Raw genomic sequence first — 57,671 nt, 5'->3', positions numbered from 1 at the left:
TAATAAATCTGCCGGTTCCACCAGTACCAGTCGTGATCCACATCATACCCCCAGTAATCGACCTGCGCCGGAATGCCTTTTCGCGTAAGCAGCTCCTCGATCAGCCGGGTTTCATGCAGCATTTCATCTTCGTAGGCACCCTGGCCGACACACAGGATAATCCTGCTGCTGCGGTACTCGTTCAGGTAATCCTCATCCGCAAGGTTCGGCAGGTAATGGAGCGGAGAGTTGTAATAGACATTTTCACTCATATAATCGCCGAAGAAGTAATAAGTGGAGTACACGCCGCTCAGGGCGATCAGCGTATCGAAGTAGTGCGGATAACGGAAAAAGAAGCTGCCGCTGTAGTAGGCGCCCATCGAGCAGCCGGAAATCAGGATTTTCTGGTCATCCCCGCCGTTGTTCCATTTGCTCTCATGGAGGATACCGGGAATAAGCTCCTGCGTGATGTATTTGTCATACTGCTCATGCCGGACCGCCTTATCTTCATGATTCCAGTGAGGGGAAAAGAACGTCTCCTCATCAATGCTGTCACAGGCCCAAATCTGCAGCTTGCCCGCTTCAATGAAACTGGAAAGGGTCGCAATCATCCCGGAATCCTCATATTGATAAAACCGGCCAAGCGAGGTGGGGAAGACAAGCATCGGTTTGCCGGCGTGGCCGTATACTTTATACTCCATGTCCCTGTTCAGGTGACGGCTGTATTCCTTGCGGTAGCTTGTCTCCATCCGTTAGCACATCCTATCCTTCTTCTTGTTGTATATACTTCACGATTTCTCTGACAGTCTCAAGGTCGGGGGAGCGGAACTGATAAGCGCTGTTGCCCATCGCTCTGCTGAACACCTCTTCGATCTCGGCGTAGTTTACGATTTTATCACCATAGGTACGGTAAATGTCTTCATGGCTGTGGGTGTAGTGCTTGTGCCGCTTGCGGCTGGCATAGCCGGTGTAGTATTTGCCTTCATACGGGCCGCCGACCTCATTCCTGGCCACCATCCCTGCCCATTCCTTATACACGTCAACATCATAGGAGAAGTTAATGGCATCCGTCATCCACGCACCGGGCGGCCGCATATTTACTTCAAGCGCAATAATCCGTCCGTCTTTGTTCGATTTGAACAGCTCGATATGGAAGAAACGTTCCCTGATGTCAAAAGCCTTCAGAATGCTTCTTCCGGCTTCCTCAACCTCCGGACTAATGTCCTTCAGGCAGAAATAATAGAGGTGGTTGTCCGTATTCACGACGTCCATGACGCTGTTCTCGAACAGGTGGCTGACGGCGAACCGGACTTCTCCGTTTCGATCAACCAGACCATCATAGGTGAAAATCACCCCGTCGATAAATTCCTCAATGATAAACGAGACATCAGCCGGCTTGTTATCAAAAAAGTGCTGCAGCTCAGCTTCGTTACTGATCTTGAAGGTGTTGCTGGCCCCTGAGCCGAGGTCAGGCTTGACCACCAGCGGGAATCCGGCGCTTTGGATGAATTCATCCACGCTTTCACGGGTGGTTCCGGTGGAGAACTGGACGGTGCTTACCCCGCTTTTGCGGAAAAATTCCTTCATTTTGGATTTGTGCTTCAAATTCTGGACGAAATCATTTTTGGTGCCGTAGATGTTAAAATCAGTCCGGATCGCGGCATCCTGCTCCAGCCAGTATTCATTCAGCGACTCAAACCGGTCAATTTTACCGTATTTATGGGTGAAATAGCCGACGGCCCGCAGAATTTCTTCGTAATTTTCTAGGTCTGACACCTTATAGTATTCCGTCAGTGCAAGCTGCAGCCGATCCTCCAGATGAGCATATTCGGCATCGCCGATCCCGAGCACGAACACCCCCTGGCGCTGCAGCTGGATACAGAAATCAGCGCTGTTTCTGGGGAAATGAGGGGAAAAGAAAACAAAGTTAATGGTGACCAGCCCCTTTGGCTAAAGTGTAATTCCGAGTCAATTCGTGTGATTAATTTAATCTAATCTACCAGCTGCACTGCTTTTCGTCAATCCTTTTACAGAACTGAAATATAGGGTAGAATACAATAAAGCAGGCAAAAATAGGAGTTGTGAACATGTCTAATGAAGAAGTATTCTTGACCAAGGAAGGTTTGGCCAAGCTCGAGGACGAGCTCAGAGAGCTCAAGGGACCAGGACGTAAAGAGCTTGCCGCCCGTCTTAAGCTGGCGATCAGCTACGGTGACCTTAAGGAGAACAGCGAGTATCACTCGGCCAAGGAAGACCAGTCCTTCATGGAGACCCGTATTATGATCCTGGAGAAAATGCTGATTAAGGCGCAGATCGTCGATTCCAGCAGCATGGATCTGAGCACAGTCAGTGTAGGTACTGTTGTTATTCTTAACGATGTGGAATTCGCTGAAAAGATCGAATACAGAGTAGTGGGTCCGGCTGAAGCGGATGTGCTGGAAAACAAGATTTCGTATGAAAGCCCGCTGGGCAAAGAGCTGCTCGGCAAAAAGGTCGGCGACATCATCAGTGTCAATGCTCCAATGGGTGTCATTCAATATGAGCTCCTGGAGATCAAAGCAGATTAAAGACAGAAATCCCTGTTTCCCGGTATTCCGGGGACAGGGATTTTTGGTGTGCCTGCCTATAGCATTCAGTCTCTCCATAGGCGTTGTCTATTAAGCATATTGTCTCCAAATCTTGGACGGTGCTTGCTTCCAGGGGTATAGTAGGGAATAACTATAGCATAGAGGAGTCCTGGACCGTGATTCAGCAGGTATTATCGACCTTAGTGGAGGTTATCGTGCCGCTGGCCATCCCCGTTACCGCCGGAGCGCTGCTGGCCCGCTACAAAAATTTGGACACCAAGCCGTTACTGACGCTTTATCTGTACTTTCTGACCCCGGCCATCATTCTTGATACGCTGGCTAATGCCGAGATATCCTTCGGCGATGTATATCAGACGATTGCCTTCGCGCTGCTAAATCTGCTGCTTCTATGGCTTGTGTCGCTGGTGCTCGGCAGGCTGCTGAAGCTGGATCCGCCGGAAGCGGCGGGGCTGACCCTGATCTCCACCTTTACGAACAGCGTTAACTACGGGCTGCCGCTGGTCCTGCTGGCCTTCGGACAGCTTGGACTCGACAAGGCCTCGGTCTATGTCATTGTCCAGATGGTGATCGTGAATACGATCGGCGTGTATTTCGCCGCCCGGTCACAGTTTAATGTAAAAAGCGCAGTGAAATCCGTCTTTGCCCTTCCCGCCGTCTATGCCGCTTTGCTCGCTCTGCTGCTGAGAGGGCTTGGCCTGCAGCTGCCGCAGGAGCTGGCCTCAGGCGTCTCTATGGTAGCGGGAGCGTATTCGCCGGTCGTACTGGCAATTCTCGGAGCGCAGATGGTCAGGGTCAGAGCCGGCCACACCGAGCGCAATGTGCAGCTGGCCTTCTGGACAGGCCTGTCTGTCCGGCTGCTGCTGTCACCGCTGATTGCCCTGCTGGTCCTGCTGCTGCTGAATATTTCCGGCACCTTGTTCTCGGTGCTGCTCGTTTTGGCCTCCATGCCGGTTGCCGTCAACTCGGTCGTGCTGGCCGAGCGGTTCGGCAGCTCGCCTTCGCTGGTATCCCGCTGCATTGTCTGGACCACACTGGCCTCCTTCCTGGTGCTGCCGGTGCTGATTACAGCAGTAGGCAGTGCCCAGCCTTAGAAATCAAAGTTGTCCGGGTCCGGACCGACCCGCTGGTCGCGGTTCAGGCCGTCAATGACTGCCATTTCTTCAGCGCTCAGCTCGAAATCGAACAGTGCGGCGTTCTCCTGAATCCGCAGCTCCTTCGTTGACTTCGGAATGGTTACGATGCCATGCTGCAGGTCCCAGCGGAGAATGACCTGGGCGACTGACTTTCCTGCTCTCGCAGCAATGCTTTGCAGGTCTGGCTGATCAAGCAGCCCGCCCTGCATCAGCGGCGACCAGGCTTCGATCTGGATGCCCTGCTCACGGCAATAGCTTCTGAGCTCCTGCTGGGACAGGTAAGGATGGAGCTCAACCTGATTGACTGCCGGGCGGATTTCTGCATCCTTAAGCAGCTCCTCCAGGTGATGAATCTGGAAATTGCTGACCCCGATCGCTTTGACCCGGCCTGTCTTGAAGAGCGTTTCGAGCGCTCTCCAGGCTTCTTTGTATTTGTCCTTCACCGGCCAGTGGATCAGGTACAGATCCAGATAGTCCAGGCCGAGTCTTTCCAGGCTGGCCTCGTAGGCGGCCAGCGTCTCCTCATAGCCAAGATCGGCATTCCACACTTTAGAGGTGATGAAGAGCTCCTCGCGCTGCAGCCCGTTCTCTGCCAGTGCCTCCGCAATAGCCTGTCCTACTCCCCGCTCATTCTGATAAATGGCTGCAGTATCAATACTCCGGTAGCCTTGGGCAACTGCTGATTTTACCGCCTGCACGAGTTCATCGCCATCGGCCACCTGGAAAACACCCAGGCCGAGCCAGGGCATCTTTACGCCTCCTTGTAATACTGTTGTATCCTGCAAATGCTGTGCTGTATGTTGTGTCATTAGAAATAACCTCCGAGACGGATTGTTGTAATCCGGATTTAGTTGATCTGGCAGTGTAATGACTGGATAGTTCCCGGGTCAGGCTGTTGTACGATGCGTCAGCTGTTCATCTCTGCGCTCAAGCGAACGGCTCCGCGCGGTAAGGACTACCGCGCCAAGCACCATGACTGACCCGACCCAGGCTGTATGAATCAGGCCCAGGTGCTCTGTGACGATTCCGCCGAGATAGGCGCCGATGGCGATGCCGGCATTGAAGGCGGCGATGTTTACCGCAGAGGCAATGTCCCTGGCTCCAGGCGCGTACCGGTCAGCCAGCATTACGACATAGGATTGCAACCCGGGTACGTTCATGAAGGCGAGCAGGCCCATGAAGATAATGGTGACGAGCGCCGCGGTCTTGAACGGGGCCGTGAAGGTCAGGATCAGCAGCACGGCCGCCTGCAGGGCGAACATGTAAAACAGGGCATTCATCGGTCTATGATTCGCGGCTTTGCCGCCGATAACATTGCCGGCGGCAATTGCCAAGCCATAAACGAGCAGGATTACGGCAACTGTCTGCTCCTTGAAGCCGCTGATTTCATGCAGCAGCGGCGATAGGTAGGTGAAGACAGCGAAAGTACCGCCATATCCAAGAGCTGTTATGGCAAAAGCCAGCAGCAGCCGCCCGCTCGTCACCAGCTTGATCTGCTCACTCAGAGGTGTGCGCTGACCTGTGCGTAATCCGGAAGGGATAAGCAGCAGATTGGCGGCCAGTGCAGCAACACCAACAGCGGCAATAGCGATAAAGGCTGCCCGCCAGCCCAGGTGCTGGCCTAGCAGCGTGCCGAGCGGTACGCCTGTTACGGTGGCGACGGTCAGGCCGGTAAACATAATGGAGATAGCACTGGCCTTGCGGTTCTCCGGCACAAGATCTGCGGCGATCGTTGAAGCAATTGACATGAACAGGCCGTGGGACAAGGCGGAGATGACCCGGGCTGTCAGCAGCAGGACAATGCCGCTTGAAGCGGCGGCAAGGCTGTTGCCGAGGATAAACAGCACCATCAGCGCCAGCAGCAGTGTTTTGCGGGACACCGCCGTTGTCAGGGAAGTCAGGACAGGCGCCCCGAAGGTAACGCCGAGAGCGTAGAGGGTGACCGTCAGTCCGGCCGCCGTTACGGATATATGCAGGTCATCAGCTATCAGCGGCAGCAGCCCGACACTGATAAACTCGGTTGTTCCGATAGCAAAAGCGCTGACTGCAAGCGCCAGCAGCGCGAGCGTGCTTCTTTTTTGATTCAAGGACATGTTTTCCACTCCTGTAGTATGGTAATCACCGGCCGGTAAATGCTATTATGAACCACGTAGGCGATAGTGGATAGTACGTACTTAAAAGTACTATAGGTACTAAAAAGTACCTATACCATGCTAACAAAACCTTTAGGAGGACCCCATGTCCAAAAAATATAATATCTCCGTTGAAGCTACTCTGGAAGTGATCGGCGGCAAATGGAAATGCGTGATTCTCTGCCATCTGACCCACGGCAAGCTGCGGACCAGCGATTTAAAGCGGCATATGCCGAACATTACGCAAAAGATGCTCACTCAGCAGCTCCGTGAGCTGGAGGAGGACGGGATTGTCAACCGGATCAGCTACAATCAGGTGCCGCCCAAGGTGGAATATGAGCTGAGTGAATACGGACAGTCGCTGCGCGCCATTCTCGATTCGCTGTGCGCCTGGGGCGAACGGCATATTATCAGGGAGTATGGTGATAAATTCGCTGTGCTGGAGGACAATGTGCTGAACCATAAGAAACTGGAAGACCAGCCGGCCGGTATAGAACAGCTGTAGTTATTCCGCGGATATGCTGAATTATGACAACCAAAAAAACCGTAAGTGCTCCTTTCCGGAGAACTTGCGGTTTTTTTGTAGGGGAAAAAGGATTTAATCCGGTCTGCCTTCTGTGACCTGAATGGTGAATACAAAGGCTGCACCCTGCTCCATGCCTGTTCTGGCATAAATGGTACCGCCCATCAGCTCGACGAGCATTTTGCAGATGGACAACCCAAGACCGGTCCCGCCGAATTTCCGGTTAATGGTTGCATCAACCTGGGTAAACGGCTGGAACAGATATTTCATTTTATCGTCCGGAATCCCTACGCCGGTATCTTCAACCACAAATTCCAGCTGCAGTACGCCGTCCATCGCCTGTCTGAGACGCGCGTGTACCTTTACACTGCCGCTGATGGTGAATTTAATGGCATTTCCGATCAGGTTGTTAAGCACCTGTCTCAGGCGGTTGGAATCTCCGACCAGCAGGGCGGGAATATTAGGGTCAATCAGCATCTCCAGTGCCAGGCTGCGTTCCATCGCCAGCGCCCTGAACAGGTCGAGCGTTTCCTTGAGGCAGGAATGGAGGTTGAACAGCTCGTAGTCCAGCTCCATTTTGCCGGATTCAATCTTGGTGAAGTCCAGGATATGGTTGATTACCGACAGCAGGGCATGACCGCTGGTATGGATAATATCGGCCATCTCCAGATCATCTGATGACAGATCCGAAGTCCGCAGCACATCAGACATGGCGATGATCCCATTGAGCGGGGTTCTGATCTCATGGCTCATCATGGCGAGAAAGCCGCTTTTGATCCGCAGTGCCACCTCTGCTGTATCCTTCAGCTCAGTGAGCACGATATTGGCCGACTCCAGCTCCTGTGTTTTGAGCTGCAGCTCCTTGCGGGTCTGGAACATGCGGACGAAGCCGTCAATCTTGCTCTTCAGCACCAGCGGATGGAACGGCTTGGTCAGGTAATCTATAGCTCCGGCCGTGTAGGCCATCATATAATTCTCCAGCTCCGAGGTGAGCGAGGTCAAAAAGATGATCGGAATATCTTTTGATTTTTTGCGCATCTTGATCCGTTTGGCTGTCTCAAAGCCATTCATATCGGGCATTAGGACATCCATAATAATCAGGGCAAATTCCTGCTCCAGCAGGTGCTTCAGGGCATCCATCCCCGAGGTGGCATGAACGAGCCGGTATGGTTTATCCGCAAGCAGGGCTTGAACAGAGAGAAACTCATCGGGACGATCATCTACAATCAAAATATTAACAGGATAATCCATAGTTCCTCCCGGACAAGTTAGAATGAAAAAGACAGATAGTGATCGTTAGAGCTATTGGATTAACCATACCTTTAATACAGTAACCAACTGGGTGGTGTTGATTGGCTTAGAGATATAATCCGAGGCTCCGGCCTGCAGACATTTGGTCCGGTCCTCCTCCAGCGCACGGGCAGTCAGAGCAATGATGACGATATGATCATACGCCGGGTTCTCGCGGATCCGCTTCATCGTCTCATAACCATCCATTTCCGGCATCATAATGTCCATGAACACAAGCTGGGTCTCCGGATGCTGCTCCAGATGCGCCAGTGCCTCCAGACCGTTCTGGGCAAAGCTTATCTCCATATTATAACCCTCAAGCACACTCGATAACGCAAAAATATTACGCATGTCATCATCGACCAGCAGAATCTGCTTGCCGGCAAAGGCCGCTTCCGGATTATGCAGCTTCTCGATCAGCTGCTGCTTGTCCGGCGGCAGGTCGGCATGTCTGCGGTGGAGATACAATGCCGTTTCATCATAAAGCCGTTCCATCGAGCGCACATTCTTGATAACGATGCTCTCGGCATAATGCTTCAGGCGCTGCTCATCGGTTTTGCTGAGATCCTTGCCTGTATAGATGATGACCGGCAGTGTCTGCAGCTTGCGGTTGGTCTTGATCTGCTCCATCAGATCGAAGCCGCTGATATCCGACAATCCAAGATCAAGCACCATGCAGTCAAAATGATGGCTACTCAGCTGCTCGAGCGCTTCGCGCCCGGTACCGACGGCGACCACTCTGACGTCCGGATGGGCAATGAACTCCACCAGACTGCTGCGCAGCAGCTGGTTATCCTCCACGATCAGCAGGCTCTTCACCGGACGGCGGATATAGGTCTCTATCTGCAGGAAGGCTGTCTCCAGCTCAGCCTGGTCACTTGGCTTCTTCCAGAAGGAAAGGGCGCCCATCGCCAGGCTCTGCTGGTTCTCTTCAGCAGTGGAGATAACATGAACCGGAATATGGCGCAGCTCCGGACGGCCCTTCAGCCGGCTGATAATGGCCCAGCCGTCGAGTACCGGCAGATGCAGATCGAGCAGGATAGCATCAGGCTTGTAGGCATGGGCGAGGGCAAGGCCCTGGTCGCCCTGGAAAGCCACAATGGCCTTGAAGCCTCTGCTCCGCGCAAGATCAAGCAGGATCGAGGCGAACTCGGCATCCTCCTCAATGATTAGGAGCAGGGTATCACCGCTCTCCAGATTATTCCGGTCATCATCCATCTCCGCATACTGAAGAAGCTTCGGATTGGAAATCGAGATGTCGGGAACAAAGGATTCGCGGAATGAAGGATGCTCTTCGTCAGGAGCCGAATCCGGCTCATACACCTGGCTGGCTGCTGCAGCAAAGGTGGAAGCAGCCTGTGACAGGGCAAGCTCATCAGGCAGCTTTGCAGGCAGAATCAGCGAGAAGGTGCTTCCCTTGCCTTCGACGGAATCGACTTCGATTCTTCCGCCCAGCAGGCCGGCCAGCTCGCGGCAGATGGTCAGGCCGAGGCCTGTACCGCCGTATTTACGGCTGGTGGTTCCGTCCGCCTGCTGGAAGGCCTCAAAGATACTCTCCAGCTTGGCAGCGGCGATACCAATCCCTGTATCGCTGACAGCGAAGACAATCTCGTCGCCGCTTGTCCGGACTGACAGGGAGATCGAGCCGTGCTCAGGTGTAAACTTCAGGGCATTGGAGAGCAGGTTGTTCAGAATCTGCTGCAGCCTGTGTCCGTCTGTCAGCAGGTGCTCAGGCAGCCTGCTGTCACAATGTACGTCAAAGCGCAGTTGCTTGGTCTTCGCCTGCTGCTCAAACCGGCGATACAGATGGCTGCTGATATCATGCAGAGGAACAGGCTCCAGCACAGGCGTCATTTTACCGACTTCAAGCTTGGCCAGATCCAGAATCTCATCAATCAGCTGCAGCAGGTCTTTACCTGCCGAGAAGATAGTATGCACATATTCTAATTGCTTGGCTCCAAGATTGCCCTCTTTGTTCTCGGCCAGAATCTGTGACAGAATCAGCAGGCTGTTCAGCGGCGTGCGCAGCTCATGCGATACATTGGCCAGGAATTCCGACTTGTACTGGGCAGCCATGAAGATTTCTTCCGCCTGCACCTTAATTTCTTCCTTCTGCTGCTCTGTCAGCTCCATCTGCTGCAGCAGGCTCTTGTTAGATACAGCCAACTCTTCCGTCTGGGCGAACAGCTCCTGGGTCTGGGCTTCCAGCTGCTCCTTCTGGTCCTGAAGGACATTCGTCTGGGCGAGCAGCTCATCTGCCTGGTTCTGGATCTCCTCTTTCTGCTGTGCCGTAAGTCTCATCTGATCCTGTAAATTGCTGTTTGAGGTAGCCAGCTCCTCCGTCTGGGCGAGCAGTTCCTCTGTCTGAGCTTCCAGCTCCTGAGCCTGAGCCTGTAGCTGCTCTTTCTGGTCCTGGAGCTCTCTGGTCTGCTCCAGCAGCTCATCCGCCTGCTCCTGGATCTCCTCTTTCTGCTGAGCGGTAAGCTTCATCTGATCCTGCAGATTGCTGTTTGAGGTAGCCAGCTCCTCCGTCTGGGCGAGCAGCTCATCCGCCTGTTCCTGAATCTCATCCTTCTGCCGTGCAGTGATCTCCATCTGCTCACGCAGCTCGGCAGCCTGTGCTTCAATCTCTGACTTTTGCCGTGCGGTCAGCTCCATCTCCTGCTGCAGATTGTTATTGGAGGCAGCCAATTCATCGGTCTGGGCAAGCAGCTCCTGCGCCTGGGCCTGTAGCTGCTCTTTCTGATCCTGAAGCTCTTCCGTCTGAGCCAGCAGCTCATCGGCCTGCGCTTCGATCTCTGCTTTTTGCCGTGCAGTCAGCTCCATCTGGGTCTGCAGATCCTGGTTGGAGGCGGCAAGCTCTTCCGTCTGAGCCAGCAGCTCATCGGCCTGCGCTTCAATCTCCGCCTTCTGCCGTGCGGTCAGCTCCATCTGCTGCTGCAGAGTGCTGTTGGACGTCGCCAGTTCATCAGTCTGCGCCCGCAGCTCCTCCGTCTGGGCCTCCAGCTCCTGGGTCTGCGCCTGAAGCTCTTCCGTCTGGGCTTCCAGCTCTTCTTTTTGCAGCTGGGTGTGGTTAAGCAGCTCCTCAATCTGCGCAACATCAGCCAAGGTATTAATCAGTACCCCCATGTTCTGGCCGGTCCGCTCGATTAACTGCCGCTCCTTGTCTCCGAGCTCCTTCAAGGTGGCCAGCTCGACTACAGCGACAACGTCATTCTCATATAAGACCGGAAGGACAATCAGTGTCGACGGGGCAGCTTCGCCCAGTCCGGAGTGTACTCTTACGTAATGCTCCGGCAGATCGTTCAGGATGATCATCTGCTTGTCAACCGCGCATTGACCCACCAGCCCGCTGCCGGGCGCGAACGGCTCACGGCTTACAGAGGCCTCATCAAAGGCATAGCCGGCCGTGAACTGCAGCCGGTCGTGCTGCAGCATGTACATGGCGCCATAGCTTCCGCCGACAGCTGTAGCCAGCCGCGAGATGAAGATGCGCGCTGCTGTCTGCAGATGTACGGAGCCTTGAAGGCGCAGTGCCATTTCCGAGACCTCTGTGTTAATCCAGGCCTGATCCTCGGCCTTCAGGCGCAGAATGCGCTCCTCGGCAGTCTTGTGATGCAGGTCAACCCCCAGGCGGTAAAAGGACTGGGCCAGCTGCCCGAATTCATCACTGCGGGTGGTCATTCCCGAGGCATTGAGTGTGCCGCCGGCGATATCTTCGGATATCGCTCTAATCTGTTCAATGCCCTGCGTTACATTGCGGTGAATCTGTGTCATGAAGTAGATACAGAGCAGAACACCTGCTACACCTGCCCCCAGGGCCAGGTATAGAGGTGTTCCTTCAAGATAGATCATTGCTATAGTGATCATACTGCTGAGCAGCAGTATAGAAGTAACAGTTGCTAACCAAATCCGTTGTTGTATTTTCATGCTTGCCCGCCTTTATCTAGCTAGTTTTATTAATTATACTTTTAATAGAGAAGCGATGATAGAGGAAACGCAGGGAAAACGCCAGTTTAACCAAAAATTAGTCAGATTATCTGGCGTTTTTATGACAACTGTTTTTGCCCTTTACCGGGAGCGTTTGCGGGCCTGTTTCCGGCCGGAAAATGCCCGGTTTACGGCGTGGCCGCCTGCGCCCCCGCCCACCGCCTGCTGCTGTCTTGTATAGGGACTCTCAATGGCCGAGTTGGTGCCGCCCGTGCTGTACGTGCCGCCTCCGCTTCCCACCTGGGTAGCAGAGGAGCTCTGGCTGCCTTTGGGCAGCTTCACTGTCTGGTTGTTAACTACTATGACAATTTCCTTGTCCCCGGCAATCAGCGGAAGCGGAGCGTTATGGCGCCCCCGGTATCCCTTGCCCATGCTGCCGCGGTTAACCGCGTCTCCTCCGGCGCCGACGCTCTGCTGCTGGCGGGTATAGGGGGAGGCGATGGCGGCGTTGCTCCCGCCCGCGCTGCTGCGTCCTGCGCCGCTGGCAATCTGTGTAGTATTGGCGGCATTAGTATACTGGTTATTGATGACAAACACCAGCCGTCCGACTCCTGCAAGCGGAGTGCGGGTAACAATGCGCCGTTTACCCTTTTGAATAATAACGACGATCCGGTCTTTCTGCTTAGCCATCTGCATCATTCCTTCCCGTTTGGACTTCTATATCATTAATGCGCTGGCGGAAAATGCGTGAGCAATACAGGCTGGGCGGAGCACTAAATCAACGGCTGCCTACAGGTTGGGTGAAAATGGATGAATTACATGAAAAATTGTCAAAACTAATGACTGATTTTCAAAAATGGGGGCTTGTAAGGATCGTACAGAGCGTGTAAGATATACGAAGGTTTAACTACGGATATTCATATAACAACTCATATAATCTTGGGAATATGGCCCATAAGTTTCTACCGGATAACCACTGTAAATATCCGACTATGAGTGAAATAGCGCATCTAGGGTTCCGCTTCTGTCTGCCGTCCGGCCGGCAGAAGGCTGGTCCAAGCGATGCGGACACTGCTGATGTGTTACACCGCTTAGGGACAAAAACCCAGAAGGACAGATTCACTTGAGAGAAACGCTCAAGTGAATCTGTCCTTTTTTTTGTTTCCGCCGTCCACTCAGCTGCCACAACTATTGAAGGAGAGAAGCTGCCGTTATGAAAGTATTGGAGGAACGCATTAGAGAAGAGGGCCTGATTCTCTCGGATACCGTGCTGAAGGTGGATTCGTTTCTGAATCATCAGGTGGATACGGCGCTTGCCCTGCAGATCGGCCAGGAGTTCAGGGAAGTGTTCGGTGATTTGCCAGTTACCAAAATATTGACGGTTGAAGCAAGCGGGATACAGTTCGCAATGGCTGCAGGGATTGCATACAAGGTCCCCTTTATTTATGCCAAGAAGAAGAAGGCCGTAACCTTGTCCGAAAGTGTCTATTCGGCCCCGGTGCATTCCTTCACCCGCCAGGAGGACTACCGGATCAGCATCTCACAGAAATATCTGGGACCTGACGACAGGGTGCTGATTATCGATGATTTCCTTGCCACCGGCGCGGCGCTGGTGGGACTGGTCGATATTGTGGAGCAATCCGGCGCGCAGCTGCTGGGCGTGGGCTGCGTAATCGAAAAGAGCTTTCAGGAAGGGCGGAGCCTGCTGGAGAAGAGGGGCATTGCGGTGCATGCGCTGGCAAGAATCTCGTCTATGGCCCCGGGAGAAGTTCATTTTATAGCAAATGAAGAGATGATTAAGGAGAGTGCAGGATGTTAAGCAAGCAAAAGATTTTCGCTCTGGGGCTGCAGCATGTGCTGGCCATGTACGCCGGAGCTGTTATTGTACCGCTGGTTGTCGGAGGCGCACTGAATTTGAGTCCGGCGCAGATGGCCTATCTGATCGCGGCTGATCTGTTTACCTGCGGCCTGGCCACACTGCTTCAGGTAATGGGCAGCAAGTATTTCGGCAGCGGGCTGCCGGTCGTGCTGGGCTGTACCTTTACTGCCGTCAGCCCGATTATTGCCGTTGCTTCAGGCTCAAATCTCGCGACCGCCTATGGCGCAATCATTATATCCGGCCTGTTCGTTGTACTGGCGGCCCCTATCTATGGCAGACTGCTGAAATTCTTTCCTACAGTCGTTACCGGATCTGTGGTCACCATCATCGGGCTCTCGCTTATTCCTGTTGCCATGAACAATGTGGCGGGCGGACAGGGCAGCCCTGACTTCGGACAGCCGCGCAATCTGCTGCTGGCTTTGATTACGCTGCTGGTTATCCTTGCCGTGAACCGTCTGGCAACCGGCTTCCTGCGTTCTGTTTCCGTACTGGTGGGTCTCGTCATCGGAACAGCCATCGGCTATTTTATGGGGATCGTTGATTTCTCTTCTGTCGGCACCGCATCTTATGTAAGTATTGCCCAGCCTTTCTACTTCGGCTGGCCGCAGTTCAGCGTAACGGCAATCTTCACGATGATTATCGTCAATATTGTATCCATGGTAGAATCGACAGGCGTATATTTTGCAGTCGGCAAGGCTACAGACCAGAAAGTGGAAGACCGTCAGATTGTAAACGGCCTGCGCTCGGAAGGGCTTGCCATCATGCTGGGCGGACTTTTCAACGCATTCCCTTATACGGCATTTTCACAGAATGTCGGATTGTTGTCTCTGACCCGTGTCAAGACGCGTAATGTCATTTTCGCTGCGGGCGGGATTATGGTGGTGCTGGGTCTTCTTCCCAAGCTGGCTGCGCTGACAACCGTTGTGCCTAATGCCGTGCTGGGCGGTGCGATGATCGTTATGTTCGGTTCCGTTGCCGCCTCGGGAATGTCGATTCTGTCCGAAGTGGATCTGCGCAAGGACGGGAATCTGCTGATTGCCGCCTGCAGTATTGCCGTCGGCCTCGGCTCGGCTGTTCTGCCTTCCATGTTCGACCAGCTGCCGGAGTTTGCCAGAATGCTCCTGCAGAACGGGATCGTCTCCGGCTCCCTGACAGCGATTGTCCTGAATATTTTCCTCTCCAGATCACAGGATCACGCCGGCGCGGCAGCACCGGCTGCAGCCCCCGAATTGAAATAAAAGTTACCAGTTTTGAAGTATAACAAGATTAGCCGCCGATTCCGAAATATAAGGGATCGGTTTTTTTCTTTTTAATAACAGGAATCCAATGTATAATTTTTTGGAAAATATTAAATTTTTATAAGCTTGAATTTTAGGAGGGAGCCCTGAGTATGAGGAAGTACTGGCTGAGCGTGCTGGCGAGCCTGCTGCTGGTCTGCATAGTGCCGCTGTTCTCCATCCTTCAGAATTTAACGGGTTCTCAGGTGCTGCCTGTATCCAGGCAGGGCATAATCGATCTGCGGGACTGGGATTTCCGGCAGGACGGGTCGCTGAAGCTGAACGGGGAGTGGGAGTTTTACCGCGACAGGCTGCTTACGCCGGACGATTTCCAGCCTGCCCGTACAGGAAGGCCAGCTCCGGAAGTATCCGCGATGATCAATGTGCCGGAGAAATGGAACGACTACCTGGCTGATGACGGTACCAGTAAGGCCAAGGGCTATGCCACTTACCGCCTGCAGGCCATGATTCCTGACGGCAAGTCAGTCGTATACGGCTTGCGTTCGCTTAATATCCGGATGTCCAGCAAGATCTTCCTGAACGGACAGGAGATTGGAAGCAGCGGCCTGCCGGCACCCTCTCCATCCGAGAGCAAGGCCAACAATATTCCTTATATGGGATTTGCCGCTGTAGACGGCAGCAGGCTGGAGATTATTGTACAGGTGGCGAACTATAACTATTCTTCCGGCGGTATCATCCAGCCGATTATTATCGGTGACCAGGTATCGATCCTGAAGCACCGGGAGTTCGCCTTGTTTGTCGACGGGGCAACCATATTCGGATTTTTTGCCCTGGCCCTGTTTCTGCTGATGTTCTCCAAGGTAAAGGCCAGCCGGGGAATTACCCTGTACCTGGGCCTGTTCAGCATTGCAGCCCTGGTGTATATTCTGACGCACGGTGAAAAGCTCATTGCCGCCGTACTTCCCGGACTGTCTTATGAGATTGTACTGAAGCTCCAGCTGGCATCCTCCACACTGGTTTATTATTACCTGCTCCGCTATGTGGCTAATTCAATCAATTATCCGATGCCCCAGGCGGTTATGAGGGCATCAAGGGCAATTACGGCAGTGCTGCTGCTGATTGCCGTGTTCGTTCCGGCGCAGTATTTCAGTTATCTGGAAGGGCTGCTGCTGACCTGGGGCGTTGTTGCCATAAGCTTTGTGCTCTACTCTATGATTGCGGGTACACTGCAGAACCGCAAAAACAGGTTTATGATGATGGTCAGCATAGAGAGCCTGAGCGTAGTGATCATCTTTTATCTGGTCAGCTTCAGTAGCCTGCCTTTTCATTACTATGTGCTGTCCTATGAAATTATCCTGTTCGGCTTCTTTCAGGCTATTCTGATGACCCGCCAATACGCCGCTTCTTTCCTTGAAGTAGAGCAGCTGTCCCGCAGGCTGCAGACACTGGACGGGCTGAAGGATGATTTCATGGCTGACACCTCCCGCGAGCTGCGAAATCCTCTGCAGGGGATCGTCAATATTGCCCAGACGATGGCAGAGGGGGCAGCAGGCCCATTGACCGCCCAGCAGACCGGACAGCTGTCGATGATTGTATCGGCCGGGAAAAGGCTGTCCGCCCTGATCAATGATATGGCTGATTTTGCCAAGCTGAACCACGGGGATCTGTTTCTGCAGCGGCAGGCGGTTGACCTGCGCAGTGTCGCATCCTCTGTAATGGAGGTCACCCGACATGTCACGGGCAATCCCAAGCTCAGCTTCCGCCTGGAGCTGCCGGAGTCGCTGCCGCTGCTTGAGACGGATGAGCAGCGGCTGGCGCAGATTCTGTTCAATTTGCTGGCAAATGCTGTGAATTATACCCAGCAGGGTGTGATTACTGTATCCGCTGAGGTTAAAAAGAAATATGTGGTTATTCAGGTGGCTGATAACGGATCGGGGCTGCCGCCGGAGCGGCTGCGGACGATCTTTGATGCCTATGATCCGCAAGGGGCCTCAGCCCAGAAGCTGTACCGTGAAAACGGGCTGGGCCTCAGCATTACCCAAAAGCTTGTAGAGCTTAACGGCGGGATGATTGAAGGAGAGTCTACCCTTGGCCAGGGGACTGTATTCCGCTTCACCCTGCCGGTGATGGAGGAGCGGGCAGTGCTTCTCAATGAGGATTATCTGGAGGTTACCGGCTGGGAAACCGCCGCAGCCTCCGAGCTGAGGGCGGATGAACCGGAGCTGCTGCAGGACGCGGAATGCTGCACAATTCTGGTTGTTGATAATGATCCGGTTAACCTGCAGGTGCTCTCCAATGCCCTGCGGCTGGAGGGTCATCTGGTTATTACGGCGGTCAGCGGTCCCGAAGCGCTGCTGCTGATGCAGGAGCAGCCGGATATCGACCTTGTTATTATGGACTGGGCGATACCGGAAATGCCGGGGCTGGTTCTGTGCCAGGCCATCCGGGAGCGGTTCATCCTGTCCGAGCTGCCGATTCTCGTTCTGGCTGCGGGAACCCGTGCGGAGGATATTCAGGCTATCTTTGAAGCGGGTGCCAACGACTACCTGATCCAGCCGGTGGAGCTGAGGGAATTCCGGGCCCGGGTGCAGACGCTGCTCGATATGCGCAAGCTGATCCGCAAGTCCGTGGAGACGGAGATCGCCTTTCTGCAGGCGCAGATCAAGCCGCATTTTTTATATAACGCGCTTAATGCCATTATCTCCGTATGCCCTGATGATCCGGACAAGGCCACAGATCTGCTGCTGGATCTCAGCATGTACCTGCGCAGCAGCTTTGATTTTCAGAACCGCGGGCAGACTGTGCCGCTTGAAAAGGAGCTGGAGCTGGTCCGTTCCTATCTGGCCTTGGAAAAGGCGAGATTCGATGAGAGGCTGAATATCGAATTTGATCTTCCGGACCCGATCCGGGAACTGGTTCCTCCGCTGAGCATTCAGCCGATCGTGGAGAATGCCGTGAACCATGGGCTGATGAAGAAGGAAGCCGGCGGGACCGTCACCCTGTCGATCCGTCTGCTGCCGCGCCAACTGGTGGTAGCCGTAACGGATAACGGTATCGGCATGTCCCAGGAGCGGATCGGCGAGGTGCTGTCTGAAGAACGCACCGAGGGCGGAATCGGCCTGAGAAATATCCAGCGGCGGCTGCTCAAGATTTATGGTACCGGACTGATAATAGAAAGCGAGCCTGGCACCGGAACCCGGATTTCCTATGCTATTCCGCGGACCGGCCCGGTGCTCGAATGACCTGACAAGAGGTGAACCTGGCTTATGAGGGCAATATTAATAGATGACGAAAAACCCGCACTGCAGCATCTTGAACGGCTCCTTGCGAAAGACGGACGGCTGCAGGTTGCCGGCAAATATACCTCGGCAAGGCTGGGGCTGCAGCATCTGGAGCAGGAGAAGGCCGATATCATCTTTCTGGATATCGGAATGCCGGAAATGAACGGCCTGGAGGCGGCCGAGCATATTATGAAGGTGGACCGCAATATCCGGATTGTTTATATCACGGCATACAGTGACTATGCAATTGATGCCTTTGAGCTGAATGCGGCGGATTATCTGCTGAAGCCGGTCACGGCACAGCGTCTGAACAAAACGCTGGAGCGGCTGGTCAGCCGTGAGGAGCAGGCTGCTCCGCAGCCGGCTGCCGAGGAACAGGCCGATAACCCGTGGATTCTCTGCTTCAAGCGGCTGGAATTCATGGACAGGAACGATGCCGGCAGAAAAACGCTTTGGCGGACCAGCAAAGCGCAGGAGGTGCTGGCGCTGATGCTGCACTACCGCGGGCAATGGGTGCTGAAGGACATGATTGTGGATCTCGTCTGGCCGGATTTCAAGCCGGAAAAGGCGGTGACCAATCTGCATACAACGGTGTACCACATCCGCAAGCTGCTCAAGACATGGGGGATGGAGGTCACGGTTGAATTTTCACAGGAACGCTACCGTCTGGTCACCGGAAATGCTCCGCTTGACGTGGAGCGGTTTGTACAGGGCTGGCAGGGCGGTGCCGTTAAGGACGAACAGGACTGGGAGCGCCGGGAGGCTGTACTGGCATTATACCGGGGAGATTATCTGGGTGAGCATCATTACAACTGGGCAGAGGCAAAGCGCAAGGAGCTGCAGGCCAATTATATTCAGATGTCGCTGCGGTCGGCCGAATATGAGCTGGATACGGATCGTCCGCGGCAGGCGCTTGCCCGGTTGTCCGCCCTGCAGGAGGTTGACCCCTATTCGGAGGATATCTGCCGGCTGGCCTTGCGGAGTTATGCCGCACTAGGCGATTTTCCCGGTTTCCGAAGCCATTATGACCATTATAAAATGCTTCTGCAGAATGATCTGGGCATCGGTCCGGGCAGTATAATGGACAGCTGGGTTCAGAATGCCTTTTAGCAAAATTTCATGATCAGGAGCTTTATGTAGCTGAGTTGCCCGCATTGCCATATGCGCTGCTGTTCGGCTATTTTTCTTCCGGCGGAGCTGTGCGCAGGTGCTGTGGAAGATGAAACGAAAAGAGGATATTTGCGTATCAGAAGCGTAATAGTTAACAGGAAGGAAGTGTCATTTAGTGGATAATGGAATGAGTGTCATTTTGTTTGAAAAGCTGCCTGAAGGTGATCTGCGCGTCATTGAGGAGCGGGTATGGAGCATGAACATGATTACCGCCCTGGAGCATGTCAATTACCTTGTGGTCGGCAGCAAGGAATACGAGACGGTGGAAGGAAGACTGAATGTGGATCAAGGGAAGCTGGAGCTTCTGCTTGTTCCGATGCGCACCGAGGGTTAAAAGAGCACTAGAGAAAGGAGGCAATGATTGTGGAAAATGATGAGAAAAAGGCAAAGGAGCCTGCCAGGGACAGCGGCGGGCCCAGATTGCTGAACGCAGAAGGCAAACCGCTGCGTGTTCTGTCAACCTCTCTGGGCATCGCCCTGCTGGCGAATGCGATGTTCGTTCCCGGAGGCGTTCACGCCACCGGCGGGGCCACAGGCAGCGAGCCGCAGCTGGTATCGTGGTCGACAGAAGAGGTTAAGGCCTATTTTGACGCAAATGTGGACTGGAACATTCCTTATCCGGAGGAGAGTACCGAGGAGACCGTGCAGGAGGGAAGCGGTGTTGTTTCTTCCGGCGGAACGACGGTAATCAACAATTACGGAGGGTACAGTAACGGCTTCGGCTGGGATGACCTGCTGCTGTACCATATGCTGTTTAACAGCGGCTCGAACTACTCCTCCAGAGGCTGGTATAATGACCGGCCCACTTATTACGGAGGCACCCGGTCCACCTATAAGCCGCCGACGTATAACAGCGGAAGCTTCCAGAACAAACAGGTCACCGGGTCAGTTGTTAAACCGAAGACATCTACATCCTCGACCGGCTCGATCACCCGCAGAGGCTCCTCCTCGGCCGGCGGCGTGGGCGGAAAATCAAGCGGACTAGGCTCCTCGTCAGGCTCAAGCAGCAAGTCAAGCTCATCGGTCAAATCCGGGTCCTCGAAGAGCTCATCCTCCAAAAGCTCAGGCAGAAGCAGCGGTTTCGGCGGATGAGTCCGGAGAACAGCGTTTTTCAGCTGCTGGACCATTCGGGCCTGGAGCGCGGGCCGCGGGTAGAACGGCTGGGTGAGCTGGGATTCACGTGGGCTGATCTTGAGGAAGAGGAATACTGGCTGGATGCTATTGCTGTAATGTCCGCAGAGACTTACAGGGAGCTGGCCGATGCCTCGGAGAAGCTGTGGGGAATTCTGGATAAGGCGGTGCGCTATGTCCACCGCAGACAGGATTTATATGAGCTGCTCGGCATTCCGCCGGTGCTGTGGCAGATGCTGGATGATACGCCGCTGCCCGAACCGGGGCTGATCAGCCGGTATGCCCGGTTTGATTTTGCCGTTGCGGATGACGGGACGATCAAGCTGCTGGAGCTGAACGCGGATACGCCAACAGGATATGTGGAAGCATCCATAGCGACGCCATGGATCTGTGAACAGGCGGGAATCGGAAGTCCGAACGGGGAAATGAAGGAGCTGCTGGCTGCGGCCTGGGGCCATGAGCGTCCGGACACCGCTGCCTGTGTTGCTTACGGCACCCACCAGGAGGATTCAGGGACCATTGAGGCGCTTGTACGCCACAGCGGGCTGGAAATAGAGTGTGTAGACTGCCTTGAGCTGTGGATTGATAACGGCAACGTGTATGACGGGCAGAACCGGCGTATTGAGCGGATGTTTGCCTTATATCCCAAAGAATGGATGGCAGTAGATGAAGGCGGCGATGCGCTTGCCTACGCCGTTGAGACAGGACGGCTGCAGCTGTTCAACGGGCCGCACAGCATCCTGCTGCAATCGAAGGGTCTGGTTGCCGCCGTCTGGGGCATGTATGAGCTGGGGCTGCTGTTTACGGAGGAGGAGCGGCAGGTAATCTCCCGCTATGTTCTGCCGACGTACAACAAGCCGGTATTCTCGGGAAGCTTCGTGTCCAAATCGGTATTTGGCCGCGAGGGCGGATCAGTACGCCTGTTCAATGACAGCGGCGAGCTGGAGCTTGCGGACGAGGAGGGCTTTGACAGCAGTGTCTTGTTCCCGACCGTATATCAGAAAAGGGCAGAGCTTGCCCGGATCAATACATCAGAGGGTGAGCTTCACCTGCTGACCGGGATGTTCGTGATTAACGGGAAGCCCTGCGGGCTGCTCGGGCGGGCTGGCGGACCGATTACAGGCAATGCCAGTCATTTTATTGCGTTAGGAGTGAGGGAGCTTGAATAGGAATAAAGGGAATATGGGGCGGACTGCAGGAACCGCAAGAGCGCGGCTGGCTGCGATGCTTGGCATGCTGATGATTGCCGTGCTGCTGCTCGGCGCCTGCTCCAGCAATGAGGGCAGTGTGTTCCACACCGGAACTTCAGCGGAGACCACGGACAGTGTCTCGCGTGTGCCCTGGGACTACCGGGTTGTAGAGAGCACGGTGGGTGATCTGATCGGCAGTGACATGACCGTTTTGCCGGATAATGAGCTGCTGCCTAACGACGGAAACTATGCTACAGGCGACAAGATCTGGACACTGCAGTTCATGGATGCCGAGATGACGACTACTGCCGATCAGAAGAACGAGGTCCGGCTGTCCGAATGGATGACGCTCAAATCGTATCCTGACCAGAACACCGCGACAGAGGATCTGAAGAATCTGAAGGTATCGATTACAACCGATGTTGACCTTGTCGGGGTATACAAAACCAAATACCAGGAGAAGACAAGAAACTTTGCGGTGCTCGAGCTGCCCTCCGGCAACCGGATCAAGCAGCCGATAGATGACGAGCGTTACAAGGCACTGGAAAAAGCAAAGACAGCTTCAGTGGTGCTGGAGGAAGTGCATGATTTTGCCGATTATGATTCGGCTTATGCGAAATTTCGGGGGTGGGCGAATTGACGATAGTAATTAATCTGGTAGTCAGTGTGTTAACGATTATTCTGCTGCAGGTGCTTGGCATGGTCGTCTTTACGCTGATGACGCCATTCAAGGACATGGAGGAAATCAAGAAAGGCAATGTCGCAGTAGCACTGGCGCTGGGCGGCAAATTCCTGGCTACAGCGATCATTATTGGTGTAGCGGCATATACGAATACGTCGATCTGGCATATGATGCTGTGGTTCGCTGTAGGGTATGTCTGCCTGATTGCGGCGTACTGGATCTTTGAGCTGTTCACTCCGGGCTTCAGAATTTCCGAGCAGCTGCAGAAGGGGAACACAGCTGTGGGAACCATGCTCTGCCTGGTGTTCATTGGAACGTCCTTTGCTGTAAGCAGCCTGATTATCTGATAGCTTTGCATTTATCTGCGGCTGTCCGCCGTCCATAAACCGGCGGCAGCCACATTAACTAGGGAAGAGGGGCGGGCAGGTGCATTTTCTCCTCAAATTATCCGGTAAGCTGATTGCATTGAAGAAAAAGACCATTGCTGCCATGATCCTGTGCTTTGTTGTACTAAGCGCCACGATTGCATATGCACTGGAGCCTGACACCTTTAACAGCTGGTTTAATGCGTTCTACTGGGTCATGACGACAATGTCCACTGTAGGCTATGGTGATTATTTTGCCGCTACGCCTTCAGGTAAGGTATTTACGATATTTCTGTACATCTTCGGCATCGGCCTTCTAAGTCTGGTGATCGGTAAGGTTGTCGAGGCAATGGGAGAGATACAGAGAAGGAGAGGGGCTGGAACCTTGAGCTTTCACGGGACGGACCATGTGGTGCTGATTAACTGGAGCCGGAAAACGCAGGCAGCCGTCGATGAAATTCTGTGTTATGCGCCGAAATGCCAGATTGTCATTATTGACGAATCGGGCAAGCATCCGCTGGAGCAGATGGAGCAGGTGCATTTCATCAGCGGGGATGCCTCAAGCGATGACATTCTGCTCAAGGCCAACATCGGCGGAGCGAGAGCGGCGATTGTATTCAGTGACATCCGTATTGACGAGGCTTCGCTGGTTGACGGCAAATCGCTGCTGATCATTTCCAGTATTGAGCGGATTGCTCCGCAGGTACATACGACAGTAGAGATTATGCAGGAGAAGCATATCCAGAATTTCCGGCATGTCCAGGTTAATGAATTTGTGCTGTCGCATGATGCCGTTTCCAGGCTGGCTGTAAGATCGGCGCTGCAGGAAGGGAATTCGGAGGTGATCAGCCAGCTGCTCAGCCGCGAGCACGGGGATGACATCTACGAGGTGCCGGTGAATCCAGGCTGGCGGACGTATGGAGAGGCCTTTCAGGCGCTGCTGCTTCAGGGGGCCACCCTGCTTTCGGACCGCGGCGATCTCGGAATCAACCGCAAGCTAGATCAGCCGATTCCGCCGGATGCCAGACTGTATATCGTGTCAGATGAAGAAACGTACCGCAGGATTAAAGGGTAAACGTTAAACGTCCTCATTTAATAGAGCTGCCCGGGTTAGGCATAACCTGCAGGCAGTTTTTTTGTGTCCGGAATAGAGTATAGAACCGTAAAAAACTAGGAAAAAGGATTCATTTTATTATTTTGGCACAAAATGATGGGAAAAGAGTTCAACTTTGTGACTTATATTACCGTAATATAATTATCGACAAAAAAATTCCCTTTATGTAGAGGAGTGATGGTTTGGATAGAGGACGCAGCACCCTTCTGGTCTGTCTGATCTTTATGGCCTTACTGGCTGGCTGCAGCAACAAGGCACAGCCTGCACCTTCAGCGAATACAGCAGCTTCTTCTTCCCCGTCACAGGCCCCGGTCCGGCCGCCTGAAGGGAATACTGCGGATATACAGAAGCTGTATAGCTTTATCGACAAGCAGCTTACCGGTCCCTATGGGGTGTATACGAATCTGCTGGAAACAGACCAGTCCGCAGAGGCGGCAACCGGACATGAGATCCTTAGTGAATCCTCCTCGCTGATGATGCTGAGTGCCGTCCGCAACAGGGATGCCGAACGGTTTGCCGGAGAGTGGGAGCTTGCCAAACAGGTCTTTGCCATGGAAGGCGGGTTCAGCTACCGTTACAGCCCCGAACGGGATAAGCAGTATACGGTTAATGCCGCTGTGGATGATCTGCGGATGATCGGGGCCTTATATGAGGCCGGGGAGGTTTTTGATAATCAGGAATATAAAGATGAAGCCGGAGAGTATTCCAGGAAATTTTATAACAATAATGTTAAAGATGGTTACATGTTTGATATATATGACAATTATTACCACAACAACAACGGGTTTATAACTTTGTGTTATATTAATCTAAGTATTTTGCGAAATTTGTCGATTAGTAGCGAATCTAAAGGTATTTTGTTGCACAATATGAGCGAAATCATTGAGGGCGGGTATTTGTCCGATTCCTTTCCTTTCTATGAGACGAGATTTGATTATGCATCGGGAGCTTACAGCTCAGACGGTATTAATACAGTAGAATCGCTGCTCAGCATTCTGAATCTGACCGAGGTCGGCCGGCAGAATCCGGAAAGCCTCCGTTTTATTCGAGAGCAGGTCGCGGCGGGTACGCTGTACGGGCAGTATACGCGTGACGGCAAGCCGGCGAATGATATACGCTCCACGGCGATCTATGCGCTGACGGCCATGATTGGTGCAGCTGCCGGCGATGATGCACTCTATGCGGACAGTATTCAGCGGATGAATGAATTCAGAGTTACAGACCCGGCAAGTCCGCTGTATGGCGGGTTTGGGGACACGAATACCGGACAGGCATACTCTTTTGACAATCTGATGGCGCTGCTGGCTTATTCCTATTCCTCCCAAAACGAATGATAACGAAGGTGAATCCGCTTGATCTACAACACTGTTAAGACAACATTGCGGCAGAGCGTTAGGCTTGCCGGCTTCCGCTCCTCCCCGGCCTTCGTTGCCGCATTTGGGGTGCTGCTGATCACGGTGATCGCCCTGTTCACGGCTCCCTATATCGGGATGGCCGATAACGGCGATTTTTTCCGGAATATATACAGCAACGGACTTTATTTCAGCCAGCCGGATTATGACAGCCAGTACTTTGGCTATTTCGTGAAGCAGTTCGGCATCTATCAATACTATAACGAAAACGGGGCAACACTCGACTCGTCCCAGTCCCTGTTCATCAGTCTGGCCATCGGCCTGAACAAGCTGCTGTTCAGCAGCACGGTGTTCGATATCCGGTTTCAGGCGGCCATTTATACCCTGCTCTATGCTGCCGCCGTTTATCTGCTGGTGGAAGGCATTACGTGCCGCATGACCCGCAAACAGGGGATGCTGTGCGCCCTTTTGGCCATTTTTGTATTTGGTGATACAGGTTACACCGCCTATTTCAATTCTTTTTATAGCGAGAGCATTGTACTGATCATGATGCTGTACGTGTTTGCCGCATGGCTGCTGCTGTACCGCAAGCGCTACAATGATTATTTTCTGCTGGCCCTGTTTGTCGTCAGCGGGCTACTCCTCACAACCTCGAAACAGCAGAATGCCCCGGTAGGCATTATTCTTGCTGTACTCGGGATTATGCTCCTGTGGGTAAGAAAGGACCGGATCTTCCGTATAATGACGGTGATTTCACTGGTTCTGCTGTTTGCAGCCGGAATCGGCACCTATCTGAACATTTCGAAGGAGTTCGTCAACATCAACCAGTATCATGCGATGACCCGGGGAGTGCTGAAGGATTCTGCCAATCCGGAGACCTCGCTCAAATCCTTCGGGATTAATGAACAATACGCTATCCTGAAAAACAATATTTACTATGAGCAGTACGGAACAGTTGATGTCAACTCACCGGTTCTGGAGGAGAACTTCTACAGCAAATACGGATTCGTCTCGATCCTGAAATATTATCTTACGAATCCGGACCAGTTCGGCTCGATTCTGGATGTGGCTGCCCGGAGCGCTTTTTCGATCAAACCTGCAGCCATGGGTAACTACGAGCAATCGGCGGGCAAGGAATTTCGGGCCCAGAGCCACTTTTTTGCTCTGTACAGTCTGCTGAAGGGGATTCTTGCCCCTAAAACCTTCGGCTTCATCCTGCTCTGGATGGCGCTGGTGACCGGGCTCTATATGCCGTCCTTTATCAAAGCGCTCAAGGCGTGGGATTCACGGGGGATGCAGCGGATGGCACTGATTGTGGCCAGTATGGCCATCGGTTTGTCCGGCATCATGGTCTCCATTATCGGGGCAGGCGACGCGGATATCTCGAAGCATGAATTCCTGTTTACCCTGTCCTTTGATCTCGTATCGGTGCTGGCCCTGTCCGGTGTGATCGGCCGCAGATTTTCCGGCAGCCGTGAGCCGGCAGCGGGCATGGCAGCCCGCATACCGAAGGTGCAGAAGGGTGTCAGCATATGAGCAGCCGCAGACCGGGACTGCTTCTGCCGTTGCTGCTGACACTAGTCCTGCTGCTGCAGCCTGCAGTCCCGGCAAAAGCGGCTGCGCTGCAGGCTGCGGCCAAGCAGCCCGGAGTGCTGCTGCTGTATGACAGTCTGGCAGCAGGGACCCCGCGTGAAGGGGATGTGCGGGAGCTGGAGCGCCTGCTTGCCGCCTATGCTGTCCAGGTGACCGTGGTTTCGCTCGATCATTATGAACAAGGGGATATGGAGGCATATGCCCGAGTCATTACCGTTCTTAATGACCCTAAGCTGTCTGCCGGCACATCCTATGAAGCTGATATTGACCGTTACCGGGGGCAATACCTGCATATCGGGTATAATCCGCCCGCCGCGCTGCAGAAGACCCTGAAGCTGCAGTCCGGCCTGATCGAGGAGGGAAGCGCCGGGCTAGCGGCTGGTGATTTCCGGGTGCAGGGTATCAAGCTGCAGCAGGTTCCGTATATTGCGGCCGGCAGAGCGGATAAGACTTACGGCAGGTTGACGCTACCGGGTACGTCCGGCAAGGTTCCGTACGCTATAAACTCGGGCAGCTACACCTATGCGCCTTATCTGGACGCAGGTAATGCCGGCAGGCTGGCGATGGCTTATGTGCTGAAGGACTGGCTGGGAGCAGCTGAGACCGCTGAGCCTTATCTGGTTATTAAAGAGATCTATCCGTTCTCGGATCTCTCTCTGCTGGAGAAGCTGGCCGGCAGGCTGTACGATGCCGGGATTCCGTTCATTGCCAGCGTACGGCCGGTATTCAGCAATACGGACTTTCCGGCCATGCAGCGTTATCTGGATGCGCTCAAGGTAGTGCAGTCCAAAAACGGGAGTATTCTGGTCAATGCCCCCGTTGTGATGCCTTCCATTAACAGCAGTGATCACACACTTGGCGATAAAATGAACAGCTTTATTAATCTGCTGGCAGAGAACGGCATAGCGCCGCTGGGCATGGGGGCGGACCTTTATTGGACCTATGATAAGGAGTATTCCTCGGCCGGCATGAAGTTTTTTGACTCGGTCGTGCTGTTCCCGGACGAAAATGTGATTCATATGGAGAAAACCAATGTTTCCGCCGCCTTCACATCCTCGCTCTACAGTATGACGCCCGATTTTCTGGCGGACCTTATGCATGAAGGCAAAGCCATGCCGCAGCTGCCGGTGAATACCGCCGTAACCATGAACCTTCCGGGGGATGAAGCGGGACTGGAGGCGCTGCTGCAGACGGTGGAAGGCTACTGGATCACCTTTGCCGATTACAAGCAGGCCGCGCACAAGACGGCTACAGACAGCTATACCGTTACCTCCGCTGACGGAGTGCTCAGAGTGAACGGTGAAGCGCTCAATGTAGATTATGTTCCCGAAGCAGTAAGCAGTGATTTTCAATATAAAGAGGAGCAGTACCAGAGCTTTAGAGGTCTGTTCAGTGTGCAGAACCAGTTTTTTATCGTTGTCATTATTATCGCCCTGTTGTTCTTCGGGGGATTGCTGACGGTCGGCTACAGGCTGTACCGCCGAAAATATTTGAAATAAAGCTTGGTCAGGAGGCTGACATGACGATCTCGGACGTGCTGATGGTAATTGCGGTGATCTGTATCTGGTCGCTGCTGCTGGTCAATGTTGCCCTGATTATTGCCGGATATTTGTATTACATTCAAACGGAGCGGGAAGAGGTTCCGGAAATCAAAGGCGAATATCCGTTTGTGACGATCATGGTTCCTGCCCATAACGAGGGTGTAGTAATCAGCAAGACTGTGGAATCACTGCTTGCGCTGGATTACCCGCATGACCGCTATGAAATCATTGTCATTAACGACAATTCCTCGGATAACAGTGCCATGCTGCTGGGAAATATACAGAACAGATATCCGGGACGCAATCTGCTGATCATCAACACCGATTCCGTTACCGGAGGCAAAGGAAAGTCCAATGCCCTGAACATCGGCTTTACCCGCAGCAAAGGCGAGCTGATCGCCATTTATGATGCCGACAACACACCTGAGCGGACGGCGCTGAAATATCTGGTCGCCGAGATCGTCTCTGATCACCGGCTCGGCGCTGTCATCGGCAAGTTCCGGACACGCAACCGTGATGCCAGTCTGCTTACCCGGTTTATTAATATAGAGACGCTGTCTTTTCAGTGGATGGCCCAGGCCGGACGGTGGAAGCTGTTCAAGCTGTGCACGATTCCGGGAACCAACTTTATTATGCGCAGGTCCATTGTTGAGGCGATTGGCGGCTGGGATGTCAAAGCGATTGCCGAGGATACCGAAATCAGCTTCCGCATTTACATGATGGGCTACCGGATCAAATTCCAGCCGAAGTCGGTCACCTGGGAGCAGGAGCCGCAGACGGTAAAGGTCTGGTTCAAGCAGCGGACCCGCTGGGCCAAAGGCAATGTCTATGTCATTGTCAAAAATCTGCCGCTGCTGTTCGACCGCTCCGCCTCCAAAATCCGCTTCGATATTCTGTACTATGTGTCGATTTATTTTCTGCTGCTGATCTCATTGATCACCTCTGACCTGCTGCTGGTGCTGCATGCGATGGGATTCGTGCATACCACAATTGCCGGCCTGAGCAGCTTTCTGTGGCTGCTTGCCATTGTGCTGTTCGTGGTCGGGATTTTTGTCACACTGACGACCGAAAAGGGCGAGATGAGCTTATCCAATCTGGGCATTATTCTGCTGATGTATGTTTCTTACTGCCAGCTGTGGATGGCTGTTGCCGCATACGGGATGTATAACTACCTCAAGGACGTTATTTTCAAACGGGAAGCCAAATGGTACAAAACCGAGCGCTACTAGGCGCTGGTGGAAGAGAAATAAGGACACAGGAGATTCGGATGAAAATAAAAAAACAGATAATGATGCTTACGCTCTGCCTCGCTCTTTTCCTGTCTCTGCTGCCCCCGGCTTCTGCAGCCGCAGTGCTTCCCGGTGCCGGCAGACTGACCTATGAAACCTCCTTCACCGGCACGGATACTGCGCTTTCCGGCGGAGCCTCGTCACAGCAGTTTTTTACGGTGATGGATTACTGGAATGTGGAGGACGTAAAGATTAACCTGCACTTTCAGGTTTCACAAATCACAAGGGATCAGATGTCGAGCATAACGCTGTCACTGAACGGTATCCCGTTCCACTCATTCCGGCCGTCGCCTGCGGACAACGGGGAGCAGGTTATCAGCATTACTGCGCCTAAGGGCTTTTTGAAAAGAGACAGCAATACGCTGACCCTTCAGGGCGATCTGAAAACGGCGGCAGACAATAATCAGGTGTGTTACGTGGACAATTCGCCGGACAACTGGCTTCATTTCTTCAATACCTCAAGCATAGCGGTAACCTATAGCACCAAAGCGCTTACCGGCGGTATCAGCGATTTCAGCGAACGGTTCTCCGGCATTGATAACGTGAAGAGCGGCAAGAGTCTGATCACCGTACCGGCGGGGGCTTCCGGTGCTGAGCTGGAGTCGGCTACTTATGCTTTGTCGGGCTTCGCCAAAGAGAATGCGCTGACAGACAAAACTATCAATATGCTCCCTTACCGGGAGGATACCGTGAAGGACAAGAAGGCAGTAGTACTGGTGGCCATGTACGGCCGTGTACCCGCTGAGCTGAAGCAGCAGCTTAGTACAGAGGAGGATCTGGGCACGCATGCGCTGATCCAGCTGGTAAATAAGGACAGCCGGCCCACGCTGGTCGTGACCTCGCAGGATGAAAGCCTGCTGATCAAGGCAGGGAGAATGGCGGCAAGCACGGAGCTGATGAGCCAGCTTGCAGGTGAGCTGAAGGTAATCGACGACTCCACACAGGTGGACGAGCCGGCAGGCAGCATCAGCTCGGATGTAACGCTCACCGAATCCGGTGACAAGCTGTCCGGCCCGAACCACCGGGAGCAGACCTATTTCGTCGCCCTGCCGTCCAACCGGTCGATTGCCGACGCCGGAAGGATCAGCCTTGATTTCCGCTATGCCGGCAATCTCGACTTTTCGCGCTCGCTGGTTACCGTCAGCATCAACGGTACACCGATCGGCAGCAAGAAGCTGGCGAAGGAGCTCGCCAACGGGGATACGCTCACTCTGGCAGTGCCTAAGAATCTCAATATCTCCGGCAATTTCTCGGTTACGGTAGCCTTTGATCTGGAGATGGAAAACGCCGTCTGTACACCGAATACCGAACAGATGCCGTGGGCGTACATTGATAAGGAATCGCTGCTGCATCTGAACACCAAGGACCGGACAGACCTGCTGTTCAATAACTATCCGTATCCGTTTCTGCGGGACGGCATTTATAATCACGTAGCGGTGGTGCTGCCTCAGGAAATGGATGACTATGCGTATCAAACCCTGGCTAATGTCTTCAATCTGCTGGGACAGTATTCGGAAGGCAATACCGGTGACATTCACTATTACACTGACGAGGTCAGTGCTGATAATCTGAAGAACAACAATATCCTGGCTGTCGGCTCCTATCAGAACAACAGAATTATCCGGGATAACAACGATAAGCTGTTTTTCCGGTACAGCAAGGACGGGACAACCTTTGTTTCCAATGAAAAAATGAGCATTGAAGAGCAGTACGGCTCAGCGATTGGGACGCTGCAGCTGGTGGAATCCCCTTACGGGAACGGCCGCGGCTATATGGCGGTTACGGCGGTAAATGCCGAGGATTATTATCTTGCTTCCCGGCTGATTGCCAGCGAAGAGGACAAGTGGAAGGTATTCGGGGATGGTGTGGTTGCCGACAAGGATGGTAATGTGAGTGCCTACCGGTTCAAGACCGATACAGGGGCACAGCAGGATTCGGCACTGGAGCAGATTGTGCAGCGCAGCGATGTGCTTAGCTTCGTCGTTGCTGTAGTCCTTGTAGTTGCCCTCGTACTTGTAGCTCTTCTTCTTCTGCTCCGCAAACATATGAAGAAACGTGGTGATAGACGTGAGACGTAACCGCAGCAGCCTGGCTTCAGACCTTGGCTTCCTCGGCTTTCTGGTGCTGATGTTCATCTGTGTTGTGTTTATCGCCGGTTCCGGCAGCGGCTATATGCAGAATATCATCATTCTGAATATCGCCTTCCTGCTGGCGCTGGTAACGTATTTCACCACGGTAACCGCAGGGCTGACGCTGAACCTTGCTTTTATCTTCATCTACGGCCTCTTTACTGTATATCAGACGGTATCAAGGGGAGAGACGATTGGAGTCAGCACTTACTTCTGGCTGATTATGGTCCCGCTTATCACAGTGATGCTGTGGATCTTCACCTCAAGCTCCCGCGGGCTGCAGGCGGAGAATGAGCGGCTCAAAAAAGCAGCGGCTAATCTGGCCACGGTGGATGAGAATACCGATCTGCGCAACAGCATCGCTTTTCAGAAGGATGCAAGCCTGTTTACGGGGATTTCCACGCGCTACGGGATTCCGCTGACGCTTCTGGTCATTAAGGTGAAGTACTGGAGCGAGATCCGCCGGCTCATCCCTGAGGAGCAGCTGTCCGAGGCGATCTATGACGTCTCCCAGCTCAGCCAGTCCAGTATCCGCACGAATGATGCGCTCTATCTGCTGGATAAGGACGATGCGACCTGGGGGCTGCTGCTCTTTACGGACCACGATGGTGCAAGGATTGTAATCGAACGGATCAAGCTAAAGCTACAGCAATTGAACGAAAATGAATTCACGGGCAAATATAAAGTTAATCTCGGACTCAAAATCGGGGCTGTGCAGTATGAGGCGGCAACGATTGAGAATCCGCTGGACTTCATTGTCCAGGCCAAAAAGCAGCTGGAATACGATGTGTAAAGGGGAGGCCGGACTGGATATCCGTTACACTCTCTTTTACAATTGGTTTATCCCGCTGCAGACGGCCGGCGGAACTTGAACCAGGAGGCGGAAAAGAGATGGATTTGGGTCTGGCAGGCAAATCGGTATTTGTAGCGGCTGCGAGCAAAGGGCTGGGACTGGCTACTGCACTGGAGTTCGCGCGCGAAGGGGCTAAGGTGACGATAGCAAGCCGCAGCCAGGCGCAGCTTGAAGCGGCTGCGCAGCGGATTGAGGCGGAGACCGGCGCGGAGGTGGCGCTGGTGGAAATGGATGTTACAGACCCGGAAGCGGTACGCGGGGCCATTGCTGCTGCGGCCGGATGGGCGGGGGGCATCGATGTGCTGGTCACTAATGCCGGCGGGCCTCCGGGCGGGGGCTTCTCCGATATGGCCGACAGCGACTGGGCCGGCGGCTTCGAGCTGACGCTGATGAGCACGGTGCGGCTGATCCGCGAGGCGCTGCCCTTGCTGCGCGCAGCGGGAGGCGGAAGAATTGTCACGATCAGCTCCGCATCCATCAAACAGCCGATCGACGGGCTGATTCTCTCCAATGTGTTCCGCGCCGGCGTGCAGGCGCTGAACAAGAGTCTTGCCGCCGAGCTGGCACCTGATGGCATTCTGATCAATACGCTCGCCCCCGGGCGGATCAGCACAGACCGGCTGATCCAGCTGGACAGCAAGCGGGCCGAGGCACAAGGCCGGGCGCTTGAAGAGATTCAGCAGGCCACGCTGAAGAACATCCCGCTTGGCCGGGCGGGGACGCCGGAGGAGTTCGGAAAAGCGGCGGTCTTCCTCGGTTCTTTTGCCAATACGTATATCACCGGGCAGGCGCTGCTGATTGACGGAGGGGCGGTAAGATCGCTATAGTGCTGCAGCAGGTGTATGTTTGAACGGTGTCTTTTACGGGTAATGATAAGCAGGTGGGAAGTGGAAGGCATCAATTAACGGATGGAACGGCATGTAATGTGTATTCCGAAAGGTAGTTGATTACCCATGTACTATCTGAAAGGGAAACAGAAAACAAAATCGAGATTTCGTCGGTTGTTTTCCGGATTTGTCCCCTAGCAACTGGAAACTGGCATAACTAAATATTCGCTTCTCACCTTTAATATGACCCTGCGGGCTGCCCGCAGGGTCTTTGTCTATTTTGGGCAGAAGGTTCAATTGTGAACAGGAGTAGGATATAATAAGGCAAAGCTATTACTAAATTAGGAGAAATATGACATGCCGTGGATGCAGGGTTATCCCTATTATTTAATTATGGGCAGTGTTCTAAGTCTCTACATGGGCGTCAGCTCCTGCCGGTACCGCAACACACCGGGAAGGCGCTATTTATGGATCTTATTGCTGCTGGTCAGCGTGATTTTCGCGGCTACGGCCGGAGAAATCCTCTCGGAATCTTTTCAGGCCAAGCTGTGGTGGAGGAATATTCAGCAGGCTCCGCTGTTCTTGAGCACCGTCTTTACTTATGCTGTAATCAAAGAATACATATCTCGTTCTTCGGACGGGCTGAACAGACGGCTGGCTCTTTTTTGCATTCCGGTAGCTCTTTATGTGCTGCTGATTTTCACCGATTCGTGGCATCATCTGATGCGCAAGGGGGTGGGGATGAATACTGTGGCGGGTGTGAGTGGGATTGTCGTACATCCGACCGTGCTGAATATGGCGCTCATTGCGTATGACCAGCTGTTTGGGCTATACGCGGTTTTTCTGCTGGCAGTTTCCCTGCAGAGTGCGTCCAAGTCTTATTTTAAATGGAATGTCCTTATGCTGCTAAGCCTGCTGGTTCCCATCGGGTCCATTTTTCTGCTGCCGCTGCTCAAGATTACGATTACCGGTTTCATTGCATTTACCTATCTGCCTCCTGTGATTATAGGTTACTTCTCCATGTTCCGGGACCCGGAGCTTTCACTTTACCCCCGTGCAAAGAAGCAGATTATCGAAAATATGAAGGATGGCATCGTGCTGACCGACCGCTTCAACAATATCATTGATATCAATGAGGCTGGAGAGCTTATGCTGTCCGCGTTGGCAGATAGACCTGAGAAATCATGGCTCGGCAAAAATATTTTTCTGCTGTTGGAGCGCTACGGTGAGGTGGCGGTGCACTATTACCAGCGGCTGGAGGGCCAGTTCGAAATTGATGTCCCCGGTACGGACGGGTCCTGTTATGGCCTGTCCCTGATTGCCACTGAGCCGGGGCCAGGAACGTCTGCGGGTATGCTTATTGTATTCAGTGATCTCAGTGAGAAAAAAAGATATGAGCGTGAGCTCCTCTATCAGGCTACGGTGGACGATCTGACGGGACTATATAACCGCAGGCATTTTATGCGGCTGATCGAGAATTATGCATTGCAGAATGAAGCGGGAATAGCCCTGCTGCTGTTTGATATCGATGATTTTAAGCTGATTAATGATACATATGGCCATATGGCCGGAGACCAGGCGCTGATTGATTTCTCGGACAAAATACTGCGGATGTACCAGAACAGGGGCATTGCCGGACGCATCGGAGGCGAGGAGTTTGCCGTCTGCTTCTTTGCAGACAATGAAGAAGCTGCACTCGCGGAAGCAGAAAAGTTCTGCAGCGAGATGTCCCGTCATCTTGTCAGGCTCGACGGCGGCCAGCGGATCAGTCTTACGGTCAGCGCCGGCATTGCCTTTACGAAAGACAGCGGCGCAACGTTTGAAACGTTATACCGCGAGGCGGACGAGGCGCTCTACCTATCCAAGACCGGCGGCAAAAACAAAGTGACGCTGGGACGGCAGCCTGCCTTACGGGAGGCCCGCAGCCTGTAGCTGAATGGATATGCTTCCGGCATGTGCCCGAACGTTAAAAAAACCGCTGGCCCTGTCAGGATGACAAGGGCCTGCGGTTTTTGCTGCTGCTTGTTTTACTGCTGCTGTGCAGGTAGAACGACAATCTTCCATGCTGTTCCGATAGCCGGGAGGCTTCTGGTCAGCACCGGGCCATAGAAGCCGATGACCTTTGCGCCCTGAACAATAGCGTCAGCCTTGACAGGGTCGCCGCTCTCATTGACGATAGCAGCGTCAGCGGGCAGGCGGAGCACGATTTCGCTTTGCGAGGTTTCCGTCAGGCCGGTACCGTTAATCCGGATCAGCAGCGACCCGTCCTGAGAGGTGTTTATACTTTCCACAGCACCTTCTGTACCCAGCAGACCTTCCGGCTGTGCGGATTCCAGGACGGTAATCTGATAAGCCGGCGTCTGCGGCGGCAGGCTTCTTGTAGAGAACAATGCATGCTCGGCCTCAATGGTCATGCCGATCTGCAGGTCGGCCAAAGTCAGCTTGGTGCCGTCAGCCTTCCGGAATACAGTATCTTCACCTATATTAAGGACCAGGCCCGAGGTTCCTGTGCCTTTGATATGGATGGCCGGATACTTTGCGTCAGCATTAATAGCGGTAATAACACCATTCTCCGTCATATGCTCTATGGCTGAGGCGATCACGATCTTTTGTCCCTCCACGGATACAGTCTGATGCAGCACTTCGCTCACAAAGGAAGCGGGCACATACAGCTTATTCTCAAGCGTCTGCGGTGCTGCTCCCAGCGTAGTGGACATTTTATTTACGGTATAGCGGTTCTCACCGCTCTTAACGGTTGTGAAGATGTTGCCTTTGGTCACTTCTGCCGTTTTACTGGACTGGTTCCAGGTAAGGCTGAAGCCCAGGGCTTCTGCAACCGCGCGCAGCGGCACAAGCGGCTCTTTGGCAGCTGAAGGCTGGAAGCCTTGTTCTGTGAGGGCTGAGCCGTTTAATTCAATAGTAAATGTCTTGGCGGCGATGGTACTTGTGCCTGCAGCCTGCGGCGTTTTGCCTGTATTCAGGGAAGTAACTACAGGAGCGGCCGAAACAGCTCCGGTAGACAGGGCCAGGGATAGGGTTAAAAGGACTGCGCTTGTTTTCAGGGTAGTTTTCATCGTTGTAAGCTCCTTTGGTTGAGTTAGTCGGGTGTTAGTCATGTACTAAACGCCAGCGGCCTGAATTTTGTTGCATAGATATTCAGCTTGTCTGTTTATTTGTAGTACACTAAGGATGTTTATGTCCGGAATGCCGGCCGACCAGGCCGGATGATTTAGAGCGGATAAGGAAAGGGGAGAGCAGGTATGTACGACACTTATATCTTTGATTTGTACGGTACTCTGATCGATATTGAGACAGATGAGGAGCACAGTGAGGTATGGGAGCGGCTGTCGCTGCATTTCAGCTATCACGGGCTGAATATTAATGGAGCAGAGCTGAAGAAGCGGTTTCTGGCAGCCCGGGACCGGCAGCTTGAAGCTGCAGCCCGGCACTGTGAGTTCCCTGATTTCGTTATGGAGGAGGTCTTCCGGGAGATAGCCCGGGATTTGGGCGGTGAGCCCGGACAGGCCTGGCTTCATGAAACCGTACGCTGGATGCGGACCTTATCCATGATCCGCATCTCTCTGTATGAGGGTGTGGCGGAAATTCTCGGGCGGCTTAGAAGCAGCGGCAAAAAAGTCTTCCTGCTCTCCAATGGCCAGAAAACCTTTATCGAGGCAGAGCTGACGATGCTGGGCATCCTGCATCTGTTCGACGGGATTGCCATCTCCTCAGAGGCGGGGGTCAGCAAGCCAGATCCGCTGTTCTACCGTTATCTGACCGACAATTACGGTGCTGATCTGAGCTCGGCAATCATGATCGGTAACGATCCCCGCACGGATATTGCCGGAGCGAACGCAGCGGGCATTGCCTCCTGCTATATAGAAACCGCTTCATCGCCGCGCGGTCTTCCGGTTAACAGCACGGTTCAGATCCTGAACGGTGATCTGCGGCAGATTCCCGGCTGGAACGGGTAGGCTGAAGGCAGGCGGTACATTTGCCCGGCCAGATGCAGCGCCGTATAATATGTCCATGATCTTAATTCAGCAGGAGAGAAGGACAAAAGGATGACCGTTATTATTATCATTGCAGCGTTAATCCTGGCGCTGATTGCCGCTGCATATATTGTTATGAGCCTCTATCCGGCCTTTGGCGGCCGGGCCTCGAAGGCCGAGCGGGAACGGACAAGCCGCTCGCTTCAATACCGGCAGGGAAAGTTTGTCTATCCCTTTGAGACGGCTCGGGCTGAGAGCAAGCCCGAGGGCGGCCTCTCGATTCTCAGGGATTTCATTAAGGGTAATCCCAATTCCAGGCCGAAGCAGCCGCTTCAGCCTGTCCCGCTGGTGGCCGGCTCTATCCGGCAGGGCAGGGATACCCGGGCTACCTGGTTCGGCCATTCGGCTGTCCTGCTGGAGATTGCAGGGGCCGCCATCTTCCTTGATCCGATGCTGGGCCGGGCTCCCTCCCCGTTTCCGTTCATCGGCGGCAAGCGCTACAGCAGTCAGCTGCCGGTTGAGCTGAACGACCTGCCGCAGCTGGATGCCGTTGTGCTGTCCCATGATCATTATGACCATCTGGATTACGGGACAATCCGGGCGCTGCAGCAGAAAACAGCATTGTTCATTGTGCCGCTTGGTGTGGGCGCGCATCTTAGACGGTGGGGCATAAGCGCAGAGCGTATCCGCGAGCTGGACTGGTGGGAGGAGACTTCCCTGGCCGGACTGACACTGACCAGCACACCGGCAAGGCACTTCTCCGGGCGCAGCCTGCTGGACCGCAATACTACACTATGGTGCTCCTGGGTGATCCAGGGAGGGCAGGATAAGATTTTCTTCAGCGGAGACAGCGGCTACGGGCCGCATTTTGCGGAGATCGGGCAGCGGTACGGCCCGTTTGATCTGACGCTGATGGAATGCGGGCAGTATGACCGGCGCTGGGCGGACATCCATATGCTGCCTGAGCAGACCGTCCAGGCGCAGCTTGATCTGCGGGGCAGGCTGATGATCCCGATTCACTGGGGTGCCTTCACGCTCGCCATGCATGACTGGACCGATCCTGCAGAACGGGTGCTGCGCGCTGCGCAGCAGCAGGGGCTGCGGCTGGCTACGCCGAGAATTGGCGAACCGGTTCAGGTAGGGACTGACCTCTACCCTTCGATCCCCTGGTGGAGATGAGGCAGGAGCCGCGGGGACAGCGGTATGCTACAATAGATATTCATGGCGCATGCCTGCGCTTTTTTCAGATGATGTAACGCTAAGGAGTGACTGAATAGTATGAGCGATAAAGTAAATGAACAAGAGCTGCTGGAGGTGCTGGCTGCCAAGACCAAGGTGGATCCTAAGCTGATCAAGCTGGTGCTGAAGCATGAGCAGACCTTTATCAACAATGCCAAAGCCAACAGCAAGGGCGAGGTTGATATTGATAATGATGATCTGGTCGACTATGTGACCGCCCAGCGCGATGTGAAGCTGGACGAGCTGACGGTTGAAACCATCCTTGATGCCGAAATGGATTATCTGATGGATAAAGGGCTGGCCGGCTATATTGACTAGAACGCACCACCGGGCCAGGGGGCTGCTGCAGGGCCGTGAATTCCAGAGTCACAGCAGCTTTCTTGGGCCGTTTTGTCGGCGTATTTAGTTCTTTGGAATTAATTATAAAGTTTATTTTGCTTTTGGAAACGTTATGTGATATGATGTTGTTAATCATAAATTTAACCCTTAATTCACATATTGTAAAAGGTTATCATTTGTGCGTATGAACCTTTTCCAATGTGTGAATTTTTATTTGTTCGTACAATACGTAAGAATAAAAGGACATGTGTTAAATAATCTATTGGAGGTAATACAAATGCAAACAGGTACAGTTAAATGGTTCAACGCAGACAAAGGTTTCGGTTTTATCGAGGTTGAAGGCGGAAGCGACGTATTCGTTCACTTCTCCGCAATCACTGGTGAAGGCTTCAAGTCTTTGGACGAAGGCCAACGCGTTGAGTTCAACGTAACTCAAGGCGCTCGTGGACCACAAGCCGAAAACGTTGTAAAACTGTAATACACTGACAAGCGAAGAAGCTGTCCTTAACATCTGTTGAGGGCAGCTTTTTTTATAAGCCATCTGCCTTAAGTATCTGTATAGATTTAACAAATATGAGATTTAACTTGAGGAGGGTTTATTTATGTATTTTCGCAAAAAAGCTCAGGAAGATTTACCGCAGGAGTCTACAGCGATCTGGTCATGTACGAAAGAGGGCTGCACCGGCTGGATGCGTGACAACTTTGCTTTTCAATATGTGCCGACCTGCTGGCAGTGCAATTCGCCGATGTCCCGCAGTATGAAGATCCTGCCTATGCTCGTGAATACGAATCATGACATGAAAGCAATCAAAAAGGGCATTTCAATTAAATAAGCTGCAAAGGTCAGGCTTGTTCCTTCAGAGGAGCGGGCTTTTTTTGTTAGGAGCATTGACATTGCAGGGCGGTTAGACCATGATTAAGGAACGAGACGTATTTTACATTTATAGAAAATTATTCAATCTTATTTGCGCGATATGCGCGCTCGCTTATGTGGAATAAGGAAGGGGAGGAGCCGGTGTTTATTAAAGTGACACTCAGAGTGCTGCTGGGAATCATGATTGTCATTATTTGTTTGAATCTCAGCTATAAAAATCCGCTGCTGTTTATCCTCACTTGTGTGTTAGGTATAATGGTTGCCTGTCTGGACCTCTACCATGAGTTTACCCGGAAAAAAGCGTTCACGTATATGGCAGGTACTGTCTTCCTGATCGTATTGTATGCGGCGATTGACCAGGGCTGGATTACGGCGCTGACTTTTATTTGAGCTCTCTGGCATGCCTTTAATTATAGGGCCGGGAGAGAGCATGAGAACCGGAACAGCTCCTCATCCTGTATAATAATCTGCTGAAAACCGTACCGGACAGCCAGCTCTACAAGTACGGAATCTGCAGGAATCGGGTCATGTGCAGGACTATAGCCAATCCGGGCATGATGCTCCCGCAGGCCATGCCTTGTACGTGAGTGGGCAATCATAAAGGTTCCCCCGGATTTCAGGCAGGAAGCTGCATTGGCAAACAGCATATCCAGCCTTGTAAAATGGGGGATGCTGTTGTAGAGCAAAACGAAATCAAATGACTGTCCCTCATCAAAAGGCTCCTCGAAATCGGCAACCTTCGTCTCTGCTTTCGGATAGTTACGGCGGAGTACGGCAAGCATCGCAGAGGAGATATCAACGGCCAGATAACGGCCCGGAAGGATACCAAGCGACTGCAGGGCTGCGGGGACAACGCCTGTGCCGGAGGCAACATCCAGCAGACTGTTGCCGGACTCCAGGCCAAGCATCCGGACTATGCTTTGTGCCAGGGCAATATCCTGGGCGGAGTTGCTCCAGTCAGCTGCGAGTGAATCGAATTGCTCAGCAGCGGTTTCTTTGGGGAAATGCATGGTTATCATCCGTCCTTACCGTTTGATTTGATATGTATGAATATGGAATTTATTATATACGCAAAAAAGCGGCCCGTCAGGTACATATACCTTGGCGGGCCGCCTTGTATTTACAGATCAGTGGGCTGCAGCAGGTGCAGGAGCTACTGGCTGTGCATTAGCGTCATGCTGGATCAGGCCATGCTTTTCCCAGGCTCTGCTCTTCCAGCGGAAGTACATAATAACGGCTCTGACCCACTCGTCAAAAGCAGTGGCGATCCACACGCCGGCCAGTCCCATGTTCATCTGGAACACCAGCACATAGCCGAGCGGCAGGCTCATGCAGACCATGGAGATCAGGCCCATGTAAACCGGGAATTTGGCGTCGCCGGAAGCCCGCAGGGAGTTGATGATGACCAGATTGCAGGTGCGCCCCGTCTCCAGAAAGAAGCTGAGCAGAATAACCTGCGCACCCATCATCACGATGGTCTCATTATCGGTGAACAGCCCGAACAGCGGAACGCGGAACGCAATGACAATTACATCGATCACGACGGTGACGAGCAGGGCCCATTTTACACTGGTGAATACGCGGCTGTAGGCTGACTGTGTCTGCTTTGCTCCTACAAGGTGACCGACAATAATTGAAGTACCCATTGATACAGCTACACTGAAAAGGTAGATATAGTTAGAGATGTTCAGCGCGTACTGGCGGGTAGCCATGGCTTCAGCGCCAAGATAAGTGATGTAGAGCGTGAACACGAGCTGGCAGGACTGATAAGTAATGGATTCAAAAGCGGCCGGGATGCCGATTTTGAGGATTTGCATCACGTATTTTTTGGACAGGGAGATATAGTAGCTCCACTTCACCTTTACTTCCATGATCTGATAGAGCAGCAGGAAGAACAGGACGAGACAGATCAGCCGGCTGGCTACCGTCGAGATGGCAGCTCCCTGCACGCCAAGTGCGGGCAGTCCGAAATGTCCGTAGATAAGAATATAGTTACCTGCTACGTGAATCACGTTCATCAGCAGCGAAACCATCATCGTCTGCTTGGTGAAGCCATAGGTACGGATGGTAGTAGCCAGCGCATTCAGCAGTGCCTGCAGGAAAATCCCGCCGCCGACAATATTCATATAGACCTTGGCATGAACAAGAATATCGCCCTGCACATTCAGTGCAGTCAGCAGATTACCGCCGAATAGAAGCAGCACTGTACTGAGAACAATACCTACGAGCAGGTTTAGCGTAATAGCATTACCGGTGACATTTGCCGCCTCCAGCGGCTTCTTGGAGCCCAGGTACTGGGAGACGACGATAGCCGCACCATTGCCGATCACACTGAGAATCAGGATAGCCATGGCAATAATCTGATTGGCCGCCCCGACCCCGGATACCGCATCATCGGATACGGAGCTGATCATAAAGGTATCCACACTGCCCATAAGCATGAACAGGAATAGCTCCAGGAAAATCGGCCAGGTCAGCTTAAAGAGATTGAACTGTTGGTCTTTCGTTTTCATCTATGCACCTCTTCGGATCATTACTGGGAGTCGTATATTTTCAAATCTAATGTATGTTAGCACAGCTTTTATGAAATTGCAGTATTTTTCGTGAAAATAATGAAAGGATTGGTGGGATTTCTTTCATTAGTACGATTAGCTGAAGCCGTGAATGGTCCAATAGTATCCTCCGGGTAACTACATCACGAGAAAGTGCCTACTTCCTTTTTTGACTGTATGAACTTACACTAAGTCCAGAACTTACAAAAATATATCTAAAAAGGAGCCACAATATATGAAATTGCAATTAGCGCTTGATCTTGTTGATATCGCCGGAGCCAAGGAAATCGTCTCGGAGGTTGCTGAGTTTATTGATGTCGTTGAAATCGGAACTCCGATTGTTATTAACGAGGGACTGCATGCGGTAAAAGCGATCAAGGACGCTTTTCCGGCGCTGACTGTGCTTGCTGACCTGAAAATTATGGACGCTGGCGGTTATGAAGTGATGAAGGCGGCGGAAGCAGGCGCGGACATCGTGACCGTGCTTGGCGTATCCGATGATTCCACTATTAAAGGCGCAGTTGAGGAAGCCAAGAAAAGCGGACGCGAGATCCTGGTTGACCTGATCAACGTTAAGGATATTGCCGGCCGCGCTGCTGAAGTAGACGCACTTGGTGTTGACTATGTCTGCGTTCACTCCGGTTATGACCACCAGGCTGAAGGTAAAAACTCCTTTGCTGACCTGCAGGCGATCAAAGGTGTAGTTAAGCAGGCTAAAACAGCCATTGCCGGCGGCATCAAGCTGAGCACCCTGCCGGAAGTAATCGCAGCCGGACCTGACCTTGTTATCGTTGGCGGCGGAATCACCGGCGAAAGCGACCAGAAGGCGGCGGCGGCTGAAATGAAGCGCCTCGTTAGCCAGGCCTAATTCTCCAATGGATACTGCGGGCTACGCACAGGAGATTGTAGGGGAGCTGCAGCGCTCGGCGGCGCAGCTGGATGCCGCCGGAGCGGAGCCGTTCGCTGAGCTGCTGCAGCGGTCGGGCAAGATTTTTGTGGCCGGAGCCGGCCGCTCCGGCCTGATGGGCCGGGCCTTCGCCATGCGGCTGATGCATGCCGGCCGGGCGGCCTATGTCGTCGGCGAGACCGTGACTCCGGGAATCGAAGCCGGCGATGTGCTGGTGCTCGGCTCCGGCTCCGGCGAGACGAAGGGCCTGGTGGCCATGGCCGAGAAGGCCAAGGCCATCGGCGCAGCAGTCGCGCTGGTTACAATCGCGCCGGAGTCCACGCTTGGCAGGCTGGCCGATTACACCGTGCAGCTGCCGGGTGCAACGAAGGAGGCCAGCGGCGATCGGGCCACCATCCAGCCGATGGCTTCACTCTTTGAGCAGACGCTGCTGGTGTTCTACGATGCCGTCATTCTGCGGCTGATGGAATGGACCGGCCAGACCACGACCCAGATGTTCGGCAAGCATGCGAACCTTGAATAGAAATAACGCCTGTCCGGTGTATCCGGGCAGGCGTTGTTTGATTTATATGGCAGGTGCTGGCGTATAAGGCGGATGCCGCACCCTTTGACTTAATTGCACTTTTTACAACTAAAACGTCTGTTTTTTGGCGCTTTGCCTGTTTAGCTGCACTTTGTGCAGCTAAACGGGCGTTGGAAGCTGATTTTGAGCATTTTAGGCCGATTTAATTGTACAGAATGCAGTTATACGGCTGGTGCGGGTAAATAAGCTAAGAATAGTTTTACAAAGTGCAGCTAAGAGCAGATAAGTATAGCTAAGAGCAGCTAAATGCATTTAAATGCAGTTAAGAGCAGCTAAATGCAGTTAAGCGCAACTAAGTGAAGCTAAGTGTATCTAAATGTAGTTAAGTGCAACTAAGAGCAGCTAAGTAAAGCTAAGTAAAGCTAAGTACAGCTATGTTGACAGCCGCGTTACCGGATCTCTCTACGGGAGCTTGCTGAGCAACCTGAGTTGAGGTTCGCCAACGTAGGCTAACGATAATCTAGCAACAATCTAACAATAATCTATCTAAATGTTCGCTCCCCGGATTCAGTGCAGGACAGCGCCTAAAATCCGCTCATTGCGCCACCATTCCCCAGCTTACTTCTTCCTTCACCTCAGCTTAACGCTTCAGCAGATCCTCACGGATCGGTGTAAATGCATCAAGCAGCGCCGAGTCATCCTCAAGGGCGGTAACGCCATGCTTCGCGCCCGAAGGAATAGCAATACTCTGGCCGGCCGATACGGTATGCTCGGTGCCGTCGATGCGGAAGATGAAGCTTCCGCGCAGGCAGTAGCTCATCTGCTCATGCGGGTGGCTGTGCTCGTAGCCCTCGGCCCCTTTTTCAAAATGGACCTCCATCATCATCAGACTCGCCGCCGCATTCAAAATGCAGCGTTTTACGCCCGGCTCCGCCGGTTCCCATACTCCAAGGTTACTCATAATAAATTGCCTCCTTTTAGGTAGTTAAATGGTGCTGTCGGTACATGACATGATCAGGATGATTGTATTTTATACAATAGCTTGGCGGCGTTCTATGCTCAAATTCCATTCCATTGTATTTCATACAGCAGAATTGAGGCAGGGTGCCCATATAGAGTACTTGTCTGCTAAATCAATTGTACAAAGTGCAGCAGATCCGTTATTCCGGCCCGCTCGGAGGAGATCTATTGTACAAACTGCAATAGATCTCCTCCGGGCTGCCTTATTGCGGCACAGCAATCCGGATTGCCCCTGGTTCAAGAACCAGGATATCGGAAGCAGCGCCAAGAGCCGCAGCGCCGTTCTGCTCCGCCGCCGCACCGCCCGCGCCAAGCACGCGTAGCGCTGCGCCGCCGGGAACACGGACCCGGCGGGTCCCGCCGGAGCCGTTAAGGGCGGCGACGCACCAGCCGCCGTCTGCGCGGCTGAGCTTATACAGCCGCACGCCGTCAGCGGCGTCAGCGGGCTCCAGCTCCAGCGGCTCCAGCCGCAGTGCTGGCGTCCCTTCGGCGTGCGGCTGCAGCAGCACGACGTAGTCTTCGCCGGCGCGGCCGTGCACGCGGAAGTGCTGCTGCACCGCCAGCGGGTACGCTCCGCCGACCGCGCCCTCACCAGCCGTGATGACCGGGCGGAGCGGTTCGGCGATCTGCGCCAAGAGCCGCATAGCGCCGAGGCCCGCGGCATCAATGGCCTGCTCCGTAATCTCTGCACCGCTGCTTAGTGTATGCAGATTCCAGACGCTCTCCGCCGTCCCCTCAATCCGGTCCCAGACCAGGTAAGCCTCGAAGCCTGCCTTGATGTACAGGAAATGCCGCTCATATTCGCCGGCGTGTACATCGGGGATGAGGCTTCTTGCATAATCCAGCTCCTCCGTGAAGCTGACCTCCCGGCAGACGCTTTTCAGCGGGCCATCCGCGTAGCCCCCGGAGCCGTCAGCAAACTGGACAATATTATGCGCCGCACCGGACACATACCAGTGCCGGTCCCCGTTGTAATAGCCGCCGGTTCCGGCATCGAGCGTCAGCGGCACCCCATTGGCCCAGATGGAGAAATGGCCTTCATCATGATGGGCGTGGTAGGTCAGCGGGGATGCCTCGAAGATGGCATAATGCTGCAGGTTCTGCTCCCCGCTGCGGAAGATGACATAACCGATGCCGGGATAATGCACGGAGCCAAGCTCCGGCATCTGCTCCGGCAGCTCCGGCTGCGGATAGAGCAGCGCGACCAGCGGCAGCGGGAACGCGCCGGTATCCTGGACCGGTGCGCCTCCGCGCTTCCAGGTCCAGACCATCTCCGCTGCCAGCTGCGGGTCCTCCTCCGTGTAGAACGGGGCGGCGTAGCCGAGCAGGCGGAACCATTTCTCCTGCACGTTGGCATCGCCGACGGCCGGGGTCAGCAGGACGGGTGCGCCGTCCGCGCCACCCTGGATAACGTCCTCTGCCGTCACGATGCCGAGCAGGAAGCGGTACATTGCCTTTACCTTGGCATGGCGGAAGTAATCGGTGCCCTTCAGGCGCTTCAGCAGCACGAAGAACAGGAAATACCGGTGCAGCACCGCACCGTGATAGCGCACATTCTCCGGCCAGGCGCCGTCGGAATCAACCACCTCGGCCAGCTGCCAGTCGATTACAGAGCAGGCATGCTCCAGATAAGCGGCGCTTTCCGGCTCCTGCGGGAAGAGAAGTGCATATACGCCAAGACCGGTTGCCCGGTCGGCATTCCAGTTGCTGCGCATGCCGCCCTTCTCGTCAGGGAAGGTGGGCAGATCGAACCGGTAGTAGGCGGTGTCCATCATCATCGCCGCGATATAACGGAGATCGGCAAGCAGCGCTGCCGTCTCGCCTTGGCCGACTGCCGGACTTGCGGCGATCTGGTCGTAGATAACGGAAACGGCAGCCAGCCCCCGGCCGATATGAACCGCACCATAGGTGTCGTCGTCATGCCAGCCGTCCCGGCGGAAAATATCCATGCCCTGCCGCATATCGGCAAGCATGTACTGCAGCTTGCGCTTGGCAAGTCCCGCATACTGATCCTCGCCGGTTGCCATATAGAGGTTGGCATCTGCACCGGCCGCCTCCAGCAGATAGGCCCAGTTGGTCAGCGTGTGCCGGTTAAATATCGGCGAGACCAGCTCTTCGCCAAGCGGCTGTCCCGCAGCATCCATAAAGACAACGCCGGCAGCAATCCCGCCGTTAACCAGCGGCGATTCCAGACTCAGCTCCGTCTGAATGCCGTAATGGTCGCCGGCCGTTACCGGCAGCAGCTCCTCATAGCGCAGCACCGCCAGGCTGTCTTCCGCTTCATTCCGGATGCGTACGCACCGGACCTCCTCCTCAGCTGCCCCGTCCGCCGGCGTTACACCGGAGGGCTGCAGGCCGCTCCCGCCGCCGGGCAGCTGCTCCAGCCGGATATTGCTGCCGGTTCCCGGCTCCTGGGTCCAGCCGTCAAGTCCCAGCCGGAGGCTGCCGTTCCGGAGCGCGACCGGCAGGCCGAGCTGGGAATGCGTCAGCCGTACGCCGCCGATCCGGGCAACACCCCGGCCCCGGATATGCACGGACAGCTTCAGCGTGGCTGCTCCAGCCGGGACCTTGAAGACGAACGGCTCGACCCGGAACACGCCGAGCCGGTGAAGCGGGGCCGCTGCCTCGCGGGCGGCAAACTGTCCCGACAGCAGCTGCTGCCGGGCGTATTCCTGCGCAGCCGCCGGGATGCGTTCTATTCTGCTGCGGATTTCACCCAGCTGCGCATGATCATAGCAGCCGAAGGGGCGGATTTCTTCCGTGCTTTTATATGCTGAATTCATTGGTAGATTGAGGCCTCCCTGTTCACCGTAATTAAGAATCCATTCCTGTATCCAGTCTGTCTCTGTTCTCTTCCATAAGTATACCTGCATGTCCGGGACACCAGGGATGGATAAACGAATGCAGGAGAGGGGAGAAAGCAACTGAAATAGCCGCTCCATCCCGAAGTTGAGGAAGGCGGTTCGGATGAAAAAGTGAATTTCTCCCCCTTGGCGCAGTCGCTTTCTCCCTAACGGTCTTTTTGCACAGGGACGTATCATTAGGATATAAGCGCAAGCCGAATAGACAGGAGGAACAATCAATGAATGAAACGAAACGTCAAATAAACGCCTGGACCTTTGTTGCGCCCAGCCTGCTGCTGACGCTGATTTTTGGGGTGTACCCGATTTTCTGGGCGCTCAAGTATATGTTCTATGATTATCAGGGCTTCGGAACCCCGCTCTTCATCGGACTGGATAACTTCGAGCGGCTGTTCCGTGATAAGGATTTCTGGCATTCCGTAGTCAACACCTTCATCTACGCGGGCGGCAAGCTGATCATTACGATCCCGCTGTCCTTTATCCTTGCCGTCATCCTCAACCGTGCCCTGAAGGGCCGCCAGCTGCTGCGGGCAATCTACTTCCTGCCTACCGTAATCAGCGCATCGGTTATGGCGATCGTATTCTATGTTATTTTCAACTCCTATAACGGCATGGTGAACCAGCTGCTGATGGGTGCCGGAATTGTATCCGCTCCCATTGACTGGCTCGGTGCCAAATATGCTTTGCTGACCGCAATCATTATCGCAATCTGGGGGGCGGTCGGAAACTACATGCTGCTTTTTATCGCAGGGCTGCAGAACATTCCGGAGGATCTGTATGAAGCGGCTTCCATCGACGGGGCGGGACCGCTGCGCAAAATGTGGAGCATCACCGTTCCCATGCTGGGACCTGTGCTCCAGATGATTATCATGCTGGCGATCACTGTATCGCTGAAGGGCTACGAGAGCATTATGGTATTGACCGAAGGCGGACCTTACGGCAAAACAGAAGTCATGTACCTCTATCTCTACAAGCTGTTCTTCCCGGTATCAAGCGGAGGCTCAAGCATCCAGCAGTTCGGCTACGGAAGTGCGGTCGGCTTTACAACAGCGGTTATCGTCGGTCTGATCACCCTGATTTACTTCTACGTCTCCAAGAAACTGAATGATATCTATTAAAAGAGAGGAGAATGAACAGTGAGCACATTTCAAGCGGAAACAAAACTGGCCTCCGCGCCTGCGAGTAACGTCAAGACCAAAGCCGTGCTGTCCCGGGTCCTGCTGTGGATTTTCCTGCTGCTGGTAGCGGCCTTTGCCTTATTCCCGATTATTCTGGCCATGTTCGGGTCCATGAAATCGAATCTGGAGCTGACGACAGGAACCTCCCTGCTGCCGAAGGAATGGAAAATATCCAACTACGCTCAGGCCTGGACCTCGGCTAATTTTGCCCGGTTCACCTGGAACAGCGTGTTCATCAGTACCTTTACAACTATAGGAACCCTGTTGATAGGAACAATGGCCGCCTATGCGGTGGCACGGGTGGATTTCTACGGTAAACGGCTGTATGTGATCATCCAGTCCTGCACCCTGTTCATTTCCATCGGTGCTGTTGTCCTCCGTCCGCAATTTGACCTTATGGTCGCCCTTCATCTGCAAAAATCGCTCTGGGGCGTCATCATCATCCTGATCAGCGCCCATGCGACAGCCTTCTTCATGCTGATCGGCTTTGTCCGGGCCATCCCGAAGGAGCTGGACGAAGCCGCATTTATTGACGGCTGTAACTTCTATAGCGTATACTTTCGTGTTATCTTGCCGCTCCTGACTCCGGCGCTGGGCGTAACAGCGCTCTGGACCTTCCGCGGTGCTTGGAATGAATACATCCTGCCGCTGGTCTTTACGATGACCCAGCCTGCCCTGCAGACGCTGACCGTAGGTCTGGCCGGGCTGAAATACGGCGTCGGGGATGCGGCCCAGCCGCAATTGATGCTCGCCGGTGCATGCTTGTCCATGCTGCCGATGATCATCGTCTATATTTTTGCCAACAAATCATTCATGCAGATGACTGCTGGTTCCGTTAAGGGCTAAAGTGACTACACGCTCCGATACAGCCAGCCGATAAAGGATGGGGAATTATGCTAAAGGCCTGGCTGTACCGGACCTCACTGAAGAAAAGAATATGGCTGTCCTTCACCGCACTGACAGTCTTCTGTATTTCCATAACCGGCTTCGGGGCTTATTCCATTGCCTCGAGGGCAATGGAGCGCAACTCCACCGACCTGAACCGCAATGTGCTGAACCAGTCGGTCAATGTGCTCGACCAGAAGCTGAAGCAGATCATTGTAGCTTCCTCAACCATTATGCTGAGTGATGCCTACAAGCAGACGATAAGAGATGTACAAGCGAATAATACAGACCGGTACTTTGCTAATTTCTCCGTGCTGCAGAACCCCTTTACCCAGGCGGAGCTGACGGAAAATTCCATAGAATCGATTCTGATCAGTACGCCCGGCGGAGATTTCTATTCCGCCGGTAATCTGCGTAGAACAGCGACTCCATTTATGGAGTCTTTGCTGTATCAGCGGATAAGAGAGAATCCGGAGTCGAACTGGGTGGAGAGCCACCCGGACGAGCTGTTTGCCGGAGAGCATCAGGTCATCTCTCTGCTGCTGCAGCCGCTCACGGAGAATTATGTGCCCGATGTATTCCTTGCTGTCAATGTGAAGGAAGATATCCTTGAAGATACGGTCAGCGGCGGGGCTAGTCTGGGCAGTGCCAAGTTCATGCTGATTAACAGGTCGGGAGACAGTGTCTTCGGGGATAAAGAGCGTCCGGACTGGTCACGCTCGGAGGACTTCATGAACCGGCTGCTGAAGGAGGACAGCGGGAATTTTGAGTATTCCGCCGGGGGCGGAACCATGCTGGTCAGCTATGCTGAATCGGGCTATGCGGACGACTGGCTGCTGGTCAGCTACCTGTCCAAGAAGGAGCTGCTGCAGCCTGTCCGCAGCATCCAGTGGCTGGTGGTGATGATTATGGCCGGCTGCATCGTGATTGCCCTGCTGCTGTCCAGAACCTTGTCGGCCCTCTTGCTCGGGCCGCTGCTGAAGCTGCAAAAAACAATGTCGCGGGTCGAGCAGGAGGATCTGGGCGCCCGCTTTGAGAGCCCGTTCCAGGATGAGATCGGAGATGCCGGACGCAAATTCAACCAGATGCTGGACCGGATCGGTGAGCTGATCGTAGAGGTTAAGGATACGGAGAAGGAGAAGCGCAAGGCGGAGATCAAGACGCTGCAGGCGCAGATCGAACCGCACTTTTTATATAACACGCTGAATACGATCTTCTGGAAATGTGAAATGGATGAATATGAGGATGTGAAGCAGATGGTGATTTCCTTGTCTGCACTGTTCCGGCTGGGCCTGAACAACGGGCAGGAGATTACCACGCTGGGCCGGGAGCTGGAGCATGTCCGCCAGTACCTGAACCTGCAGCAGCAATGCTATGAGGGCCTGTTCGAATATACGATTACAGCCGCTCCGGAGCTGCTGGATCTGCCTGTGCTGAAGATTATTATCCAGCCCCTGGTTGAAAATTCGATTCTGCACGGGCTGAAGGAGCTGCGGGGCGGGGGAAGGATAACAGTCGCCGTGACCCGAGAGGACGGGCAGCTTGTAATCCGGGTCACCGACAACGGGGCGGGCATGGACGCGGATAAGCTGAACGCCCGGCTGAAGGAGCCCGTCAGCAGCGGAGGTTATGCCCTGACGAATATCTGCAGCCGTCTGCAGATCTATTACGGCAGGGAGGGCGGGCTATTGTTCCGCAGCCGCCCGCAAATCGAGACCGAAGCGGTTCTATCAATCCCATTGGAAGGTGGAGTTTATCCTGAAGCACGCTGAACCCGTTAAATTATGCATCGTTGATGATATTCCGGCTGTTGTCCGGGGCCTGTCCCAGCGGATTCCCTGGGAGGAGCACGGCATTACTGTAGCCGCAACGGCGGCCAACGGAGAGGAAGGGCTGGTGGAGATCCGCAAGCACCGTCCTGATATTGTACTTACCGATATCCGCATGCCCTTTACCGACGGGCTGGCGATGATGCGGACGATTCTGGCCGAGCAGCCGGAGATCAAGCTGATTTTTCTGACTGGCTACTCTGATTTCTCCTACGCCCAGGAGGCGGTGAAGCTGGGGGCGTTCGACCTGATCGTCAAGCCGTTTACCCGGCCGCAGGTGCTGGAATCGGTCCTGAAGGCCAAAGAGGTGCTGGAACGCGAACGCTCCCAGGCCGAGCAGATGCGGGGAATGGAGCAGAAGCTGCGGGAGAGCTTGCCTTATCTGCGCCAGGAATACATGCGGCTGCTGATCCGCTATGGCAGCAGGCAGCAGCATCTGAGCCAGCAGTGGGATTTCTATGCGATTCAGATGAAGCGCGGAGATTTTTGTGTGATGGTGGCAGAGATTGATTTTTTCGCGGAACGTACAGCTGCGATGGCTGTGTCAGAGGTGGAGCTGATCCGTTTTGCAGTGCAGAATATTCTGGAGGAGACAGTCGCCGCTTATACTCAGGGCATCGTGTTCCGTGAGCATGTCAATCAGTTTGTCATTGTCATGAACCCGCCGGCTGCGCTTGATGCGGAGCAGCTGGCCGAGAAATGCCGTGAGAATGTCTGCAAGCATACCTACCAGACGGTGTCGATCGGACTGGGCGGCGGCGTTGAGGAGGCCGGACAGCTGTCGGTATCCTATGCCCAGGCCATGTCTGCGCTGACGAATACGTTTCTGACCGGGGGCAACAGTGTCTACCGCTATGTGGAATCACCGGAGGCGGATGCTGCACTGCCCAGATATTCTTACGATAAAGAAAAGGAGCTGCTCTACTGCCTGCGTTCGGCCAATCTGGCCAAAGCGGAGGAGCAGCTGGACGGAATCTGGGCCGAATGGCTGAGCGCTCCCGTGCTGCCCGACCCGGCCATCGTCAAGACGATGTGTCTGGAGCTGGCCCATTCGATCCACCGCGTCTTTTCCGATAAAGCCTCGGACACCGAGGTCAAGCTACTTGAGAAAAAGCTGGCCGACATGAACGGAGCTGCCTCCTTTGAAGAGTTGCGCCGGCAGATCCGCGACTTCTGCCGCGAGGGCTGCTCTTATGTGCAAATCCGCCAGACCAGTGATGCGCGCGTGCTCGTGGAGCGGGCCATCGCCCATATCAACGGCAATCTGCACCGCAACCTGTCTGTTGCCGATTGTGCGAGAGAGGTGCATCTTAGCCCGAGCTATTTTTCCAACCTGTTCAAAAAGGAAATGGGCATGACGCTGGCCCAGTATATTATCAGCCGCAGAATGGAGAAGGCCAAGGAGCTGGTGCTTGAGGGCATGCAGGTGCAGGATATTGCTGTCTCGCTGGGCTATGAGGACCGGCCTTATTTTACCGAATTATTCAAAAAGTACACCGGGATGACCCCCACCGACTTCCGTTCCAAGTACAGTTCAGCCGTACAGCGAGGAAACAGTGATTTCGTCTCCCCTGAATAGTTGTTTTCCCCTTCACTCACATCAGGGCAGTCATTTTATAATTTTTATATGAAATGAATGCGATTACACAAAGAAAAGGGAGGTTTTTTTAGATGAAAAAAAATCACTTGATGCTGGCCGGAGCTTCGCTGCTGCTGGCAGGTTCACTGGCCGGATGCTCGTCATCCGCCAATACAAATGCCGAGGCAGAGGGCGGCAATGCTGCTGCTGAACAGACCAAACTCGTTTACTGGTCCATCGACCGTCATGATTCCGATTTTATCGAGCAGAAGATCAGTGAGTACGAGGGGCTTAACCCCGATGTGGATATTGAATTTAAGGTAATGGCCGACAACTACGCCCAGTCCGTGGATATCGCGTTCTCCAGCAAGCAGGCGCCGGATATTCTGCGTGTGGATACAGGCAACGTGCCTACGTGGGTGAAGAAGGGCTACCTTGAGTCGTTTGACGAGTATATTACTCCGGAAATGAAGAGCCGGTTCGAGAGCATTCTTATTAATGAAAAGAATACCGTTGACGGTAAAATCTATACCCTGCCGAATATCGGCCAGTTCTGGCGTCTGATCTACAACGTTGACCTGTTCGAAAAAGCCGGCATTACCGAGCCTCCGACTACACTGGCGGAAATGGTTGAGGATGCCAAGAAGATTACCGAAGCGGGTAAAGACATCGGCGCTTACGGCATGGCCGGCAACTTCAAGAGCGGCAGCGGCTTTGAGCGGATCGCTCATCCGATTACAACTCTGAGCAAGGCAGAAGGACAGGAGGGCTTCAACTTCCAGACCGGACAATTCGATTTCGGCATGTACAAGGAAACCCTTGAGGCGCTGCGCCAGATCGTTGAAGACGGCAGCATGATGCCTGGCTCTGAGTCACTTGATATTGATCCGCTGCGTGCGCAGTTTGCCCAAGGTAAAATCGGCATGTACTTCAACCACTCTGTAGAACCAAGTGTGTACAAAACCCAGTTCCCGACCGAAATCCGCTGGGCAGCCGCACTGCCGCCGACAATTGACGGCCAGCAGAACGGTGTGAGCCAGGTTATCTCCGGCAGCTACCTGGCGATGAGCAAGGATTCCAAGCATAAAGAAGCGGCCTGGAAGTTCATCGAGTGGATGTACAGCGATGATGTGCAGATCGCTTATCAGGAAGGCGGATACGGTGTTTCCGTTATCCCTTCTGTAGCCGCTGCGGCCAAAGCTCCGGATATCGCGGGCATTGAGTACTTCCTGCCGACCAAGTTTGATGGAATCTATCCGGCTACTCCATTCGGTGCTACTGAAGGACGTCTGGAAGGAACCAAGAAAATGGACGTATTCAACAGATACATCTTTACCGGCGGAGACCTGGACAAGGAGATTCAGGATCTGAATACCCGTTACAATGCAGCGCTCGAAAAAGCGATTGCTGCGGGTGATACCACGGTTGAGGCACAGCCTGACTTCAGTGCAGCCAACCTGCAGGGAAGTTTGGTTAAAGAGTAAATTTGTCGTGGGGACCGCAGGCCTTGAGCCTGCGGTCTTTGTGTTGTATTGGCATGCCCGGTGTGCTGCAGTGGTATGCATGAGGTTGAGCTACCGGGGCGGATGGCGGCGATGTGCGGGGGCCGGGTGTTTTGTAGTATGATAAGAGTGAATGAAAGGGGGACGCATACCTTGGCGACGGAAATTAAAGACCGTATCAATCTGCAGGAAATTAACTGCGAGAAGGAGCTTACGCTTGCCGTTATCGGCGGCAAATGGAAGCTGATCATCCTGTGGCATCTGGGCCTTGAGGGCACCAAGCGCTTCAGCGAGCTGAAGAAGCTCATACCCCATATTACGCAGAAAATGCTGACCAACCAGCTCCGCGAGCTGGAGGAAGACCAGCTTGTGCTGAGAAAAGTGTATGCCGAGGTCCCGCCGAGAGTAGAATACTCATTGACGGATTACGGGCAAAGCCTGCTGCCGGTGCTTCGGATGATGTACGACTGGGGTAAGGATTACGGGAACAATGTTGTCTGGAAGAATAACAGCCAGACTGGAGAATAGCACTGCACTGTTATCCGGTGCACGGGCAAGAGATAAGAATATAGATACAAATAATGGAGGGATTGTTCGAGATGCCGCAAACGGATTATCGTCCGCTATTGGACTCGTATGCATTTAATAATGGAATTACCCTGCGCAACCGTGTGGTTATGGCGCCTATGACCAATTTTTCATCTAATGAGGATGGTACGGTCTCCAAGCCGGAACTGGATTATTATATCCGCCGCTCCAAAGGCGCCGGTATGGTTGTTACGGCTTGTGTCTATGTAAGCCGGGGCGGCAAGGGCTTCCACGGGGAGTTCGGCGCTGACCGCGACGAGCTGATCCCGAGCCTGCGCGAGCTGGCATCTGCGATCAAGGGTGAGGGTGCCAAGGCCGTCCTGCAGATTTTCCACGGGGGACGCCAGTGTCCGCCGGAGCTGCTGCCGGACGGGCAGACCGTCAGCGCCAGCGATGTTCCGTCAGAGCTGCCGGGCGGCGGGCACGGACCTGTACCGCGTACGCTGACTGACGAAGAGATCCAAGTGATCATCGCCGATTTCGGCGCGGCAACCCGCCGGGCAATCGAAGCCGGCTTCGACGGCGTAGAGATTCATGGCGCGAACGGCTATCTGCTGCAGCAGTTCTTCTCGCCGCATACTAACCGCCGCGAGGACCGCTGGGGCGGGAGCCTGGAGAAGCGCCTGAGCTTCCCGCTTGCCGTCCTGCGTGAGGTAAAACGCGTTGTGAACGAGTACGCTTCCTCCCCGTTCATTGTCGGCTACCGCTTCTCGCCGGAAGAACCGGAAACACCGGGCATTACAATGGCCGAGACGTTCGCGCTGATTGATGCCCTCAAAGAGGAAGGGCTTGACTACCTGCATGCTTCGCTTATGGAGCTGTGGTCGCTGCCGCGCCGCGGCACGGAAGATGAGCGGCCGAGAATCGAGCAGATTGTCGACCGCGCGGGAGGTGCCGTGCCGGTCATCGGTGTCGGCTCGCTATACAAGCCGGAGGATGCGCTGAAGAGCCTGGACACCGGCATTAGCCTGGTGGCGCTCGGCCGTCCGCTGCTGATTGATCCGGACTACGTACAGAAGCTTGCCGAGGGCCGCGCCGGCGACATCGCAACCGAGCTGGATACGACAGCCCAGGCTGAGCTGGTCATCCCTGACCCGTTATGGGGCGCGATCTCCCGTCCGACAGGCTGGCTGCCGCTTAAGGGGCAGTAAGCGGGAGGATCGCTCCGCGCGCCAAGCGGCTTGAGCGTTAAGCCGCTGGTTGCGGACCGGCTGGGGCGGCAGTAGCTCGCCCGGCTGAAGGTGCTGAATTAAAGGGAAAAATCCCTTTATAGAGCCGTTGGCTGCCCGGGAGTGCCAGATTAAAGGGAAAAATCCCTTTAATGGCGCCGTTGGCAGCCCGAAAGTGCTGAATTAAAGGGAAAAATCCCTTTAATGGAGCCGTTGGCTGCCCGAAAGTGCTGAATTAAAGGGAAAAATCCCTTTAATGGAGCCGTTGGCTGCCCGGGAGTGCCAGATTAAAGGGAAAAATCCCTTTAATGGCGCCGTTGGCTGCTCGAAAGTGCTGAATTAAAGGGAAAAATCCCTTTAATGGAGTCGGTGGCGGCCTGAAAGTGCCAGATTAAAGGGAAAAATCCCTTTAATGGAGCCGGGCGAGGCCTGAATGCTGTTTAGGTCCATTACATGTGGCCCCCCCTCCGGCTTTGACTTCGTTCCGGGTTCCCGCCAATCTTAGGCTAACCTCGTAACAGGCGTAAAGAGATGGAACTCCTCTGAAAGTACAATCAAGCACACAAAACAGCCCCCGGCTGAAAGCATCCGCTTTTGCCTGGGGCTGTTTTATATCGCTAACAGAAGCTATACATCTAAAAATTCTGCAAAACTGCTGACTACCACGGCTAGCATACCTGCCACAGCTGCCACACATGCGTACCTGCTACAGCAACTGCCAGATTACTTTAACTAACCGGGATTTTGCCAGCCTGCCGTAACTACTGCAATTTGTGCAGCCTGCAGCAACAGCCCTAGTAGCTGGTCTACTCTAACCGCCGGTAACCGCCGTAACCACTATAACAGCCCCGGTAGCTGGTCTACTCTAACTGCCGATAACCACCATAACCACCATAATCGCACCAACAGCCACAACCCGCTTGGACTGTAACCAGACTATTATTGCAATTACGGCAACTGCTACCGCACCAGCAACCGGCGCTATAACCAGCTGCCACATCCCAAGTGGCAGTTAAGCTTTTTGCTCAAACAGCCGGGCGATTTCTACGATTACCTTTACAGCTTTGAGCATGACATCGACCGAAGCGTACTCAAATTTGCCGTGGAAGTTCTCCCCGCCAGTAAAAATATTCGGCGTAGGCAGTCCCATATAGGACAGCTGCGAGCCGTCGGTGCCGCCGCGGATGGGGCGGATTACCGGTGAAATGCCGAGGTTTTCCATCGCCTCGTGGGCGATGTCGACGATATGGCGGACCGGTTCGATTTTTTCACGCATGTTGTAGTATTGGTCGTTCATCTCCAGCAGTACATTTTCATCGCCGTAGGTGGATTTGAACTCTTCGACAATGGCGGAAATATTCGCCTTGCGGTTCTCGAAGCTTGCTCGGTCAAAGTCACGGATGATATAGGCCAGCTTACTCTGCT

The 57,671-nt window shown here is 53.9% G+C and carries 50 protein-coding genes and 1 riboswitch (2 of these 51 running past the window's edge); of the genes, 36 read left to right on the top strand and 14 right to left on the bottom strand.

Annotated elements, in window-relative coordinates; all coding sequences use genetic code 11:
- On the bottom strand, nt 1-728 hold the 5' portion of the coding sequence (locus AC4G46_RS31145; RefSeq protein ID WP_491126024.1) for an esterase family protein. 22 nt of this gene lie to the left of the window's left edge; 728 of the gene's 750 nt are visible here — the first part of the coding sequence; it begins with the start codon at nt 726-728; its stop codon lies off the left edge, out of view.
- 13 nt (nt 729-741) lie between these two features.
- Entirely contained in the window at nt 742-1,830 is a 1,089-nt protein-coding gene (locus AC4G46_RS31140) for an ATP-grasp domain-containing protein (protein WP_491126023.1), read from the bottom strand.
- A gap of 236 nt (nt 1,831-2,066) precedes the next feature.
- Here AC4G46_RS31140 and greA point away from each other — a divergent pair, with 236 nt between their 5' ends.
- Nucleotides 2,067-2,546: a transcription elongation factor GreA gene (gene greA / locus AC4G46_RS31135; protein ID WP_491126022.1), complete on the top strand. Its 480-nt coding sequence runs from the start codon at nt 2,067-2,069 to the stop codon at nt 2,544-2,546.
- Between the two features lie 176 nt (nt 2,547-2,722).
- Nucleotides 2,723-3,658: an AEC family transporter gene (locus AC4G46_RS31130; protein WP_491126021.1), complete on the top strand. Its 936-nt coding sequence runs from the start codon at nt 2,723-2,725 to the stop codon at nt 3,656-3,658.
- Here AC4G46_RS31130 and AC4G46_RS31125 read toward each other — a convergent pair.
- Both AC4G46_RS31125 and AC4G46_RS31120 read right to left on the bottom strand, forming a co-directional pair.
- Nucleotides 3,655-4,509: an aldo/keto reductase gene (locus AC4G46_RS31125; protein WP_491126020.1), complete on the bottom strand. Its 855-nt coding sequence runs from the start codon at nt 4,507-4,509 to the stop codon at nt 3,655-3,657. The two genes, AC4G46_RS31130 and AC4G46_RS31125, sit on opposite strands and share 4 nt — an antisense overlap.
- Before the next feature lie 78 nt (nt 4,510-4,587).
- A complete protein-coding gene (locus AC4G46_RS31120) occupies nt 4,588-5,793 on the bottom strand; it encodes an MFS transporter (RefSeq protein ID WP_491126019.1) in 1,206 nt (401 codons plus the stop codon).
- Between the two features lie 145 nt (nt 5,794-5,938).
- On the opposite strand from AC4G46_RS31120, the gene AC4G46_RS31115 reads away from it, so the two are divergent.
- Nucleotides 5,939-6,337 (top strand): winged helix-turn-helix transcriptional regulator, encoded by a 399-nt coding sequence (locus AC4G46_RS31115; protein ID WP_277468005.1) that lies wholly within the window; start codon nt 5,939-5,941, stop codon nt 6,335-6,337.
- 93 nt (nt 6,338-6,430) lie between these two features.
- On the opposite strand, the gene AC4G46_RS31110 is transcribed toward AC4G46_RS31115, so the two are convergent.
- From AC4G46_RS31110 to AC4G46_RS31100, 3 genes are all read right to left on the bottom strand, one after another.
- Nucleotides 6,431-7,606, bottom strand: coding sequence for a response regulator (locus AC4G46_RS31110; protein WP_491126018.1), 1,176 nt, complete (start codon nt 7,604-7,606; stop codon nt 6,431-6,433).
- Nucleotides 7,607-7,657: 51 nt separating this feature from the next.
- The gene (locus tag AC4G46_RS31105) at nt 7,658-11,575 is read right to left on the bottom strand and encodes a response regulator (RefSeq protein ID WP_491126017.1); all 3,918 of its coding nucleotides are present in this window, start codon (nt 11,573-11,575) and stop codon (nt 7,658-7,660) included.
- A 141-nt stretch (nt 11,576-11,716) separates the two neighbouring features.
- Complete coding sequence (locus tag AC4G46_RS31100) at nt 11,717-12,265, bottom strand: hypothetical protein (RefSeq protein ID WP_491126016.1); 549 nt, start codon at nt 12,263-12,265, stop codon at nt 11,717-11,719.
- A gap of 219 nt (nt 12,266-12,484) precedes the next feature.
- Nucleotides 12,485-12,588, top strand: a riboswitch (purine riboswitch).
- 200 nt (nt 12,589-12,788) lie between these two features.
- On the opposite strand from AC4G46_RS31100, the gene AC4G46_RS31095 reads away from it, so the two are divergent.
- The 18 genes from AC4G46_RS31095 to AC4G46_RS31010 all read left to right on the top strand — a co-directional run bounded on the left by AC4G46_RS31095 (nt 12,789) and on the right by AC4G46_RS31010 (nt 35,141).
- Nucleotides 12,789-13,394, top strand: a complete 606-nt coding sequence (locus AC4G46_RS31095) for a xanthine phosphoribosyltransferase (protein ID WP_491126015.1) — start codon at nt 12,789-12,791, stop codon at nt 13,392-13,394.
- Nucleotides 13,388-14,692 carry a nucleobase:cation symporter-2 family protein gene (locus tag AC4G46_RS31090; protein ID WP_491126014.1) on the top strand — a complete coding sequence of 435 codons (1,305 nt, stop codon included), beginning with the start codon at nt 13,388-13,390 and terminating at the stop codon, nt 14,690-14,692. Before AC4G46_RS31095 ends, AC4G46_RS31090 begins: the two co-directional genes overlap by 7 nt.
- Nucleotides 14,693-14,844: 152 nt before the next feature.
- Nucleotides 14,845-17,934 carry an ATP-binding protein gene (locus AC4G46_RS31085; RefSeq protein WP_491126013.1) on the top strand — a complete coding sequence of 1,030 codons (3,090 nt, stop codon included), beginning with the start codon at nt 14,845-14,847 and terminating at the stop codon, nt 17,932-17,934.
- 24 nt (nt 17,935-17,958) lie between these two features.
- On the top strand, nt 17,959-19,083 hold the full coding sequence (locus AC4G46_RS31080) for a response regulator (RefSeq protein ID WP_491126012.1): 1,125 nt from the start codon (nt 17,959-17,961) through the stop codon (nt 19,081-19,083).
- 175 nt (nt 19,084-19,258) lie between these two features.
- Nucleotides 19,259-19,477, top strand: coding sequence for a hypothetical protein (locus AC4G46_RS31075; protein WP_167360698.1), 219 nt, complete (start codon nt 19,259-19,261; stop codon nt 19,475-19,477).
- A 29-nt stretch (nt 19,478-19,506) separates the two neighbouring features.
- A complete protein-coding gene (locus AC4G46_RS31070) occupies nt 19,507-20,235 on the top strand; it encodes a hypothetical protein (RefSeq protein WP_491126011.1) in 729 nt (242 codons plus the stop codon).
- Nucleotides 20,232-21,443 carry a glutathionylspermidine synthase family protein gene (locus tag AC4G46_RS31065; protein ID WP_491126010.1) on the top strand — a complete coding sequence of 404 codons (1,212 nt, stop codon included), beginning with the start codon at nt 20,232-20,234 and terminating at the stop codon, nt 21,441-21,443. The genes AC4G46_RS31070 and AC4G46_RS31065 overlap by 4 nt, the downstream gene beginning before the upstream one ends.
- 55 nt (nt 21,444-21,498) lie before the next feature.
- The gene (locus AC4G46_RS31060; protein WP_491129022.1) at nt 21,499-22,104 is read left to right on the top strand and encodes a signal peptide protein; all 606 of its coding nucleotides are present in this window, start codon (nt 21,499-21,501) and stop codon (nt 22,102-22,104) included.
- A complete protein-coding gene (locus AC4G46_RS31055; protein WP_491126009.1) occupies nt 22,101-22,493 on the top strand; it encodes a DUF350 domain-containing protein in 393 nt (130 codons plus the stop codon). Before AC4G46_RS31060 ends, AC4G46_RS31055 begins: the two co-directional genes overlap by 4 nt.
- A gap of 118 nt (nt 22,494-22,611) precedes the next feature.
- On the top strand, nt 22,612-23,586 hold the full coding sequence (locus tag AC4G46_RS31050) for a potassium channel family protein (RefSeq protein ID WP_491126008.1): 975 nt from the start codon (nt 22,612-22,614) through the stop codon (nt 23,584-23,586).
- Nucleotides 23,587-23,807: 221 nt separating this feature from the next.
- The gene (locus tag AC4G46_RS31045; protein ID WP_491126007.1) at nt 23,808-24,959 is read left to right on the top strand and encodes a hypothetical protein; all 1,152 of its coding nucleotides are present in this window, start codon (nt 23,808-23,810) and stop codon (nt 24,957-24,959) included.
- 18 nt (nt 24,960-24,977) lie between these two features.
- Nucleotides 24,978-26,513 (top strand): glycan biosynthesis hexose transferase WsfD, encoded by a 1,536-nt coding sequence (gene wsfD, locus AC4G46_RS31040; protein WP_491126006.1) that lies wholly within the window; start codon nt 24,978-24,980, stop codon nt 26,511-26,513.
- Nucleotides 26,510-28,069, top strand: a complete 1,560-nt coding sequence (locus AC4G46_RS31035; protein ID WP_491126005.1) for a hypothetical protein — start codon at nt 26,510-26,512, stop codon at nt 28,067-28,069. The genes wsfD and AC4G46_RS31035 overlap by 4 nt, the downstream gene beginning before the upstream one ends.
- Nucleotides 28,070-28,089: 20 nt before the next feature.
- Nucleotides 28,090-29,340 carry a glycosyltransferase family 2 protein gene (locus AC4G46_RS31030; protein WP_491126004.1) on the top strand — a complete coding sequence of 417 codons (1,251 nt, stop codon included), beginning with the start codon at nt 28,090-28,092 and terminating at the stop codon, nt 29,338-29,340.
- A 38-nt stretch (nt 29,341-29,378) separates the two neighbouring features.
- The gene (locus AC4G46_RS31025; protein WP_491126003.1) at nt 29,379-31,478 is read left to right on the top strand and encodes a cellulose biosynthesis cyclic di-GMP-binding regulatory protein BcsB; all 2,100 of its coding nucleotides are present in this window, start codon (nt 29,379-29,381) and stop codon (nt 31,476-31,478) included.
- The gene (locus AC4G46_RS31020; protein ID WP_491126002.1) at nt 31,468-32,322 is read left to right on the top strand and encodes a diguanylate cyclase domain-containing protein; all 855 of its coding nucleotides are present in this window, start codon (nt 31,468-31,470) and stop codon (nt 32,320-32,322) included. Before AC4G46_RS31025 ends, AC4G46_RS31020 begins: the two co-directional genes overlap by 11 nt.
- 98 nt (nt 32,323-32,420) lie before the next feature.
- The gene (locus tag AC4G46_RS31015; protein WP_491126001.1) at nt 32,421-33,209 is read left to right on the top strand and encodes an SDR family oxidoreductase; all 789 of its coding nucleotides are present in this window, start codon (nt 32,421-32,423) and stop codon (nt 33,207-33,209) included.
- A 357-nt stretch (nt 33,210-33,566) separates the two neighbouring features.
- A complete protein-coding gene (locus tag AC4G46_RS31010) occupies nt 33,567-35,141 on the top strand; it encodes a histidine kinase N-terminal 7TM domain-containing diguanylate cyclase (protein ID WP_491126000.1) in 1,575 nt (524 codons plus the stop codon).
- Nucleotides 35,142-35,236: 95 nt separating this feature from the next.
- Here AC4G46_RS31010 and AC4G46_RS31005 read toward each other — a convergent pair whose 3' ends face one another.
- On the bottom strand, nt 35,237-36,283 hold the full coding sequence (locus AC4G46_RS31005; protein WP_491125999.1) for a copper amine oxidase N-terminal domain-containing protein: 1,047 nt from the start codon (nt 36,281-36,283) through the stop codon (nt 35,237-35,239).
- A gap of 186 nt (nt 36,284-36,469) precedes the next feature.
- Here AC4G46_RS31005 and AC4G46_RS31000 point away from each other — a divergent pair, with 186 nt between their 5' ends.
- The 6 genes from AC4G46_RS31000 (at nt 36,470) to AC4G46_RS30975 (ending at nt 40,043) form a co-directional block, all read left to right on the top strand.
- Nucleotides 36,470-37,183 carry an HAD family hydrolase gene (locus tag AC4G46_RS31000; protein ID WP_491125998.1) on the top strand — a complete coding sequence of 238 codons (714 nt, stop codon included), beginning with the start codon at nt 36,470-36,472 and terminating at the stop codon, nt 37,181-37,183.
- A gap of 90 nt (nt 37,184-37,273) precedes the next feature.
- Nucleotides 37,274-38,380, top strand: a complete 1,107-nt coding sequence (locus AC4G46_RS30995; protein WP_491125997.1) for an MBL fold metallo-hydrolase — start codon at nt 37,274-37,276, stop codon at nt 38,378-38,380.
- Between the two features lie 99 nt (nt 38,381-38,479).
- Nucleotides 38,480-38,758 carry a hypothetical protein gene (locus AC4G46_RS30990; protein WP_068721445.1) on the top strand — a complete coding sequence of 93 codons (279 nt, stop codon included), beginning with the start codon at nt 38,480-38,482 and terminating at the stop codon, nt 38,756-38,758.
- 298 nt (nt 38,759-39,056) lie between these two features.
- The gene (locus AC4G46_RS30985; protein ID WP_036722718.1) at nt 39,057-39,257 is read left to right on the top strand and encodes a cold-shock protein; all 201 of its coding nucleotides are present in this window, start codon (nt 39,057-39,059) and stop codon (nt 39,255-39,257) included.
- 124 nt (nt 39,258-39,381) lie between these two features.
- Nucleotides 39,382-39,612, top strand: coding sequence for a cold-shock protein (locus tag AC4G46_RS30980; protein ID WP_090715594.1), 231 nt, complete (start codon nt 39,382-39,384; stop codon nt 39,610-39,612).
- Between the two features lie 182 nt (nt 39,613-39,794).
- Nucleotides 39,795-40,043 (top strand): hypothetical protein, encoded by a 249-nt coding sequence (locus AC4G46_RS30975; RefSeq protein WP_491125996.1) that lies wholly within the window; start codon nt 39,795-39,797, stop codon nt 40,041-40,043.
- Between the two features lie 20 nt (nt 40,044-40,063).
- Here the strand turns inward: AC4G46_RS30975 and AC4G46_RS30970 are convergent, their stop codons facing one another.
- Nucleotides 40,064-40,663: a class I SAM-dependent methyltransferase gene (locus tag AC4G46_RS30970; RefSeq protein ID WP_491125995.1), complete on the bottom strand. Its 600-nt coding sequence runs from the start codon at nt 40,661-40,663 to the stop codon at nt 40,064-40,066.
- Between the two features lie 117 nt (nt 40,664-40,780).
- Nucleotides 40,781-42,166, bottom strand: coding sequence for an MATE family efflux transporter (locus tag AC4G46_RS30965; protein WP_491125994.1), 1,386 nt, complete (start codon nt 42,164-42,166; stop codon nt 40,781-40,783).
- Nucleotides 42,167-42,440: 274 nt separating this feature from the next.
- Here AC4G46_RS30965 and hxlA point away from each other — a divergent pair, with 274 nt between their 5' ends.
- Complete coding sequence (gene hxlA / locus AC4G46_RS30960) at nt 42,441-43,073, top strand: 3-hexulose-6-phosphate synthase (RefSeq protein WP_068721432.1); 633 nt, start codon at nt 42,441-42,443, stop codon at nt 43,071-43,073.
- A 7-nt stretch (nt 43,074-43,080) separates the two neighbouring features.
- Complete coding sequence (gene hxlB, locus AC4G46_RS30955) at nt 43,081-43,635, top strand: 6-phospho-3-hexuloisomerase (protein WP_491125993.1); 555 nt, start codon at nt 43,081-43,083, stop codon at nt 43,633-43,635.
- 640 nt (nt 43,636-44,275) lie between these two features.
- On the opposite strand, the gene AC4G46_RS30950 is transcribed toward hxlB, so the two are convergent.
- Complete coding sequence (locus tag AC4G46_RS30950; RefSeq protein WP_068721427.1) at nt 44,276-44,596, bottom strand: cupin domain-containing protein; 321 nt, start codon at nt 44,594-44,596, stop codon at nt 44,276-44,278.
- Between the two features lie 262 nt (nt 44,597-44,858).
- Entirely contained in the window at nt 44,859-47,438 is a 2,580-nt protein-coding gene (locus AC4G46_RS30945) for a heparinase II/III domain-containing protein (protein ID WP_491125992.1), read from the bottom strand.
- Between the two features lie 299 nt (nt 47,439-47,737).
- Here AC4G46_RS30945 and AC4G46_RS30940 point away from each other — a divergent pair, with 299 nt between their 5' ends.
- The 7 genes from AC4G46_RS30940 (at nt 47,738) to AC4G46_RS30910 (ending at nt 56,228) form a co-directional block, all read left to right on the top strand.
- Entirely contained in the window at nt 47,738-48,634 is an 897-nt protein-coding gene (locus AC4G46_RS30940; RefSeq protein WP_491125991.1) for a carbohydrate ABC transporter permease, read from the top strand.
- An 87-nt stretch (nt 48,635-48,721) separates the two neighbouring features.
- Nucleotides 48,722-49,540 carry a carbohydrate ABC transporter permease gene (locus AC4G46_RS30935; RefSeq protein WP_491129021.1) on the top strand — a complete coding sequence of 273 codons (819 nt, stop codon included), beginning with the start codon at nt 48,722-48,724 and terminating at the stop codon, nt 49,538-49,540.
- 47 nt (nt 49,541-49,587) lie between these two features.
- Entirely contained in the window at nt 49,588-51,351 is a 1,764-nt protein-coding gene (locus AC4G46_RS30930; RefSeq protein WP_491125990.1) for a sensor histidine kinase, read from the top strand.
- A complete protein-coding gene (locus AC4G46_RS30925; protein ID WP_491125989.1) occupies nt 51,326-52,987 on the top strand; it encodes a response regulator in 1,662 nt (553 codons plus the stop codon). The genes AC4G46_RS30930 and AC4G46_RS30925 overlap by 26 nt, the downstream gene beginning before the upstream one ends.
- Nucleotides 52,988-53,079: 92 nt before the next feature.
- Nucleotides 53,080-54,471, top strand: a complete 1,392-nt coding sequence (locus tag AC4G46_RS30920; RefSeq protein WP_491125988.1) for an ABC transporter substrate-binding protein — start codon at nt 53,080-53,082, stop codon at nt 54,469-54,471.
- Between the two features lie 171 nt (nt 54,472-54,642).
- Nucleotides 54,643-55,017 (top strand): winged helix-turn-helix transcriptional regulator, encoded by a 375-nt coding sequence (locus tag AC4G46_RS30915; RefSeq protein WP_042200203.1) that lies wholly within the window; start codon nt 54,643-54,645, stop codon nt 55,015-55,017.
- Nucleotides 55,018-55,088: 71 nt separating this feature from the next.
- Nucleotides 55,089-56,228 (top strand): NADH-dependent flavin oxidoreductase, encoded by a 1,140-nt coding sequence (locus tag AC4G46_RS30910; protein WP_491125987.1) that lies wholly within the window; start codon nt 55,089-55,091, stop codon nt 56,226-56,228.
- 883 nt (nt 56,229-57,111) lie between these two features.
- Here the strand turns inward: AC4G46_RS30910 and AC4G46_RS30905 are convergent.
- Together AC4G46_RS30905 and pepT are read right to left on the bottom strand one after the other, a co-directional pair.
- Nucleotides 57,112-57,246, bottom strand: coding sequence for a hypothetical protein (locus AC4G46_RS30905; protein WP_491125986.1), 135 nt, complete (start codon nt 57,244-57,246; stop codon nt 57,112-57,114).
- 12 nt (nt 57,247-57,258) lie between these two features.
- Nucleotides 57,259-57,671, bottom strand: the 3' end of a protein-coding gene (pepT, locus tag AC4G46_RS30900; protein WP_491125985.1) for a peptidase T. 820 nt of this gene lie beyond the right edge of the window; 413 of the gene's 1,233 nt are visible here — the last part of the coding sequence; its start codon lies off the right edge, out of view; its stop codon occupies nt 57,259-57,261.

The organism is Paenibacillus sp. fava2, assembly GCF_058313675.1.
This window is presented reverse-complemented; position numbering and strand designations above follow the sequence as displayed.

Coding starts and splice junctions, on each gene's coding strand:
- greA (WP_491126022.1), top strand. CDS start 2,067: ATGTCTAATGAAGAAGTATTCTTGACCAAGGAAGGTTTGGCCAAGCTC.
- AC4G46_RS31125 (WP_491126020.1), bottom strand. CDS start 4,509: ATGACACAACATACAGCACAGCATTTGCAGGATACAACAGTATTACAA.
- AC4G46_RS31120 (WP_491126019.1), bottom strand. CDS start 5,793: ATGTCCTTGAATCAAAAAAGAAGCACGCTCGCGCTGCTGGCGCTTGCA.
- AC4G46_RS31115 (WP_277468005.1), top strand. CDS start 5,939: ATGTCCAAAAAATATAATATCTCCGTTGAAGCTACTCTGGAAGTGATC.
- AC4G46_RS31110 (WP_491126018.1), bottom strand. CDS start 7,606: ATGGATTATCCTGTTAATATTTTGATTGTAGATGATCGTCCCGATGAG.
- AC4G46_RS31105 (WP_491126017.1), bottom strand. CDS start 11,575: ATGAAAATACAACAACGGATTTGGTTAGCAACTGTTACTTCTATACTG.
- AC4G46_RS31100 (WP_491126016.1), bottom strand. CDS start 12,265: ATGGCTAAGCAGAAAGACCGGATCGTCGTTATTATTCAAAAGGGTAAA.
- AC4G46_RS31095 (WP_491126015.1), top strand. CDS start 12,789: ATGAAAGTATTGGAGGAACGCATTAGAGAAGAGGGCCTGATTCTCTCG.
- AC4G46_RS31090 (WP_491126014.1), top strand. CDS start 13,388: ATGTTAAGCAAGCAAAAGATTTTCGCTCTGGGGCTGCAGCATGTGCTG.
- AC4G46_RS31085 (WP_491126013.1), top strand. CDS start 14,845: ATGAGGAAGTACTGGCTGAGCGTGCTGGCGAGCCTGCTGCTGGTCTGC.
- AC4G46_RS31080 (WP_491126012.1), top strand. CDS start 17,959: ATGAGGGCAATATTAATAGATGACGAAAAACCCGCACTGCAGCATCTT.
- AC4G46_RS31065 (WP_491126010.1), top strand. CDS start 20,232: ATGAGTCCGGAGAACAGCGTTTTTCAGCTGCTGGACCATTCGGGCCTG.
- AC4G46_RS31060 (WP_491129022.1), top strand. CDS start 21,499: ATGCTTGGCATGCTGATGATTGCCGTGCTGCTGCTCGGCGCCTGCTCC.
- AC4G46_RS31035 (WP_491126005.1), top strand. CDS start 26,510: ATGAGCAGCCGCAGACCGGGACTGCTTCTGCCGTTGCTGCTGACACTA.
- AC4G46_RS31030 (WP_491126004.1), top strand. CDS start 28,090: ATGACGATCTCGGACGTGCTGATGGTAATTGCGGTGATCTGTATCTGG.
- AC4G46_RS31025 (WP_491126003.1), top strand. CDS start 29,379: ATGAAAATAAAAAAACAGATAATGATGCTTACGCTCTGCCTCGCTCTT.
- AC4G46_RS31015 (WP_491126001.1), top strand. CDS start 32,421: ATGGATTTGGGTCTGGCAGGCAAATCGGTATTTGTAGCGGCTGCGAGC.
- AC4G46_RS31010 (WP_491126000.1), top strand. CDS start 33,567: ATGCCGTGGATGCAGGGTTATCCCTATTATTTAATTATGGGCAGTGTT.
- AC4G46_RS31005 (WP_491125999.1), bottom strand. CDS start 36,283: ATGAAAACTACCCTGAAAACAAGCGCAGTCCTTTTAACCCTATCCCTG.
- AC4G46_RS31000 (WP_491125998.1), top strand. CDS start 36,470: ATGTACGACACTTATATCTTTGATTTGTACGGTACTCTGATCGATATT.
- AC4G46_RS30995 (WP_491125997.1), top strand. CDS start 37,274: ATGACCGTTATTATTATCATTGCAGCGTTAATCCTGGCGCTGATTGCC.
- AC4G46_RS30990 (WP_068721445.1), top strand. CDS start 38,480: ATGAGCGATAAAGTAAATGAACAAGAGCTGCTGGAGGTGCTGGCTGCC.
- AC4G46_RS30985 (WP_036722718.1), top strand. CDS start 39,057: ATGCAAACAGGTACAGTTAAATGGTTCAACGCAGACAAAGGTTTCGGT.
- AC4G46_RS30980 (WP_090715594.1), top strand. CDS start 39,382: ATGTATTTTCGCAAAAAAGCTCAGGAAGATTTACCGCAGGAGTCTACA.
- AC4G46_RS30970 (WP_491125995.1), bottom strand. CDS start 40,663: ATGCATTTCCCCAAAGAAACCGCTGCTGAGCAATTCGATTCACTCGCA.
- AC4G46_RS30965 (WP_491125994.1), bottom strand. CDS start 42,166: ATGAAAACGAAAGACCAACAGTTCAATCTCTTTAAGCTGACCTGGCCG.
- hxlA (WP_068721432.1), top strand. CDS start 42,441: ATGAAATTGCAATTAGCGCTTGATCTTGTTGATATCGCCGGAGCCAAG.
- hxlB (WP_491125993.1), top strand. CDS start 43,081: ATGGATACTGCGGGCTACGCACAGGAGATTGTAGGGGAGCTGCAGCGC.
- AC4G46_RS30950 (WP_068721427.1), bottom strand. CDS start 44,596: ATGAGTAACCTTGGAGTATGGGAACCGGCGGAGCCGGGCGTAAAACGC.
- AC4G46_RS30945 (WP_491125992.1), bottom strand. CDS start 47,438: ATGAATTCAGCATATAAAAGCACGGAAGAAATCCGCCCCTTCGGCTGC.
- AC4G46_RS30940 (WP_491125991.1), top strand. CDS start 47,738: ATGAATGAAACGAAACGTCAAATAAACGCCTGGACCTTTGTTGCGCCC.
- AC4G46_RS30930 (WP_491125990.1), top strand. CDS start 49,588: ATGCTAAAGGCCTGGCTGTACCGGACCTCACTGAAGAAAAGAATATGG.
- AC4G46_RS30920 (WP_491125988.1), top strand. CDS start 53,080: ATGAAAAAAAATCACTTGATGCTGGCCGGAGCTTCGCTGCTGCTGGCA.
- AC4G46_RS30910 (WP_491125987.1), top strand. CDS start 55,089: ATGCCGCAAACGGATTATCGTCCGCTATTGGACTCGTATGCATTTAAT.
- AC4G46_RS30905 (WP_491125986.1), bottom strand. CDS start 57,246: ATGTGGCAGCTGGTTATAGCGCCGGTTGCTGGTGCGGTAGCAGTTGCC.